At 60.0% G+C, this 40,413-nt stretch carries 32 protein-coding genes and 1 pseudogene; 12 read left to right on the top strand and 21 right to left on the bottom strand.

Going from position 1 to position 40,413, the window contains the following annotated elements; all coding sequences use genetic code 11:
• Positions 1-86: 86 nt before the first annotated feature.
• The 11 genes from hutG to hutC all read right to left on the bottom strand — a co-directional run bounded on the left by hutG (position 87) and on the right by hutC (position 13,446).
• Complete coding sequence (gene hutG / locus ACRC4F_RS08415; RefSeq protein ID WP_438658890.1) at positions 87-890, bottom strand: N-formylglutamate deformylase; 804 nt, start codon at positions 888-890, stop codon at positions 87-89.
• Between the two features lie 10 nt (positions 891-900).
• Positions 901-2,106: an imidazolonepropionase gene (gene hutI, locus ACRC4F_RS08410; protein ID WP_438658889.1), complete on the bottom strand. Its 1,206-nt coding sequence runs from the start codon at positions 2,104-2,106 to the stop codon at positions 901-903.
• Between the two features lie 101 nt (positions 2,107-2,207).
• Positions 2,208-3,740, bottom strand: a complete 1,533-nt coding sequence (gene hutH / locus ACRC4F_RS08405; protein ID WP_438658888.1) for a histidine ammonia-lyase — start codon at positions 3,738-3,740, stop codon at positions 2,208-2,210.
• A gap of 119 nt (positions 3,741-3,859) precedes the next feature.
• Positions 3,860-5,383, bottom strand: coding sequence for a histidine ammonia-lyase (hutH, locus tag ACRC4F_RS08400; RefSeq protein WP_438658887.1), 1,524 nt, complete (start codon positions 5,381-5,383; stop codon positions 3,860-3,862).
• A gap of 184 nt (positions 5,384-5,567) precedes the next feature.
• Positions 5,568-6,398 (bottom strand): quaternary amine ABC transporter ATP-binding protein, encoded by an 831-nt coding sequence (locus ACRC4F_RS08395; protein WP_438658886.1) that lies wholly within the window; start codon positions 6,396-6,398, stop codon positions 5,568-5,570.
• Complete coding sequence (locus ACRC4F_RS08390) at positions 6,395-7,246, bottom strand: ABC transporter permease (RefSeq protein ID WP_438658885.1); 852 nt, start codon at positions 7,244-7,246, stop codon at positions 6,395-6,397. The genes ACRC4F_RS08395 and ACRC4F_RS08390 overlap by 4 nt, the downstream gene beginning before the upstream one ends.
• Positions 7,247-7,316: 70 nt before the next feature.
• On the bottom strand, positions 7,317-8,285 hold the full coding sequence (locus tag ACRC4F_RS08385; RefSeq protein WP_438658884.1) for an ABC transporter substrate-binding protein: 969 nt from the start codon (positions 8,283-8,285) through the stop codon (positions 7,317-7,319).
• A gap of 69 nt (positions 8,286-8,354) precedes the next feature.
• Positions 8,355-9,827: a purine-cytosine permease family protein gene (locus ACRC4F_RS08380; RefSeq protein ID WP_438658883.1), complete on the bottom strand. Its 1,473-nt coding sequence runs from the start codon at positions 9,825-9,827 to the stop codon at positions 8,355-8,357.
• A gap of 146 nt (positions 9,828-9,973) precedes the next feature.
• Positions 9,974-11,677 carry a urocanate hydratase gene (gene hutU, locus ACRC4F_RS08375; RefSeq protein WP_438658882.1) on the bottom strand — a complete coding sequence of 568 codons (1,704 nt, stop codon included), beginning with the start codon at positions 11,675-11,677 and terminating at the stop codon, positions 9,974-9,976.
• A 478-nt stretch (positions 11,678-12,155) separates the two neighbouring features.
• Positions 12,156-12,725 carry a HutD/Ves family protein gene (locus ACRC4F_RS08370; RefSeq protein WP_438658881.1) on the bottom strand — a complete coding sequence of 190 codons (570 nt, stop codon included), beginning with the start codon at positions 12,723-12,725 and terminating at the stop codon, positions 12,156-12,158.
• 10 nt (positions 12,726-12,735) lie between these two features.
• Positions 12,736-13,446, bottom strand: a complete 711-nt coding sequence (gene hutC, locus ACRC4F_RS08365; RefSeq protein ID WP_154505298.1) for a histidine utilization repressor — start codon at positions 13,444-13,446, stop codon at positions 12,736-12,738.
• A 146-nt stretch (positions 13,447-13,592) separates the two neighbouring features.
• Between hutC and ACRC4F_RS08360 the strand changes: the two genes are divergently transcribed.
• Positions 13,593-14,957: a formimidoylglutamate deiminase gene (locus ACRC4F_RS08360; protein ID WP_438658880.1), complete on the top strand. Its 1,365-nt coding sequence runs from the start codon at positions 13,593-13,595 to the stop codon at positions 14,955-14,957.
• Between the two features lie 121 nt (positions 14,958-15,078).
• Here the strand turns inward: ACRC4F_RS08360 and ACRC4F_RS08355 are convergent, their stop codons facing one another.
• Together ACRC4F_RS08355 and ACRC4F_RS08350 are read right to left on the bottom strand one after the other, a co-directional pair.
• The gene (locus tag ACRC4F_RS08355; protein WP_438658879.1) at positions 15,079-15,648 is read right to left on the bottom strand and encodes a lipocalin family protein; all 570 of its coding nucleotides are present in this window, start codon (positions 15,646-15,648) and stop codon (positions 15,079-15,081) included.
• A gap of 31 nt (positions 15,649-15,679) precedes the next feature.
• A complete protein-coding gene (locus ACRC4F_RS08350; protein ID WP_438658878.1) occupies positions 15,680-15,934 on the bottom strand; it encodes a hypothetical protein in 255 nt (84 codons plus the stop codon).
• Between the two features lie 284 nt (positions 15,935-16,218).
• Between ACRC4F_RS08350 and ACRC4F_RS08345 the strand changes: the two are divergent.
• From ACRC4F_RS08345 to ACRC4F_RS08330, 4 genes and pseudogenes are all read left to right on the top strand, one after another.
• A pseudogene (locus ACRC4F_RS08345) lies at positions 16,219-17,253 on the top strand (HAMP domain-containing protein); the annotation flags it as partial.
• A 93-nt stretch (positions 17,254-17,346) separates the two neighbouring features.
• Positions 17,347-18,111, top strand: coding sequence for a methyl-accepting chemotaxis protein (locus ACRC4F_RS08340; RefSeq protein WP_370694726.1), 765 nt, complete (start codon positions 17,347-17,349; stop codon positions 18,109-18,111).
• 214 nt (positions 18,112-18,325) lie between these two features.
• The gene (locus ACRC4F_RS08335) at positions 18,326-18,598 is read left to right on the top strand and encodes a type II toxin-antitoxin system Phd/YefM family antitoxin (protein WP_438658877.1); all 273 of its coding nucleotides are present in this window, start codon (positions 18,326-18,328) and stop codon (positions 18,596-18,598) included.
• Positions 18,595-18,921, top strand: coding sequence for a type II toxin-antitoxin system RelE/ParE family toxin (locus tag ACRC4F_RS08330; protein ID WP_438658876.1), 327 nt, complete (start codon positions 18,595-18,597; stop codon positions 18,919-18,921). The genes ACRC4F_RS08335 and ACRC4F_RS08330 overlap by 4 nt, the downstream gene beginning before the upstream one ends.
• A 19-nt stretch (positions 18,922-18,940) precedes the next feature.
• Here ACRC4F_RS08330 and ACRC4F_RS08325 read toward each other — a convergent pair whose 3' ends face one another.
• The 5 genes from ACRC4F_RS08325 to ACRC4F_RS08305 all read right to left on the bottom strand — a co-directional run bounded on the left by ACRC4F_RS08325 (position 18,941) and on the right by ACRC4F_RS08305 (position 28,474).
• A complete protein-coding gene (locus ACRC4F_RS08325) occupies positions 18,941-19,543 on the bottom strand; it encodes a DUF924 family protein (RefSeq protein ID WP_438658875.1) in 603 nt (200 codons plus the stop codon).
• 3 nt (positions 19,544-19,546) lie between these two features.
• Entirely contained in the window at positions 19,547-20,557 is a 1,011-nt protein-coding gene (locus tag ACRC4F_RS08320) for a class 1 fructose-bisphosphatase (RefSeq protein WP_438658874.1), read from the bottom strand.
• Between the two features lie 237 nt (positions 20,558-20,794).
• Entirely contained in the window at positions 20,795-22,168 is a 1,374-nt protein-coding gene (locus ACRC4F_RS08315; protein WP_438658873.1) for a DUF3999 domain-containing protein, read from the bottom strand.
• The gene (locus ACRC4F_RS08310) at positions 22,165-25,752 is read right to left on the bottom strand and encodes a DUF2339 domain-containing protein (protein WP_438658872.1); all 3,588 of its coding nucleotides are present in this window, start codon (positions 25,750-25,752) and stop codon (positions 22,165-22,167) included. Before ACRC4F_RS08310 ends, ACRC4F_RS08315 begins: the two co-directional genes overlap by 4 nt.
• A gap of 271 nt (positions 25,753-26,023) precedes the next feature.
• Positions 26,024-28,474 (bottom strand): glycogen/starch/alpha-glucan phosphorylase, encoded by a 2,451-nt coding sequence (locus ACRC4F_RS08305; protein ID WP_438658871.1) that lies wholly within the window; start codon positions 28,472-28,474, stop codon positions 26,024-26,026.
• A gap of 259 nt (positions 28,475-28,733) precedes the next feature.
• On the opposite strand from ACRC4F_RS08305, the gene ACRC4F_RS08300 reads away from it, so the two are divergent.
• Complete coding sequence (locus ACRC4F_RS08300) at positions 28,734-29,174, top strand: YkgJ family cysteine cluster protein (RefSeq protein WP_131061316.1); 441 nt, start codon at positions 28,734-28,736, stop codon at positions 29,172-29,174.
• Positions 29,175-29,495: 321 nt separating this feature from the next.
• Here ACRC4F_RS08300 and typA read toward each other — a convergent pair whose 3' ends face one another.
• Both typA and thiI read right to left on the bottom strand, forming a co-directional pair.
• On the bottom strand, positions 29,496-31,316 hold the full coding sequence (gene typA, locus ACRC4F_RS08295; protein ID WP_438658870.1) for a translational GTPase TypA: 1,821 nt from the start codon (positions 31,314-31,316) through the stop codon (positions 29,496-29,498).
• A 139-nt stretch (positions 31,317-31,455) separates the two neighbouring features.
• Positions 31,456-32,910 (bottom strand): tRNA uracil 4-sulfurtransferase ThiI, encoded by a 1,455-nt coding sequence (gene thiI / locus ACRC4F_RS08290; protein WP_438658869.1) that lies wholly within the window; start codon positions 32,908-32,910, stop codon positions 31,456-31,458.
• A 330-nt stretch (positions 32,911-33,240) separates the two neighbouring features.
• On the opposite strand from thiI, the gene glnA reads away from it, so the two are divergent.
• From glnA to ntrC, 5 genes are all read left to right on the top strand, one after another.
• Positions 33,241-34,647, top strand: coding sequence for a glutamate--ammonia ligase (gene glnA, locus ACRC4F_RS08285; protein WP_438658868.1), 1,407 nt, complete (start codon positions 33,241-33,243; stop codon positions 34,645-34,647).
• Positions 34,648-34,879: 232 nt separating this feature from the next.
• Positions 34,880-35,389, top strand: coding sequence for a DUF4124 domain-containing protein (locus ACRC4F_RS08280; protein ID WP_438658867.1), 510 nt, complete (start codon positions 34,880-34,882; stop codon positions 35,387-35,389).
• A complete protein-coding gene (locus ACRC4F_RS08275) occupies positions 35,386-36,006 on the top strand; it encodes a DUF4124 domain-containing protein (protein WP_438658866.1) in 621 nt (206 codons plus the stop codon). The genes ACRC4F_RS08280 and ACRC4F_RS08275 overlap by 4 nt, the downstream gene beginning before the upstream one ends.
• Positions 36,007-36,236: 230 nt before the next feature.
• Complete coding sequence (gene glnL / locus ACRC4F_RS08270; protein ID WP_109627482.1) at positions 36,237-37,322, top strand: nitrogen regulation protein NR(II); 1,086 nt, start codon at positions 36,237-36,239, stop codon at positions 37,320-37,322.
• Positions 37,319-38,755, top strand: a complete 1,437-nt coding sequence (ntrC, locus tag ACRC4F_RS08265) for a nitrogen regulation protein NR(I) (RefSeq protein ID WP_064675450.1) — start codon at positions 37,319-37,321, stop codon at positions 38,753-38,755. The genes glnL and ntrC overlap by 4 nt, the downstream gene beginning before the upstream one ends.
• A gap of 666 nt (positions 38,756-39,421) precedes the next feature.
• Here the strand turns inward: ntrC and ACRC4F_RS08260 are convergent.
• Positions 39,422-39,862, bottom strand: coding sequence for a hypothetical protein (locus ACRC4F_RS08260; protein ID WP_438658865.1), 441 nt, complete (start codon positions 39,860-39,862; stop codon positions 39,422-39,424).
• Here ACRC4F_RS08260 and ACRC4F_RS08255 point away from each other — a divergent pair.
• Entirely contained in the window at positions 39,861-40,316 is a 456-nt protein-coding gene (locus ACRC4F_RS08255; RefSeq protein ID WP_007949025.1) for a tRNA (cytidine(34)-2'-O)-methyltransferase, read from the top strand. The two genes, ACRC4F_RS08260 and ACRC4F_RS08255, sit on opposite strands and share 2 nt — an antisense overlap.
• The last annotated feature ends 97 nt before the right edge of the window (positions 40,317-40,413 follow it).

Genomic DNA, 40,413 nt, shown 5'->3' with positions numbered 1-40,413 from the left:
CGAGCCTGCTCGCGATGGCGGTGGGTCAGACAACACTTTCTTCGACTGACACTCCGTCATCGCGAGCAGGCTCGCTCCCACAGGGGTTATGCGTTGTAGTGGTTTTTGCCCCAGGCCACCAGGCCTTGCAGCAATTCCTTGAGCACCACTTGCGTCGGTCCAGCCAGGTCCGGGCGGTAGCGGAACGGCTCGAACTCTTCCATGTACGTGCACTGCCCCAGCTCCAGCTGCACCGCGTGGATGTTTTCGGCCGGGTTGCCGTAATTGCGCGTGATGTGGCCGCCCTTGAAACGGCCGTTCAGCACATGGCTGTAATCGCCATGACGCGCGCAGATCGCTTCCAGTTGAGTGGCCAACTGCGGATCGCAACTGGCGCCGTTGAAGGTGCCGAGGTTGAAGTCCGGCAGCTTGCCGTCGAACAGGTGCGGGATGATCGAACGGATCGAATGCGCATCGAACAGCAGCGCGTAGCCAAACTCGGCTTTGAGTCGCGCCAGTTCGTTCTGCAGCGTGGTGTGATACGGCGTCCACACCTGCTCCAGATACGTCGCCCGTTCCGCCGCCGACGGTTCCATCCCTTCGCGGAACAAGGGAATGCCGTCAAACAGCGTCGCCGGATACAGACCGGTGGTGGCGCCGACATACAAAGGCTTGTCGTCCGATGGCCGGTTCAGGTCGATGACAAACCGCGAGTACTCGGCAGCCAGCGTGCTCGCGCCGAGTTCTGCGGCAAACTCATACAGCTTCGGGATATGCCAGTCAGTGTCCGGCAGGCTGCGTGCATCGGGGATCAACCCGGCCTCGACCGCCGGGGTCAGGCGCAGGCCGGCGTGGGGCATGCTGATCAGCAGCGGCACGCGGCCTTGTTTGAAGTTCAGAACCTTATCCACAACTGTTCTCCTAAACGCTTGTCTCGACGCCGTGACGCACGACGCGTTTTTCCAGGTCGCCGCCCAGCCAGTACGACAGGTCGGCGGGACGATCGATTTGCCAGGCGACGAAATCCGCGAACTTGCCGGCTTCCAGCGAACCGTGTGTGTCAGCCATGCCCAACGCGGTGGCGGCATGGATGGTCGCGCCGGCCAATGCCTCTTCCGGAGTCATGCGGAAACAGGTGCAGGCCATGTTCAGCATCAAGCGCAATGACAGCGCCGGCGAAGTGCCGGGGTTGAGATCGCTGGCGATGGCGATTTTCACGCCGTGTTTGCGCAGGGCGTCCATCGGCGGCAACTGGGTTTCACGCAGGAAGTAGAACGCACCCGGCAGCAGCACCGCGACGGTGCCGGACTTGGCCATGGCGATGGCGTCGTCTTCGGTCATGAATTCCAGGTGATCGGCCGACAGTGCGTGGTAGCGCGCCGCCAGGCTCGAACCGTGCAGCGACGACAGTTGTTCGGCGTGCAGCTTCACCGGCAGACCCAGTTCTTGCGCGGTGATGAACACGCGCTCGACCTGCGCCGGCGAGAACGCCAGGTATTCGCAGAACGCGTCCACCGCATCCACCAGCCCCTCGGCGGCCAGGGCCGGGAGCATCTCGGCGCAGATGTGATCGATGTAGTCGTCGGCGCGATCTGTGTACTCCGGCGGCAAGGCGTGGGCGGCGAGGCAAGTGCTGCGCACGCTGACCGGTAGCTCGGTGCCGAGGCGACGAATCACGCGCAGGATCTTGCGTTCACTGGCCAGGTCGAGGCCGTAGCCGGATTTCATTTCGACCGTGGTCACGCCGTCGCGCATCAGGCTTTTCAGACGCTTGGCGGCGCTGGCGAACAGCTCGTCTTCGGTCGCTGCGCGGGTGGCGCGCACGGTGCTGGCGATACCGCCGCCGGCCGCGGCGATTTCTGCGTAGCTGACGCCTTGCAGGCGCTGCTCGAACTCACCGCTGCGGTTACCGCCGAACACCGTGTGGGTGTGGCAGTCGATCAGGCCCGGGGTAACCCAGGCCCCTTTCAAATCGTTGACGGCCGGGTATTCCCCAGCCGGCAGCTCACTGCGCGGGCCGACCCACTCAATGTGCGCACCGGACGTCACGATGGCCGCGTCCTCGATGATCGAGTAGACGCCTTGCGCCATGGTTGCGACGTGGCAGTGTTGCCAGAGAGTTTTCATCCCGTAGTCTCCACATTATTCAAAATCGAATCGCAAGCAGGCTGGCTCCCACAGTGATGCGCAATACAACTGTGGGAGCCAGCCTGCTGGCGATGAGGCCCTTACAGGCTCGGCAGCAACTTCACCGACACCAGCTCATTCAGGCAACGCGTCGCCAACAGCTCGGTCGCCGCATTGATGTCCGGCGCAAAGAACCGATCCTTCTCATAAAACGGCACTTCGTTACGCAGAATCCCGCGAGCCTTTTCCAGCTTCGCCGAGCTCTTCAGACCTTCACGCAAATCCAGCCCCTGAACGGCCGCCAACCACTCCACCGCCAGAACGCCGCGAGTGTTTTCGGCCATTTCCCACAGACGCTTGCCCGCAGCCGGCGCCATGGACACATGGTCTTCCTGGTTCGCGGAAGTCGGCAGGCTGTCCACCGAATGCGGATGGGACAACGCCTTGTTCTCGCTGGCCAGTGCCGCGGCGGTCACTTGGGCGATCATGAAACCGGAGTTCACGCCGCCATTGGCCACCAGGAACGGCGGCAGTTGCGACATGTGCTTGTCCATCATCAGCGAGATGCGGCGTTCGCTCAGGGAACCGATTTCAGCAATGGCCAGGGCCATGTTGTCGGCGGCCATGGCCACCGGCTCGGCGTGGAAGTTACCGCCGGAGATCACGTCGCCTTCAGCGGCGAAGACCAGCGGGTTATCCGAAACGGCGTTGGCTTCAACGGCCAGCACTTCAGCGGCTTGACGGAACTGAGTCAGGCAGGCGCCCATGACTTGTGGCTGGCAGCGCAGGGAATACGGGTCCTGGACCTTTTCGCAGTTCTGGTGCGAATCGGACACTTCACTGCGCTCGCCCAGCAGATCGCGGTAAGCGGCAGCGGCGTCGATCTGGCCTTTCTGGCCACGGGCAGCGTGGATGCGCGCATCGAACGGCGAGCGCGAGCCCAGTACCGCTTCGACCGTCAGGGCACCAATGGCCACGGCGCCAGCGAACAGGTCTTCGCCTTCGAACAGGCCACGCAGCGCGTAGGCGGTGGAAACCTGTGTGCCGTTGAGCAGCGCCAGGCCTTCTTTTGCCGCCAGGGTCAGCGGCGTCAGACCGGCGATTTTCAGCGCTTCAGTCGCTTCCATCCACTCGCCTTTGTAGCGAGCCTTGCCTTCGCCCAGCAACACCAGCGACATGTGGGCCAAAGGCGCCAGGTCGCCGGAGGCACCGACCGATCCTTTCAACGGAATGTGCGGGTAAACCTCGGCGTTGATCAGCGCGATCAGTGCGTCGATCACGACGCGGCGAATGCCGGAGAAACCACGGCTCAGGCTGTTGACCTTGAGCACCATGACCAGGCGCACCAGTGCGTCGCTGATCGGCTCGCCGACACCGGCGGCGTGGGACAGCACCAGCGAACGCTGGAGGTTTTCCAGGTCTTCACTGGCGATGCGGGTCGAGGCCAGCAGGCCGAAACCGGTGTTGATGCCGTAGGCGGTGCGGTTTTCGGCGAGGATCTGTTCCACGCAGGCAACGCTGGCTTCGATCTGGGCCGAGGCGCTGTTGTCGAGGGTGATTTTGACCGGCTGCTGATAGATATCACGCAGTTGGGCAAGGCTCAGTTGGCCGGGAATCAGGTTTAGCGCAGTCACTTTTGTTCTCCTTTTGAGAGTCTTCTTGTTAACTAACCAGACGCTCCGGAAATGTCCGTTGTCCGTCGCTTCCCGCCTTGTGGGGGGCTGGCGCCTTGGCACGCTGGTTTGATGTGGAATCAGTTGAGGTTCGGTAACGCCTTGTGCAGCAAAATCGGGTCTTTCAACACGCCGGCAGCGGCGGCGATATCAGGTGCCAGCCAACGGTCCTGATCGTAGGCCGGGACGCGTTCGCGCAGCAGACGCCACGCGGTATCTGTGCCGGCGCCGAAGCGTTGCTCTTTCAGGAATTCAAACGCCTGAGCCGCCAGCAAGTACTCGATGGCAAGGATCTGCGTGCAGTTTTCCAGCGCACGATGCAGCTTCAGCGCCGCGTTGGTGCCCATGCTCAGGTGGTCTTCCTGCAGGCCCGAAGTGACGTAGTTGTCGAGCACCGCCGGTTGCGCCAATTGGCGGTTTTCCGCGCACAGCGAAGCGGCGACGTACTGGACGATCATCATCCCGGAATTCACCCCCGGATTCGCCACCAGGAATGCCGGCAAACCGCTGACGTGCGGGTTGATCAAACGGTCCAGACGGCGCTCGGCAATCGAGCCGATTTCGGCCATGGCGATGGCCAGCAAATCGGCGGCCATGGCCACGGACTGACCGTGCGGATTGGCCTGGGACATGATGCGGAAATTATCCGGCGTGCCCAGCAGCATCGGGTTGTCAGTGATCGAGTTGAGTTCGGTTTCGATCTGTTTGATCGCGTGCTCAAGCTGATCGCGAGCAGCGCCGTGAACCTGTGGGATCGAGCGGATGCTCAGTGCATCCTGCGTGCGAATGCCTTTGCTCGACGCGATCACTTCACTGCCATCGAGCAACGCCCGCAGGTTGAGGCCGACCAGCTGCATGCCCGGATGCGGTTTGAGCGCGATGATCTCGGCGTCAAACGCTGCGATCTGGCCACGCTGGGCTTCGAAGCTCATCGCACCGATCACGTCGGCCCATTGCACCAGGCGCATCGCATCGGCAATCGCCAGGCAGCTGAGGCCGGTCATGCACGGTGTGCCGTTGACCAGGCACAAGCCATCTTTGGCACCGAGCTGAACCGGTTGCAGACCTTCTTCAGCCAGGGCTTGCTGCGCGGAAACGATCTGCCCGCGATAACTCACATTGCCGACACCCAACAGCGCGATGCTGACATGAGCCATGTGGGTCAGGTAACCGACCGAACCCTGGGACGGCACTTGCGGGGTGATGCCGCGATTGAGCAGCGCCAGCAGGGCTTCGACCACCCGACGATGAATGCCGGAGTTGCCGTGGCTGTAGTTGCGGATCGCTGCGCACATGATCGCACGCGTCTGCTCGTCGGCCAGCGGAGCGCCAACGCCACAGGCGTGGCTGAGCAAGGTGTTGCGCGACAGCTGGCTGAGCTGTTCATCTTTGAGCGAGACGTTGCACAGCGCACCGAGGCCGGTGTTGACGCCATAAGCGCGCTCGCCGCTGGCGACGATGCGCTGGACGATGGCCTGGGCATTCTCGATGCGCGCCCAGGTCTGTGGCGACAGCTCAAGCTGCGCGCCATGGCGGGCGACGGCAACCACATCCTGCCAACGCAACGGGGCGTCGGCGATAACGATTTTTTCAGCCTGGGACATCCGGAGCCTCTTACCAATTCTGTTGACTACTGAAACCCTGTGGCGAGGGGATTTATCCCCGTTGGGCAGCGAAGCGGCCCCAAAACCTACCACCACAGTTTCTCAGGCATAACGCGTGTAATAGTTTTACGACTGCTACGCAGCCGAACGGGGATAAATCCCCTCGCCACAAAAGCGGTCAAGCTCAGACCACCGCCGCGCGACGCTGCACGAACCGATCCACATACTCATCCGCCGGCGAATGCAGGATCTCTCGCGGCGTACCCACCTGAATCAGGCGCCCGTCCTTGAGGATCGCAATGCGGTTACCAATCCGCACTGCCTCATCAAGGTCGTGGGTGATGAAAACGATGGTCTTGTGCAGGGTCTTTTGCAGTTCCAGCAACTGGTCCTGCATCTCCGCGCGGATCAGCGGATCAAGCGCACTGAATGCTTCATCCATCAGGATGATGTCGGTGTCCGCCGCCAAGGCGCGGGCCAGGCCCACACGCTGACGCATACCGCCCGAGAGCTGGTGCGGGTATTTGTTTTCGTAGCCCTTGAGGCCCACGGTGTTGATCCAGTGCAGCGCACGTTCGGAGCACATTTGTTTGCTTTCGCCACGCACTTTCAGGCCGTAGGCGACGTTGTCCAGCACGGTCTTGTGCGGCAGCAGGCCGAAGCTTTGGAACACCATGCTGATCTTGCGCCGGCGAAATTCGCGCAGGGCTTCCATGTCGTATTGCAGGATGTCCACGCCATCCACCAGAATCGCGCCGCTGGTTGGGTCGATCAGGCGATTGAAGTGACGCACCAGGGTCGATTTGCCGGAGCCGGACAGGCCCATGATCACGAAGATCTCGCCGCTACCGATGCTTAACGACAGGTCGTTCACGCCGACCACGCAGCCGGTCTCGGCCAGCACCTGATCCTTGGTCTTGCCCTGGCCAATCATGCCCAGCGCTTCCCTGGAACGGTTGCCGAAAATCTTGAAGACGTTTTTGACTTCGATTTTGCTGATGGCTTCGTTGTTCATTTGCTCACCTCATGCCGTGGCCGACCATACGCCTGAGTAATGCGGTCGATGACCACTGCCAGAATCACGATCGCCAGACCGGCTTCAAGGCCACGTCCGACGTTGAGGGTCTGAATCCCCACCAACACGTCTTCACCCAGGCCACGGGCACCGATCATCGAGGCGATCACCACCATCGACAGGGCCATCATGGTGGTCTGGTTGATCCCGGCCATGATGCTCGGCAGGGCCAGCGGCAGTTGCACGCCGAACAGTTGCTGCCAGCGGTTGGCGCCGAAGGCGTTGATTGCTTCCATCACTTCGCCGTCGACCTGGCGAATGCCCAGATCAGTCAGGCGGATCAGCGGCGGCGCAGCGTAGATGACGGTGGCGAAAATCGCCGGCACCTTGCCCAGGCCAAACAGCATCAGCACCGGGATCAGGTACACGAAACTCGGCATGGTCTGCATGATGTCCAGCAACGGCATCAGCACCGAACGCAGGCGATTGCTGCGTGCCGACAGAATGCCCAGCGGGATGCCGATCAGCACCGAAATCACCGTCGCGACCATCATCAGCGCCAGGGTCTGCATCAGCTTGTCCCAGAGGCCGACCGCGCCGACCAGGAACAGCAGGCCGACGATCACGGAAGTGGTCACGATTTTGCGGGTCGCGTGCCAGGCAACGCCCGCCACAATCGCCAGCATCAGCCACCAGGGCGCCGCACGCAGCAGCCCTTCAAGATTGACGATGGCCCACAACAGGGTGTCGGAGATATGCCGGAACACGTCGCCGTAGTTGGTGACCAGCGAATCGACCCAACTGTTGACCCAGTCGGCGATGGAAAAGGTAAAGCTTTCGGGAAACATAAGAGACTCTCAATCAAGGGGTTGCGATCAAGCATCCGACTGCCGCTCAGGGCAGTCGGAGACACTCAACCTACAAGGCCGCGTCGATCTTTTTGGCTGCGTCTTCGCTCACCCATGCGTGCCAGACTTCAGGATGTTCCTTCAAGAAGATCTTGGCCAGTTTTGGCGACTCGATCCGCTCTTTGGCCATGCGCCCGAGGTTCTGGTTGAGCAGGTCGATCGGCAGGTTGACCTTTTCCAGCACGGCCACCAGTTCCGGGGCTTGCTCGTGGAAGGTCTTGGACAGGCCGACCTTGATGGTCACGCTTTTGTCCACGCCTGGCTTTTCTTCAAGCTTGACCAAGTCGACCTGGCCCATCAGCGGGGTTGGCGACCAGTAGTAGAACAGGATCGGCTCGCCACGCTTGTAGCTCGACAGCACCGCGGCATCCAGCGCCGGGCCGGTGCCCGGACGGAAGTTGGTGTAGGTGCTTTCCAGGCCGTAGCTTTTCAGCATTTCGCTGTTGTCCAGCTCACAGGTCCAGCCGGCCGGGCAGTTGTAGAAACGGCCCTTGGCAGGCTCTTCCTGGTCCTTGAACACGGCGGCGTATTTGCCCAGATCGGCGATTGCTTTCAGGTCTGGGGCCTTGGGCTCCAGCTTGCGCTTGGCGTCGCCTTCGATCACGTAGCGCGGAACGTACCAGCCTTCGATTGCGCCAACGACCGGAGCGCCGACACCCACGACTTTGCCGGCCTTCTCGGCCTTGTTCCAGACTTCGCTGCGGCCGACCCACTCTTCGGCAAACACTTGAATGTCGTTGCTGCTCAGGGCGTTTTCCATGGTGATGGAGTTGCCCGGCAAGCTGTCGGTCTTGCAGTCGTAGCCCTTCTCCAACACGATTTGCATCACGTCGGTCAGCAGCATGCCGCTTTCCCAGTTCAGGCCGGCAAACTTCACCGGTTTGCCCGACTCGCACCAACCCGCAGCCTGAGTGGCGCCGGCGCTGGCGAGCAGGCCCATGGAAAGCAATGTGGTCAGCAGGGTCTTGTTCGATTTCATTGTAGTGACGCTCCTAATCATGAATTGGCTTACGGCAGTCAAGAGGCATCCAGCCCTGTCCACGTCCAATCAGGCCTGCGCCGCAGCGCGACCAGCCCCACTTGTTTTTTGTTCTGCAACGCTGCCCTGTTCAACCGGCAGAATCAGGTGATCGGGCACCGAGCCGTGCCATTTTTTTGCGCACACGTAATACAGGGCTGCGGGAATCACCAGACCAATGATCCAGGAAATATCCACACCACCCAGGGCGTCAACCAGCGGACCCGTATAAAACTTGGTGGCGATGAACGGCAATTGAACGAGTACACCGAAGACATAGACGCTGATCCCGAGGGCGTTCCAACGGCCGTAGCGACCGTTCGGATCGGCAAGCGCCGGCACGTCATAGCGTTCACGGGTGATGCAGTAGTAGTCCACCAGATTGATCGCGCTCCATGGCGTGAAGAACGCCAGCAGGAACAGGATGAACGACTTGAACGCACCGAGGAACGAGTGCTGACCGAGCAACGCCATCAGGGTCGCCGCACCGACGATGACCAGCACGAAGACCAGACGCTGCAAGCGCGAGACCTTCAGTTCACCACGGAAGCCGCTGATGATGGTCGCAATGCACATGAAACTGCCGTAGGAGTTGAGCGTGGAGATGGTGACCTTGCCGAACGCGATGCTGAAGTACAGCAGCGCTGCGGTGGCACCGGTACCACCCAGACCGACGATGTAGGCGACTTCGTGGCCGGCGAATTGGCCGTTGGCCGAAGCGGCAGCGAACACGCCAAGGACCATCGCCACCTGGGCGCCAATCACCGAACCTGCGCCTGCAGCGAAGAAGGTTTTCACCGATGAAACCTTGCTCGGCAGGTAGCGAGAATAGTCAGCCACATAAGGGCCGAAGGCGATCTGCCAGGATGCCGCGAGCGACACCGCGAGCAGGAAGCTGCTCCAGCTGAAGTGACGGATTTGCAGCAGTGCGCCAACGTCAACCTGACTGATCAGACGGCTGAACAGATAAACAAAGGCAATCACGCCAATGACACTGGCAACACGGCCTATCCAATGGATCACCCGATAACCGAGCACCGTGACCAGCACGATGACACTGGCGAAAAGGAGGATACCGACGGTGTCACTGACCCCGAACAACTGGCCCAGGGCCTGGCCGGAAAGCACGGTGCCCGTTGCGGTGAAACCGAGGTACATCAGACACACCAGCACGATCGGGATGGCCGCGCCATACACGCCGAACTGCACGCGGCTGGAGATCATCTGTGGCAGGCCAAGCTTGGGCCCTTGTGCGGCATGCAGCGCCATCACACCACCGCCGATCAGCTGGCCGATCAGCAAACCGATCAACGACCAGAACACATCACCGCCCAGTACGACGGCCAGAGCGCCGGTGACAATTGCGGTGATTTGCAGGTTGGCACCCATCCACAGGGTGAACTGGCTCAACAGACGACCGTGTCTTTCCGCTTCCGGGATGTAGTCGATCGAACGTGTCTCGATCAACGGTTTACTGCCTGCACGATCGTTGTTAACAGCCATGATTCAACCTCTGTGGATTGTTATTCTGGGTTGGTGCAACCCCTGTAGGAGCCGGCTTGCTGCGGGCGGCGCTCCGACGATGGCGGTTTGCCTGACACATCGGGGTGTCTGAATCGCCAGCAAGCCGGCTCCTACGGGGTATTGGCTTATTTGCCGGTGATCATCGGCAGGTTCAGCCCTTGTTCCTTGGCGCAGTCGATCGCGATCTGGTAACCCGCATCGGCGTGACGCATGACACCGGTCGCCGGGTCGTTGTGCAGGACGCGAGCGATACGCTCGGCCGCTTCGTCAGTACCGTCGCAGACAATCACCATGCCCGAGTGCTGGGAGAAGCCCATGCCGACGCCGCCGCCGTGGTGCAGGGAAACCCAGGTCGCGCCGCTCGCGGTGTTCAGCAGAGCGTTGAGCAGTGGCCAGTCGGACACGGCATCGGAACCGTCCTGCATCGATTCGGTTTCGCGGTTCGGGCTGGCTACGGAGCCGGAGTCCAGGTGATCGCGACCGATCACGATGGGCGCGGACAATTCACCGCTGCGAACCATTTCGTTGAACGCCAGACCGAGCTTGGCGCGCAGGCCCAGGCCAACCCAGCAGATACGTGCCGGCAGACCCTGGAAGCTGATGCGCTCGCGCGCCATGTCCAGCCAGTTGTGCAGGTGGGCGTCGTCCGGGATCAGCTCCTTGACCTTGGCGTCGGTCTTGTAGATGTCTTCAGCGTTGCCCGACAGCGCAGCCCAGCGGAACGGACCGATGCCACGGCAGAACAGCGGACGGATGTAAGCCGGTACGAAGCCAGGAAAATCGAATGCGTTTTCCACGCCTTCTTCCTGGGCCATCTGACGGATGTTGTTGCCATAGTCGAAGGTCGGAATACCCATTTTCTGGAATTCGAGCATCGCTTTGACGTGCACGGCCATCGATTGCTTGGCGGCTTTCACCACGGCAGCAGGCTCGGTCTTGGCGCGAGCGCGGTACTCTTCCCAGGTCCAGCCAGCCGGCAGGTAACCGTTGAGCGGGTCGTGGGCGCTGGTCTGGTCGGTGACCATGTCCGGGCGTACGCCGCGCTTGACCAGTTCCGGCAGGATTTCCGCCGCGTTGCCCAGCAGCGCGATGGAGATCGCCTTGCCTTCTTTGGTGTATTTCTCGATGCGGGCCAGCGCGTCGTCGAGGTCGGTGGCTTGCTCATCGACATAACGGCTGTTCAGGCGGAAATCGATGCTGACCTGCTGGCATTCGATGTTCAGCGAGCAAGCGCCGGCCAGGGTAGCGGCCAGAGGCTGAGCGCCGCCCATGCCACCGAGGCCTGCGGTCAGGACCCAACGACCTTTCAGGTCATCGTTGTAGTGTTGGCGACCGGCTTCGACGAAAGTTTCGTAGGTGCCCTGGACGATGCCCTGGCTGCCGATGTAGATCCAGCTGCCGGCGGTCATCTGGCCGTACATGGCCAGGCCTTTGGCGTCGAGTTCGTTGAAGTGTTCCCAGCTCGCCCAGTGCGGCACCAGGTTGGAGTTGGCGATCAGCACGCGCGGTGCATTGCTGTGGGTCTTGAACACGCCGACCGGCTTGCCGGATTGCACCAGCAGGGTCTCGTCGTCGTTCAGGTTGGTCAGGCTTTCGACGATCTTGTCGTAGCATTCCCAGTTACGTGCCGCACGACCGATACCACCGTAAACCACCAGTTCTTTAGGGTTCTCGGCGACTTCCGGGTCGAGGTTGTTCATCAACATGCGCAGCGGCGCTTCGGTCAGCCAGCTCTTGGCGGTCAGCTTGTTACCGCGCTGCGCACGAATTTCAACATCACGTCTTTTTGTAAAAGAGGCGGTAGTAGGTTTCTGGGTGTTGTCAGTCACGAAAAAGACTCCTCAGCGATCAATCCAAACCAACCCTGGCGGTGGGTAAGCCAGCCTGTGCGCGTCAAAGCGACACAAGCGAATCAGTGGACGTTGCGAGGAGTCTCGATCGACTCATACGCATACGTCTTTACTTGTACATACAAGCATATGCAATCAAGCGGCCAACTTGTTGGATGGGTGTTCAAGAAAAGTTTCTGGAAGGCTGGAAAGCCCTTGGATCAAGGGTTTTGGTGAAGATGAAATTTTTCGCGGGGGATTTTTCGGAGGGAAGAGAGCTGTTACTTGACCGAGGTTTTGCGCCACGCTGGGGCGTTCGGTAACAAAGTGGTGCGCATTCGGGAACAGGGAAAGATGGCTGCTTCGTGGCGAGGGGATTTATCCCCGTTGGGTTGCGAAGCGGCCCCAGAAAATGGGGCTGCTATGCAGCCCAACGGGGATAAATCCCCTCGCCACATTAGATTTCTTCAGCAGTTTATCAGCGTGCAGTCAGCTCGATCACACAGCACGGGCCAGTGCTGGAGATGTCCAACAGGCCGGTGTTACCGACGAGTTGCAGGCAATCATGACGACCCAATTGCTGGGTGCTGTTATCGACCTTTACTTCCAGCGCCTCGCTGACACTGAACACCAACACAGTTCCGGCTTCGCTGAAAAACCGCTGCTCGCCGTCCAGCCACTGCAACCGCGCGCTATAACGCTGCGGCGCATAAATCAGGTTGAAATCGCGAATCGGCCCGCCGAGCAATGTGCAGGACACCTGGCTCTCGCCACTAAAGGCGAATGGATCGAGCGGTAACAGTGAACGCGTGATCTGACCATCAACCGACAAGGACATGCCCTCGCCTTGCAACACGGTGATGATCCGCTCGTAACCGGCGAAGGTAGAAAAGCCGCCCGACTCACCGATATCGGCTATCGACAGACGCCAGCCGAAACCGTCAAGACCAGTGCCCGCATCGCGGGTGATTTCTTCAGTGCTGCCGCCACCGTTTTTCCACGGCATGCGCGGGTAATCAATGGCGCGTAAAACCTTTATCTGACTCATTTATGGCTCTCTATTTATGGAACCGACCTTCCAGACGATGACGGGAACCAGGGTGGATCAAACGAGCGGCGGTCACTGGCTGACGGCCGGACCACGTGCGGCGACGAATCAACAGGCACGGCTCGCCCTTTTCAATCTGCAGCAATTTGCACTCGGAGGCCTCGGCCAGAATCGCCTCGACTACGTGCTCGCCTTCAGTCAGTGGCGCGACCTGGTTCAGGTAGGCGTAAGGCGTTTGCAGGGTGAAGTCCTGCTTGAGGTAATCCGGCGCCACCAGCGCGTTGACGAAACGGTCTTCGATTTGCACCGGAATGTCGTTTTCGAAATGCACGATCAACGAATGGAAAACCCGCTGGCCTTCGCGCATGTCCAGGGCCAACGCGCGCTCGGAACCGGCGGCCTCTTCTTCGAGGGTGATCACCTTGCAGGTATGGCGATGGCCACGGGAGGCGATTTCGTCGGCGATGTTGTGCACTTCAAACAAGGCGGACTGGCTTTTCGGCTCGGCGACGAACGTGCCGACACCTTGCATGCGCACCAGCAGACCGTCGGCGGTCATCTCGCGCAGGGCGCGGTTGATGGTCATGCGGCTGAAACCGAGTTGGCTGACCAGCTCGCTTTCCGACGGAACGCGGTAGTGCGGCGGCCAGTTTCCACTGTCGATTTGCTGGGTGATCATCTGTTTGACGCGGGCGTACAAGGGCGCCGGACTGTCGCCCATATTCGCGGCCAACGGTGACACTGGGGGCGGAGTCGGCACGGTTAATCCTTGGTCGTTTAGTAAGAGTTGCTAGCTTGCCGGAGTTTACCGAGCAGGCAAACGTCTGTATATGTATATACAAATAACACACGATGGGGTGCTGAACCATGTCCGCCTTCTTTGCCGAACGCGCACTGCTGCCTAGTGGATGGGCCAACAATGTACGTCTTGAGGTCCGTGCCGATGGCGTGCTGACCCATATCCAGGCCGATTCCCACGCAGATGGCGCCGAACGGCTAAGCGGTCCGCTGCTGCCGGGGATGCCGAACCTGCACTCCCATGCCTTCCAGCGGGCCATGGCCGGGCTAGCGGAAGTGGCGGGTAATCCGAATGACAGTTTTTGGACCTGGCGCGACTTGATGTATCGCCTCGTCGGAAAAATCAGTCCGGATCAGCTCGGTGTGATCGCCCGTCAGCTGTACATCGAAATGCTCAAGGCCGGTTACACCTCGGTCGCGGAATTTCATTACGTGCACCACGACACCACTGGCCAGCCTTACGCCGACCCGGCCGAGCTGGCACTGCGTATCAGCCAGGCTGCCAGCTCCGCCGGTATCGGCCTGACTCTGTTGCCGGTGCTGTATAGCCATTCCGGTTTCGGCGGCCAGACCCCGAACGACGGTCAGCGCCGTTTCATCAACAGCACGGAAAACTACCTCACGCTTCAGTCGCGTTTGCAGCCGATCCTGGCGCAGCAACCGGCGCAGTCGCTGGGCTTGTGCTTCCATTCGTTGCGCGCGGTCACACCGCAGCAGATCAGCGAAGTGCTGGCGGCCAGCGACAAGCAGTGCCCGGTGCACATTCACATTGCCGAACAGCAGAAAGAAGTCGATGACTGCATAGCCTGGAGCGGCCGCCGACCGCTGCAATGGCTGTACGAAAACACCGAAGTCGACCAGCGCTGGTGCCTGGTCCACGCGACCCACGCCAACCCGGAAGAAGTCACGCTGATGGCCAAGAGTCGCGCCATCGCCGGCCTGTGCCTGACCACCGAAGCCAACCTCGGCGACGGAATTTTCCCGGCGGTGGATTTCCTCGCGCAGGGCGGACGCATGGGGATCGGGTCCGACAGCCATGTGTCATTGAGCGTTGTGGAAGAACTGCGTTGGCTGGAATACGGCCAGCGTCTGCGCGATCAGCGACGTAATCGCTTGTATGGCGCGGACCAGCCGATGGTCGGCCGCACGTTGTATGACGCTGCTCTGGATGGCGGCGCTCAGGCGCTGGGTCAGCCGATCGGCGCCTTGGAAGTTGGCAAGCGTGCCGACTGGCTGGTGCTGGACGGCAACGATCCGTACCTGGCAACAGCCAGTGGCGACGGGATTCTCAATCGTTGGTTGTTTGCCGGTGGCGATCGCCAGGTGCGCGATGTGCTGGTCAATGGCCAGTGGGTTGTGCGGGATGGGCGGCATGCCGCAGAAGAAGAAAGCAACCGCGCGTTCACTCAGGTCCTGCGCGACCTCCTCGGCTGACACAAAAATAAATGTGGGAGCTAGCCTGCTAGCGATAGGGCCATCAGCTTCAACAAGGATGTTGAATGACAGTCCGCCATCGCGAGCAGGCTCGCTCCCACACTGGATTTTCGCTGACCCGTCAGTTCGAGGTCTTGGCCATCTGCGTATCCGACGCGCGCCAGATCAACCGCGTGGTGTCGTAGCCCTGCTGACGCGCCTTGCTCAGCAGTTCTTCACGCACTACGCCGTTAACCGTCGGCGTCCGCGACAATAGCCACAGGTACTTGCGACTCGGATCGCCGACGATGGCGGTCTTGTAATCTTCGCTGACGTACAGCACCCAGTATTCCCCTTTCGCCACACCCGGCAGCAATCGCGAGAACCAGGTATCGAACTCGACCCACAATTTGTCGGTCTTGCCCGGTACTTGCGGATAAGCCGTACCCTTGGCCTCCTCCCATTGCCAATTCGCTGTCAGGCAGCGGTTGTGTACCAACACGTTGCCATCAGGCTTGAGCGTGTAATGGGCTTCGGATTGCGCGCAGTTGCGCTGGAAATACATCGGCAGGCGGGCCAACTCGTACCAGGTGCCCTGGTATTTCTTGAGATTGACGCTGTTGACGGTTTTCGGCGCCAACGGATCTGTGCCAGAAGTGGCGCAGCCGGCCAATACCAGGCCGGCAAAAAGGAGTATCAATAACCGCTTCATTGTTTTTCTCCCGTGGGCATTTTGCCCCGGATTACTTCAGGCCTTGGCCGGAAAACATCAGTACTTTGTCACCGGCGTACTGCACGCTGATAAAGCTGTTCTTGTCACCCCAGGTGCAACTGGACATGCCGAGCGCGCCCGAGCAATCACTGGCTTTGCCCAGCAAGGCTTCAACGTCTGCCTTGGGCATGCCGGCCGACAGCTTCGAGTAATTTTCCTGATTGACCTTGCTGCATGCGGCCAACAACACGCAGAACGAGAGCAAGGCGATAGATCGCAGCGACATGGTGTAGCTCCTGGGGCGAAGGGGAATGGCATGGGCTGCCAAGCAGAAGCTTAGAAGAGAAAACCCCCATCTGGTTCCCCGGCCGCGCGGCTATTTATCGGGCCGCTCGTCTGCCTTTTTCCGAAAATTCAGCCACTTTCCTGCGCCGTTGAGTATTTCGTCGGTTTTCACCAAAAGATGCCTAATCTTTGGCGCTGAGCAGTCGACATAGAAGCAGCGCAAAGCCCTCGACTGTGGCAAATTGACGCCCCTCGCTGACCAGTCCCTCCGCGGTAGTGCATTTAATGACCAGAAACATGAAATTCAGCCACAAGATCCTGCTGGCAGCCGCCCTCGTGGTCGCTGTTGCGTTCGCCTGCTTTATCCTGTTCAACGACTACCGCCAGCGCCAGACCTTGCGCAGCAGTACCGAATCCTCGATGCAGGAACTCGGCAGCCTGACCACCAGCAACATCCAGACCTGGCTGGAAAGCCGCATGCAGTTGCTGCAATCGCTGTCACAGCAGATCGCCGTGGACGGCAGCGCACCGGCCAGCCTCAAGCGCGCCATCGATTTGCCGGCCTACACCGGTAACTTTCAACTGAGCTATTTCGGTGGCACTGACGGCGTGATGTTCTCGATCCCGGCCGGCAATCGTGCAGCTGACTACGATCCGCGGGCCCGTGGCTGGTACAAGGCGGCCAACAGCGCGCAGCAGACTATCGTCACCGAACCTTACATCGCTGCTTCATCCGGCAAGCTGGTGATCACCGTCGCCACACCGGTGCAGCATCAGAGCCAGATGATCGGCGTCGCCGGTGCGGACATCGACCTGTCGAGCGTCAGCGCAATCATCAACTCGCTTAATTTCGGCGGACACGGCCATGCGTTCATCGTCAGCGCCGACGGCAAGATCCTGATCCACCCGGACAGCAAACTGGTGCTCAAGAGCCTCGCCGAGGCCTACCCGAACGGCGCGCCGAAAGTCAGCCCGGGCCTGAAAGAAGTCGAGCTCGACGGCAAGACCCAGTTCATCTCTTTCACCCACGTCAACGGTGTGCCCTCGGCCGACTGGTACGTGGCGCTGGTACTGGACCAGGACACCGCGTTCGCGATGCTCAGCGAATTCCGCACCTCGGCGATCATCGCCATGGTCATCGCCGTGGTGATCATCATCGCGCTGCTGGGCATGCTGATCAGCTTCCTGATGCAGCCGCTGCTGACCATGGGCCGCGCCATGCATGACATCGCCGAAGGCGAAGGTGACCTGACCAAACGCCTGACCATTCATGGCCAGGACGAATTCGGCGCACTGGGCACCTCGTTCAACCGCTTCGTGGAGCGTATTCACACCTCGATCCGTGAAGTGTCCTCGGCCACCGGCCAGGTCAACGAAGTGGCGCTGCGTGTGGTGGCAGCCTCGAACTCGTCGATGTTCAACTCTGATCAGCAAGCTTCACGCACCAGCAGCGTGGCAGCCGCGATCAACGAACTGGGCGCCGCTGCCCAGGAAATCGCCCAGAACGCCGCCCTCGCCTCCCAGCATTCGAGCGACGCCCGCGCCCTGGCCGAAGACGGTCAGCAAGTGGTGGATAAAACCATCGCCGCGATGCAGCAGCTGTCGGCGAAGATCAGCGACTCGTGCGGCAACATCGAGACGCTCAACAGCAACACGGTGAATATCGGGCAGATTCTGGAAGTGATCACCAGCATCTCGCAACAGACCAACTTGCTGGCCTTGAACGCGGCCATCGAAGCGGCCCGTGCCGGTGAAGCCGGACGCGGTTTTGCCGTGGTCGCGGACGAGGTGCGCAACCTCGCCCACCGCACGCAGGATTCGGCGCAGCAAGTGCAGAAGATGATCGAGGAACTGCAAGTTGGCGCCCGTGAAGCGGTGAGCACCATGACCGACAGCCAGCGCCAAAGCGAAAGCAGCGTCGGCATCGCCAACCAGGCGGGCGAACGCCTGGGCAGCGTGACCCAGCGCATTGGCGAGATCGACGGGATGAACCAGTCCGTGGCGACAGCGACTGAAGAGCAGACCGCTGTGGTGGAGTCGATCAACGTCGACATTACCGAGATCAACACGCTGAACCAGGAAGGCGTGGAGAACTTGCAGTCGACATTGCGCGCGTGTGCGGATCTTGAACAGCAAGCGGCGCGGCTTAAGCAGTTGGTGGGTAGCTTCAGAATCTAAGCCGCTCTCACTGGCCTCATCGCCAGCAGGCTGGCTCCCACAGGGGATTTGTGAACGACACAAACCAAATGTGGGAGCCAGCCTGCTGGCGATGGCGGCATCAGCCGAAAGAAAAATCTACAACCGGACGACAACAAACGCTGGTCGCCGCAGCCTGACACCGGACTGAATTAAGACTAAACTCGGTCCTACTCAAACTGGCGAGGCTAACTTCATGAAGCTTTCATCTCAAATCAAGCCGATCAGCTACCTGAAAAGCCATACAGCTGAAATTGTCAAAGCACTCACTGAGAGCCGCGAGCCGTTGGTGATCACCCAAAACGGTGAAGCCAAGCTTGTCGTCATGGACGTAAAAAGTTTCGAAGAGCAGGAAGACGCCATGGCCCTGCTCAAACTCCTGGCGATGGGAAATCGTGAAGTAGAAGAAGGCAAGTTTCGCGATGCCGAGGATGTCTTTGCAGAACTGGACAGGGCTGACCATCAATGAGTTTAAAGGTCGTCATTCTTCAGTCTGCCGAGATAGACCTGAAAGAACTTCGTACTTATCTCACCAAACAGTTTTCTACCCAAACCTGGCAAAGCACCTACACCGATCTGAAGACTGTCATCCGCAATTTGGGTGTACAGCCCTATGCAGGATCGATCCCGGAAGAAATCGAGAAACTTAATCTCAGCCAATATCGACAAATCCTGTCAGGGATGAACCGGATCATCTATGAGATTCGTGGCCAGACGGTCTATGTCCACATCATTGCCGACACACGCAAGAGTTTGCCAACACTGTTGATGAAGCGGCTGCTACAAGGGTAAATGAGAGCTTGGGGCGCGTTTAGAAACGCGAGCCAGGCGTACTCAGAAACGCCAGTTCTTCAGTCGTAGACTCCCGCCCCAACACCTCATTCCTGTGCGGAAACCGCCCAAACCGCGTGATCACCCGCTGATGCTTCTCGGCATAGCTCAGATAATCGGTAAACAGTTTCCGATCCGCCTCCGGCTGCTGCGCAACCAGCTCGATATAGCGCGAAACCGCCTCGTTCTGCACCGCCAGGTTCTCGCAATGCTCAAACACCAGGTAGATGAATACCCGCTCAATCGGCCGCAACTGCCGATCGAAATCCGCAGCAATGCCTTGCGCGACCAGTGCCTGAGCCCTGAGATCGCCTGAAAAGGATTTGGGAGTGTCGCGATAGATCATTCGCGGGAGTTGATCGAGTAGCAGCACCAGGGCCAGCCAACCTTCGGGGCGTTGCGCCCAGTCAGTCAATCCGCCGGCCAGTGCCTGCTCGACCCAGTCCCCGAAACGCGTCTGCGCCTCGAGGTCCTGGCTGTCGCGCTTGCCGAACCATAACTTGCCCTTGTCAGCCGCTATGTCGTGGGGGGATTCGAGGGTTCCGAACCACCATTCGAGCAACGGCTGCCAGGGCGCGGTCATGGTTTATTCCTTATGGTAAGCCGTGACGCGTGCAACTTCTTCTTTCGAGCCGAGGAACACCGCTACGCGCTGGTGCAGGCCTTCTGGCTGAATGTCGAGGATGCGCTGGTGACCGTCGGTGGACGCGCCGCCGGCCTGCTCAACCAGGAACGACATCGGGTTGGCTTCGTACATCAAACGCAGTTTGCCCGGCTTCGACGGCTCGCGGCTGTCGCGTGGGTACATGAACAGACCGCCACGGGTCAGGATACGGTGCACGTCGGCAACCATCGCGGCGACCCAGCGCATGTTGTAATTCTTTTTCAGCGGGCCTTCATCGCCAGCCAGCAATTCGTCGACATAGCGTTGTACCGGAGCTTCCCAGTGACGCTTGTTGGACGAGTTGATTGCGAATTCCTGCGTGGACTCCGGGATCGTGATGTCTTCATGGGTCAGTACGAAGCTGCCCATTTCACGATCCAGGGTGAAGCCTTTGACGCCATTGCCCAGGGTCAGCACCAGCATGGTCTGTGGGCCGTAGATCGCGTAACCGGCGGCAACCTGCTGAGTGCCTGGCTGCAGGAAGGCCTTTTCGTTCAAAGGCTCGTTCTGGGTCAGGTATTCGTTCGGGCAACGCAGCACCGAGAAGATCGTACCGACCGGCGCGTTGATGTCGATGTTCGACGAACCGTCCAGCGGGTCGAACACCAGCAGGTACGCGCCTTTCGGGTATTTGCCCGGGATCTGGTAGGCATTGTCCATTTCTTCGGACGCCATGCCGGCCAGGTGACCGCCCCATTCGTTGGCTTCGAGCAGGATGTCGTTGGACATCACATCAAGCTTCTTCTGCACTTCACCTTGGACGTTTTCAGTGCCCATGCTGCCCAGAACGCCACCGAGGGCGCCCTTGGATACGGCGTGGCTGATTTCCTTGCAAGCACGCGCCACCACTTCGATCAGGAAACGCAGATCGGCAGGGGTGTTGTTGCTACGGGTCTGCTCAATCAAATAGCGACTCAGGGTAACGCGGGACATGGAAGGCTCCGGTGGAATTGGGGGCTAAAAACCCGCGCAGTTTAACGCGAGTCGAGGCGCATTTCCTCCTATCAGACGTGATACGCCCAATAGAGTTCATGTGCCGGGTTGAGCGTAGTTCCAAACCGGCATTTTTACCGTCCGATAAACCGCATTCGCCAGCAGGCTGGCTCCCGCAGGGGAATGCGATTAACTGTGGGAGCCAGCCTGCTGGCGATCGGGGCGAAGCACCCGCCTTCAAGGTTTTACCGGGGGCTTGCGCAGCAAACTGAAGGCCATTGCCGCCAGGAACAAAACGCTCAGCAACAACACCGCCCACAACCCGAACTTCTTCCAGTTCGTGTCTGTTGTCGCTGCCGCCGACATCGTTGATGTGCTGCTCACCACCGCCGCACCTTCTACCGAAGCCTTACCCAAACCCGCCAATTTAGCAGCGCTGTAATCCGGAATCAGCGTCGACAACGGCAGGTTCGCCGCCTTCACCGTCGCATTCCCCAGCGCCAGCGAATAAGGCCCGGCCCCGCGCGCCAGGAACACCAGTTGCGTCGAGCGCACAGCAAATTTCACCGTCGGCGCTTCAGCGCCCAAGCCACCGCCGCGTTCATCCACGACCAGCTTCAGCTGCTGCACGGTTTGACCCGACAGTTGCAATTCGTTCTGCACCACGTCCTGGCCACTTTGGGTCAGGCGATAGAGCAAACCGCTGGTCAGCGGCTGCCACGGCAGACTGCTTTCGCGACGACCGGACAACGTCACCGGCGCCAGGCTGTTGGGCTGACTCAGTTCGATCTGGACCCGCTCGATATTCAGCCCCATCGGTAACTGCCACGTGTACTCACCCGCCTTCACGCTGTTACCCGCCAACGGTTGCGACCAGACCAACGGCAGCGGCAGGCTGCGGATGCTCGCGCTTTGCAGCTGCGCAGACGTCAGCTGCGGCGCCGATTGCGGCGAGTTCCACAGCAAGCGCAGGTAACGCGCCGATTGCCCCGGCAAGCCGACTTCATGCTGCTCGACCCGCTCGTCGGCAAACGTCAATCGCGCCACTTGCCCTTCGCCCCACGACTGCCAATGTTGCAAGTCGTCGCTGGCCTCGATGGTGAATCGCTGAAAGCCATCGCGCTCGCTGGTCCAGTCGAGGATCAACTGTTGCAACGGCGCCTTGATGCCGCTGGCGTCGAGCAACCAGCCGCGCAGTATTTCTTCGCCCGCCTCCAGCTGACTGGACGGCTGCACTTCCACTAACGTGCCGTTCTCGTTCGATTGCACGCGTATGCCCGGCACGCGTTCCGTGGCGTCCGCCGAGTTGTACAGCGGGAACCATTTCACGTCGGCCAGCGTGCGATTTTCGCGGGTTGACGCCGCTTCGCGAGCCATGGCGTAGGCCTGGGCTTCCCCGGCAGCGTTGAACACACGAACATCGCCAAGATCCGTTTGCCGTGCATGCAGTTGCACGCTCAAGGGCAATTCGAGGCGATACCAAGGTCCTTCACCGCTCAGCGACAACGGTATTTGCGTGGCGAAGTCCGCCGGTTTTTCCTGGGCGCTGACGGACAGTGCCACACCCAACACAACTACGCCCAACCAGCCCAGGCTCAGCTTCTGACTCAAGACGACACTCCTTCGGTTTCAGGGGCCGGCCTTTCATCATCCGGCACAGCCTCGGTACGCTTGGGCGGCAGCGGCGCGAAATAACCCACCACCAGCAGCAACACGCCGACGCCGATAAACGACACGATCCGCGCAAGACCGCCGCGGTTACTCAATTCGACAAAGAACAGTTTGGCCACCACCACGCCGATCAGCGCGGCGCCGATCAGCCAGACTTCGCGGCGATGACGCAGATGGCCGCCGATCATCAGACTCAGCGCCATCAAGGTCCAGACGATGGACAGGCCGGCCTGCACCAGCATCGACCCGAGCAACGCATCCAGCTCGAACGGCACGCCGCCCCAATGGTGCGCGGTGCGCATCACCAGCGCGGTGAAGAAGGCAAATAGCGAAACCCCGGCGATCAGTTGCGTGGCGTGATCAGCGTAGTCCTTGCGGATCGCCAGTTGCGTGACGGCGCTGCGGGACCAGACGTAGACGCCGAACAGCGCAAACAGCAGGCCCAGCTCCAACGGATTGATCAGCGGCACATAGGGCAAAGGCTCGGCCGTGCCGTCGCTGACGATGTTCGCCAGCCAGAACCAGCCGAGCATCAGCACTGCCAACGGTGTCGCCGCGTAGACACGGTATTCGCGAGGATAAGCCGTCACTGGCCATGGCCCATTGCGCGGTGCAGCCATCAGCACCAGATACAGGCTCGGCAGGATCGCCCAACCTAGCCAGCGCCAGGCGTTGTACTGCTCGGACAACAGCAGCAAACCGTAACGCAGCTCCAGCGCCAGCACGCCAATCAACAGCCAGCAGCCGAGCACATGGGCAGTGCTCAGCGCACGCGCCGGCAACATCGGCGCCAAGCGTCGCAGGGAGATGAAATGCACGATAAAGACGGCCGCCCAGACCAGCCAGCCGAAGTTGGCCGCCGGGTGATAACGCGAGTGCCAGGCAGCCAGCAGGACCAGACCGGCAGCAGGAATCAGCAAGGTACAAAGCAGGCCGAGCGCCGACCATTTCAAACGCAGCGCCAACACCGTCCACAGCGCCATGCTCACGGCGGCAACCGCCAGCAGCAAGGTCGCTTGCAGCTCCGGTGATGCAAAGCGCAGCACTTCGCTGATCCAAGCCAGCGCCCACCAACCCGCGCCCCACACCAGCAACACTTCGGACAAACGCTGCATGCTCAGCACATCGAACGCAGAGGCATGATTGCCGAGTTGCAAGCGCCACGCCCCGACCATCGCGGCCAGGCCTAACACCAACGGTGTCCAGAAACCGCTGTGGGCCAGCGGTTTCAAACCTTCGCTGGCCAACGGCCCGAGCAGGTCCGGACCGGCGAACAGGAACGCCGCGCCGCCAATCACTTGCAACAGCAGGCCGAAGACAAAACTCACGCGCTGCTTGAGGTACAGGCTGAGCCAAATGATGAACAGGCCACTGGCCGCCCACACCGCACTCGCGGTTTGCCATGGCAACACGAACAGCACCGCTAGATTGATCAGCACCAGACCGGCCAGCAACACCACCGACAAGCCGCGCAACAGTCGAACATCGCTGCGCACCATCTCATCACGGGCGGCGAGCAACATGCCGGCGATCAACGCCAGGCCAATCAACGACGCGCTGAGCAACCCGCTCCAGCCCGCGCTGAACACGGCAGCCGATTCACCGCTGGACCCTTGCAACCGCAGCAGGAACAACGCACCGCCGAGCAACTGCACGGCGAACGCGGTAAACAGGAACGTGCGCGACTGCAGACGCAAGCCGACAAACAACGTCGCCAACCCCGCCAGCGCCCAACTGATCGCGGTGCCGTGGGTCAGGAAAAACAACGGCGCCAGCAGGTAGAGAAAAGTCAGGCCGAGGCAAGCCAATACCGGCAGCCCTTTGCGCTCCCATGCCGACGTTTGATCGGGCGAGGCTTTGCGCAATTGATAGAAGCTGAACAACAACGCCGCGCCAAGCATCAATGCGCCCAGTGGAGCGCCGTCGAGCAAGCTGCCGTCGCCGATCCGCAATTCGCTGACAAACGCCAGCGCCGAGCCGAGTTGCAGCAGCAAAGCAAACGCGCGAGCCAGCGGTCGTTGCTGACGCAGGCCGAGCCAGAAGATGCCCGCGCCCTCCACCGCCCAGGCAGCGGCCGTCCAGCGAGCGTCGAGCCCCAGGGGAATCGCGAGGCTGGCGAAGATCACGCCCAGTGCCAGGCAGGTTTCCGCGAGCAGCAAGGCACGGCCACCCATCAGCAACCGGGCGAGCCCCATGTAGATCATGCCCAGCGCCAAAGCGCTGAACGCCGCGGCAAATTCCAGATGCTGAACCAGTGCGAACTGCAATCCGAAACCCACCAGCGGCGGGCCGAACAGCATCGTGCCGTCGACGTAATCGCCCTTGCGCGCCGACCAGCGCAGCAACGCCTCGCGGCTGTTGTCGTCGGGTGCGTCGCTCATCTCCAGCAGCTTGCGCCGGGCAAACAACAGGCCGATGGCCAGGTACATCAGGAAGAACAGAATCAGGAACGGCTCGGTGCTCCACAGCAGCTCCGGCGTGTAGGAACGCAGGCCCCAGGCGAAACCAATGCCGAAGGTGCCGACGAAACCGATCAGGTTCAGCAGTCGCCAGGCCTTGAACCAGGCGATGGCGAGGATGCCGGCGTTGAGCAGAGCAAAGTAGCTGAACAGCGCGACGTGGTTGCCGGCGCCGGTGGAGGTCAGGATCGGCGCCGCGAAACCGCCGAGTGCCGCGGCAGCGGCCAGACCCAATGCATCCTGGGTGATGGCGAGAATCGCCGAGAACACCGTCACCGCGACCAGCAAGCCCAGCGCAGCTGTCGGATCGAGCAGCGGGTGCAGGCGCATCGCGGCAAACACCGTCAGGTACAACACGGCGATCCCGGTGCCTTGCAGCATCAGCGCGTAGTTGCTGTTGCGTGTTCTGAGCCACCAACCCAGGCCGAGCAGGCCCAGCGCAGCCGCCGCTACCCCGGCATATCGCAGTTCGATCGGCACCACCATGCCTTCGGTCGCATACCGCAGCAAGAACGCCAGACCGAGGAACAACAGCACCACGCCGACTCGCAGCACGGTGTTGCCGCCGAACAGCCAGTTGCGCGCGCCGCTGATGGCCCGGTCGATGAAGTTCGGGCCGCGGGGGATGGCGGGTTGTTGCGGTTCACGGGCGACCGGCTCGGGTTTCCAGACATCGTCGGGCAGCGGACGGCTGGTTTGCGCTGCCGTTGCGGCCATCGGTTCCAGTTCGGGCGGTAGCTCCCAGATCATCTCCGGGGTTTCGGCAGGAATTTCATCGAGTGTGAATTCAGGAGAGGGGACGACTTCGCTGGCAAGCGGTTCGCTGGTTTGCGGCGCGGTATCGCCAGACATCTCCAGCAATGCCAGGCGTTGTTGCACCCCATTCAGCGCAACCTGCGCCTGCTCCAGCAGACGACGCTGTTCGGACGCTTCTGTACCCAAACGGCCGATGCGAATGGCCTGGCCGATGCCCAGCCCGAGCAACGCGCCCAATAGTGCATCGCTGAACGACTCATCGAGTATCCAGCCCAGCACCAGCCCAATCAGCATGAACATCCATTGCATGGTCGATATCCCTAAGCGGCCCCGCTGCGGGGCGAATCCGGGTGAAGCAGCGTCTGGCTGAGTCTAGTTTGAAACCACATAAACCTGTGGGAGCGAGCCTGCTCGCGATAGCGGACTTACATTCAACATTGATGCTGAATGTTATGGCCTTATCGCGAGCAGGCTCGCTCCCACAATGGATTGCCAGTACGTGCTGCCCGGTGAAACTGGGGCTTAGTATATCGATCAGGCCCAACGGACGTCGGGCCTTGCTCGCAATTATTGCTAAAAGTTACTCCAACGCCTTCCAGATATCCGTGGCGTACTCACGAATGGTTCGGTCGGACGAGAACCAGCCCATCCGGGAGGTGCTCAACACTGCCGATCGCCACCATGCCTGAGAATCGTGCCAATGGGCTTCCACGCGCATCTGCGCGTCCCAGTAGGAATCGAAATCGGCGCAGACCAGGAAGCGGTCGTAGTCGATCAGCGAGTCGATCAAGCCTGCGTAACGGGACGGATCATCCGGCGAGAACACCCCGCCACGAATCGCTTGCAGCACATCGTTAAGCCGATGGGACGCGGCAATGTCCGGTGTCGCATTGAACTCATGGTTCTGTTTGCGCGCTTCAACCTGCTGGGCGCTGAGGCCGAAGATGAACATGTGCTCGGCGCCAATGAACTCGCACATTTCGACGTTGGCGCCATCAAGAGTGCCGATGGTCAGCGCGCCGTTGAGGCCGAACTTCATGTTGCTGGTGCCCGAGGCTTCGAAGCCTGCGGTGGAAATCTGCTCGGACAAATCCGCCGCCGGAATGATGCTCTCCGCCAGGCTGACGTTGTAGTTGGGCAGGAACACCACTTTGAGCAGGCCGCGCACCGTCGGGTCGTTGTTCACTACCCGGGCGATATCGTTGGTCAACTTGATGATCAACTTGGCCTGGTGATAACTGGCCGCGGCCTTGCCGGCAAAGATCTTCACCCGAGGTACCCAGTCTATTTCCGGCTCGGCGCGAATCGCCTGGTACAGCGCGACGGTGTGCATCAGGTTGAGCAACTGTCGTTTGTATTCGTGGATCCGTTTGACCTGCACGTCGAACATCGCCGCCGGATTGACCGCGATCCCCAGGCGCTCATGAATCAGGTACGCCAAGGCTTTTTTACTGTGCAGGCGCTGCTCGGCGAAGGCTTTGCGGAACGCCGCTTTCTCGGCGAACGGTTCCAGATCCTTCAGGCGTGCTTCAGGGTCGTCCAACAGGTCCGGGCCGAGGGCGTCGACCATCATCGACGTCAGCTCAGGGTTGGCCTGGTAGAGCCAGCGGCGGAAGGTGATGCCGTTGGTCTTGTTGTTGATCCGCTCCGGATAGAGCTTGTGCAGTTCGGAGAACACGGTTTTGCGCATCAACTGCGTGTGTAGCGCGGACACGCCGTTGACGCTGTGGGAACCGAGGAACGCCAGGTTGCCCATGCGCACACGGCGGCCGTTGTCTTCTTCGATCAGCGACACCGCGCGCAGCACGTCGAAGTCGTGAATGCCTTTGGCGCGCAGGGAGTCGATGTGCTGGGCGTTGATCTGGTAAATGATCTGCATGTGCCGCGGCAACATCCGCTCCATCAAACCGACCGGCCAGGTTTCCAGCGCTTCCGGCAACAGCGTGTGGTTGGTGTAAGAGAGCGTGTCGACGGTGACCTGCCACGCGGCGTCCCACGCCACGTCATAGACGTCGACGAGTTGACGCATCAGCTCGGCCACGGCGATCGACGGGTGCGTGTCGTTGAGCTGGATCGCCGCGTGGTCACCCAGGGTCAGGACCGAGGTGTGCATGTTGCGATGGCGGCGCAGAAGATCCTGCAAGGACGCGGCGACGAAGAAATATTCCTGACGCAGGCGCAGTTCCTGACCGGCTTCGGTGCTGTCCGCAGGGTAGAGCACGCGGGAGATACTTTCCGCCCGGGCCACTTCGGCCACAGCGCCCAAGTGGTCACCGGCGTTGAAGCGTTCCAGGTGCAGATCTTCCATGGCGCGGGCACGCCACAGGCGCAGGGTATTGACGCTCGCTCCGCGCCAGCCGACCACCGGTGTGTCGTAAGCAATGGCCCGAACGGTTTCCGCCGGGGACCAGACTTGCTTGGACTTGCCGTTTTCGTCGGTGACGGTTTCGACGCTGCCGCCAAAGCCGATCGGGTAAACGACTTCAGGCCGTTCAAATTCCCACGGGTTGCCGAAATCCAGCCAGTGTTCGGTCTGCTCCTGTTGCCAGCCATCGACAATCGCCTGACGGAACAAGCCGTGCTCATAACGAATGCCGTAGCCGTGGCCAGCGATGCCGAGGGTCGACATGCTTTCCATGAAGCACGCCGCCAGGCGACCAAGGCCGCCATTGCCCAGCGCCGCGTCGGGCTCCAGCAGACGAATGCGCTCAATATCGACGCCAAGTTCGGTCATGGCTTCGCGGGCGACGTCGAGCAGGCCGAGGTTGCTCAGGCTGTCGTAAAGCAGCCGGCCGATGAGAAATTCCAGGGAGAGGTAGTAAACCCGTTTCTGACCTTTGCGGTAGATCTGCCGGGTGTGATCCATCCAGTGTTCGACCATGTGATCACGCGCTGCCAGGGCAATGGCTTCGAACCAGTCGTGGTCGAAGGCGTGATCCGGGTCTTTACCCACCGCGTAGGTGAGTTTGGTCAAGACGGCATCGCGAAATGCGGCCACCTCTGCTTCGCGAACAAGTGGTTCTTGAGTCATCGATAGGACCTCGAGCGAGCGTGAAGTAGTTGAGCCTAGACGGTCAGACAGGCCGTGGGGAGTCTGGTTCGGCAGTTTTTCCTGATAGTGCGAGATAGGGTGGCATTACATTGTCATGTACCTGAATCAATGCAGGGGCCGTGCCGGATTAACGGTGTTATTTGGGCACCGGAGAAAAAATCTGGCGAAAGGTTGTTCAAAAATCCACCAGTCCCGGTATGATCGCGCGCCCTGATGCACACGCTGGTAACAACCGATGATGAAGTCCAACCTGATCGCCGCCGCTGAGATCGATCGCCTCGATACCTGGGCCAAATATTCTGCGCCGATGTGCGGCTCGTGTGTATCCAGCTGCTGCACGCTGCCGGTCGAGGTCAAGATCAAGGATCTGATCCGTATCGGCATCGTCGACGAGTTCGAGCGCGGCGAGCCGGCGAAGAACATCGCCAAGCGTTTGCAGAAGGAAGGGATCGTCGAGCGCTACAGCCAGAAAACCGAGATCTTCACCCTCCAGCGCATGAGCAACAACGATTGCCTGTACCTGGATCGCAAAAGCCGTCTGTGCACTATTTATGAAAAGCGCCCGGACACCTGCCGTAATCATCCGAAAATCGGCCCACGTCCGGGGTATTGCGCCTACAAGCCCAAGGAAGTGGCGCGCGAGACCAGCGAAAGCCGCCGCACCCTCGAAAAATTCTGATCGAGGCTAAGGGCTGATTCTGCGCCGCTCTTGAGAACCACCCCTCACCCCAGCCCTCTCCCCAGTGGGGAGAGGGGGAAGGGAGCCGATCGGGGGCTGTTCAAATCCTGAGTTCGACTCCGGACTGTCAGGTCGCAGTATTTCAAACAAACAACTCGGTCAGCTCCCTCTACCCCCCGGGGAGAGGGTTGGGGTGAGGGGTCGATCCAAAGTCATCCCAAAATTCTGAAACCGCCGACATCAAATTCTTCTACCCCAGACAAACAAAAACGCCCCCGACCTTGCGGTCGGGGGCGTTTTTTTGTCAGCTAACTAAATAACTTAGTTACCGGACTTCTTGGCAGCGCGGGTACGCTCGCTTTCGCCCAGGATCTTCTTGCGAAGACGGATGGACTTAGGAGTGACTTCGCACAGTTCGTCTTCTTGCACGAACTCAAGAGCTTGTTCCAGGGTGAAACGGATAGGCGGAACCAGAGCGATGGTCTCGTCTTTACCCGAGGCACGCATGTTGTCGAGCTTCTTGCCTTTGGTTGGGTTGACGCCCAGGTCGTTGTCGCGGCTGTTGATGCCGACGATTTGACCTTCGTACACGTCTTCGCCGTGACCCAGGAACAGTTTGCCGCGAGCTTGCAGGGTTTCCAGCGAGTAAGTCAGAGCCTTACCGGTAGCAACCGAAACCAGCACGCCGTTCTGACGGCCGGACATGTCGCCGGACTTCATCACGTCGTAACGGTCGAAGATCGAGGTCAGGATGCCTGCACCGGAGGTCAGGGTCAGGAACTCGTTACGGAAACCGATCAAGCCACGAGCCGGGATGTTGTACTCAAGGCGCACACGGCCCTTGCCATCCGGAACCATGTTGGTCAGGTCGCCTTTACGGATACCGATCTGCTCCATGATCGAACCTTGCGATTCTTCCGGCAGGTCGATGGTCACGTTTTCGTACGGTTCGTGCTTCACGCCGTCAACCATACGGATGATCACTTCCGGACGACCAACACCCATTTCGAAGCCTTCGCGACGCATGGTTTCGATCAGTACCGAGAGGTGCAGCTCACCACGGCCGGAGACTTTGAACTTGTCGGCGGTGTCGCCTTCTTCAACGCGCAGGGCAACGTTGTAGAGCAGTTCCTTGTCCAGACGTTCCTTGATGTTACGGGACGTCACGAACTTGCCTTCTTTACCGCAGAAAGGCGAGTCGTTTACCTGGAAGGTCATGGAAACGGTTGGTTCGTCAACGGTCAGCGGCTTCATCGCTTCGACGTTCAGTGGGTCGCACAGAGTGTCGGAGATGAACAGCTGGTCGAAGCCGCTGATGCAGACGATGTCGCCGGCAGCTGCTTCTTCAACGTCGATACGGTGCAGACCGTGGTGACCCATCAGCTTCAGGATACGACCGGTACGCTTCTTGCCGTCGGCGTCGATAGCGACAACCGGAGTGTTCGGCTTGATGCGGCCACGAGCGATACGGCCAACGCCGATAACACCCAGGAAGCTGTTGTAGTCCAGAGCGGAGATCTGCATCTGGAACGGACCGTCACGGTCGACTTTCGGCGCAGGTACGTTGTCGACGATCGACTGGTACAGCGGGGTCATGTCTTCAGCCATGTCGGTGTGTTCCAGACCGGCAATGCCGTTCAGGGCCGAGGCGTAGACGACTTTGAAGTCCAGCTGTTCTTCGGTAGCACCGAGGTTGTCGAACAGGTCGAAGATCTGGTCCAGAACCCAGTCCGGACGCGCGCCTGGACGGTCAACCTTGTTGATGACCACGATTGGACGCAGGCCGGCTTCGAAAGCCTTCTTGGTCACGAAACGGGTTTGCGGCATAGGGCCGTCTTGAGCGTCAACCAGCAGCAGAACGGAGTCAACCATCGACATTACGCGTTCAACTTCGCCGCCGAAGTCGGCGTGGCCCGGGGTGTCCACGATGTTGATGTGGAAGCCGTTCCAGTTGATGGCGGTGTTTTTCGCCAGAATGGTAATACCGCGCTCTTTCTCCTGGTCGTTGGAGTCCATCACGCGCTCGTCGTTGAGCTCGTTGCGCTCCAGGGTGCCGGATTGACGCAAGAGTTTGTCTACCAGGGTGGTCTTACCATGGTCAACGTGAGCAATGATGGCGATGTTGCGTAGATTTTCGATCACTTGTGTATCTCGATCAGAGGATTCGGTGTGCTGACAAGTCTTGGCAGCGATTTACAGTAGAGTCAGGCCTTGCCGTTACAGCTTGACGGCAGAGTCGGGGGGCCGGTGACGCAGGCCACAGGCATACAGCCCCGGGCTCTTAGCTCGGTCGATAAACGCGCACATTGGCATGCCCCTCACTGAGCAAATGGTGGGCATGCAGGCGACTCATCACGCCTTTGTCGCAATACAGCAGGTACTGGCGAGTAGGGTCCAGTTCCTTGAAACGAGCGTTCAGTGCATAAAACGGCATCGTCTGTACCTCAATGCCATCGAGGCCCAGCGGGTCGTCTTCAGCGGCATCCGGATGACGGATGTCGATGACGATCTGACCAGCCAGCGCTTCGCTGACTTCTTCGATCTGCAAGTCCTGGCCCAATTCGTCGATCACGCGATCGATCGGCACCAGTTTGGCGTTCTCGAGCGCACGCTCAAGGACTGCCATGTCGAACTGTTGTTCTTCGTACTCCACGCGCGGACGCTTGGCGTGGGTCTTGGGGTTCACCGAGATGACCCCGCAGTATTCCGGCATGTGCTTGGCGAAGTCGGCAGTGCCGATTTCGTTGGCCAGGTCGATGATGTCCTGCTTGTGACTGGCGATCAGCGGACGCAAGACCAGCTTGTCGGTCACGCAGTCGATCACGGACAGGTTCGGCAGTGTCTGGCTCGACACCTGGGAAATCGCTTCGCCGGTAACCAGCGCTTCGATGTCCAGCCGATCGGCAATACGGGAAGCAGCGCGCAACATCATACGCTTCAAAACTACACCCATATGACTGTTATCGACTTTCCCGAGAATTTCTCCCAGTACTTCCTCGAATGGCACACTCACAAATAACACGCGTTGGGAGCTGCCGTACTTCTTCCAGATGAAGTGCGCGACTTCCATGACGCCCAGTTCATGGGCCCGTCCGCCCAGATTGAAGAAGCAGAAATGGCTCATCAGGCCGCGGCGCATGATCTGATAAGAGGCCACGGTCGAATCGAAGCCGCCGGACATCAGCACAAGCGTCTGTTCCAGGGCACCCAGCGGATATCCGCCGATGCTGTTGTGCTGGCTGTGGATCACAAACAACCGTTTGTCGCGAATTTCGATGCGAACTTCGATTTCCGGCTCTTTCAGCGAGATTCCGGCGGCACCGCACTGACGACGCAGTTGGCTGCCGACGTATTTCTCGACGTCCATCGAACTGAATTCATGCTTGCCGGCGCGCTTGCAGCGCACCGAAAAGATCTTCCCGGCCAGCGCATCGCCGAAGTGCTGTTTGCACTTGGCGACGATGTCGTCGAAGTCACCCAGCGGGTATTCGTCGACCTGCAGGAAATGCGCGATGCCCGGCATGCAGCTCAGGCGCTCGGTCATCTCCTTCAGGGCCTTGGGCTCGCTGACGCGGGTTTCCAGCTCGAGATTGTCCCACACACCGTTCACCACCACAGCCGGGTCCAGGTCGCGGAGCACGGTACGGATGTTTTTGGCCAACTGGCGGATGAAACGCATCCGTACCGGGCGGCTCTTGATGGTGATCTCGGGGAAGACTTTTACGATTAGTTTCATGAAAACAGCGCGCGCTGGGCCAGCCGAAAAAGGGGGGCGCGGATTATAGCGGAAATTGCTCAAGGTTTAACCAGTTAATGTGCAGAAGGTTTTGCACGCACCAAAACGGGTCATTTAATGATTTTAACGCTACATTGTAGGGCGAGATTTTCCGCTTAAAGACGCTTTGTGCCTTTATAAGCGTGATATTGGGGCAAAAAACCCATGCTGGGGCACTGGCATGCAATTTGCTCCCTTGTGAGGCAGGTTGCCTTGGCAGAGTATTCGCGCCGGCATCACCCACATTCTAAGGGCATCCACTACTTAGCCCGAAGCCACCCGGAGGACACTATGTCGAAGTCGGTTCAACTCATCAAAGATCATGACGTCAAGTGGATTGATCTGCGCTTCACGGACACCAAAGGCACTCAGCACCACGTGACCATGCCGGCTCGCGACGCGCTGGATGAAGCTTTCTTCGAAGAAGGCAAAATGTTCGACGGTTCCTCCATCGCTGGCTGGAAAGGCATCGAAGCCTCCGACATGATCCTGTTGCCGGACGACAGCACTGCCGTTCTCGACCCGTTCACCGAAGACCCAACGCTGATCATCGTGTGCGACGTCATCGAGCCGTCGACCATGCAAGGCTACGATCGCGACCCACGTGCGATCGCCAAACGTGCCGAGGAATACCTGAAGTCGACCGGTATCGGCGATACCGTATTCGTTGGCCCGGAGCCTGAGTTCTTCATCTTCGATCAAGTGAAGTTCAAGTCCGACATCTCCGGCTCGATGTTCAAAATCTTCTCCGAACAGGGTTCCTGGATGTCCGACCAGGACATCGAAAGCGGCAACCATGGCCACCGTCCAGGTATCAAAGGCGGTTACTTCCCGGTTCCACCGTTCGACCACGACCACGAAATCCGTACCTCCATGTGCAACGCCATGGAAGAAATGGGTCTGGTGATCGAAGTTCACCACCACGAAGTGGCAACTGCCGGTCAGAACGAAATCGGTGTGAAGTTCAACACTCTGGTAGCCAAGGCTGACGAAGTTCAGACCCTGAAGTACTGCGTGCACAACGTTGCTGTCGCTTACGGCCGCACCGCGACCTTCATGCCTAAGCCTCTGTACGGCGACAACGGTTCGGGTATGCACGTTCACCTGTCCATCGCCAAAGATGGCAAGAACACCTTCGCTGGCGAAGGCTATGCCGGCCTGTCCGACACCGCCCTGTACTTCATCGGCGGCATCATCAAGCACGGTAAAGCGCTGAACGGCTTCACCAACCCGTCGACCAACTCCTACAAGCGTCTGGTCCCAGGTTTCGAAGCTCCAGTGATGCTGGCTTACTCGGCTCGCAACCGTTCGGCTTCGATCCGTATTCCTTACGTGTCCAGCCCTCGCGCTCGCCGTATCGAAGCTCGCTTCCCGGATCCGGCAGCCAACCCGTACCTGGCCTTCGCTGCCCTGGTAATGGCTGGCCTGGACGGCATCCAGAACAAGATCCACCCTGGCGACGCAGCTGACAAAAACCTGTACGACCTGCCGCCTGAAGAGGCGAAAGAGATCCCACAAGTTTGCGGCAGCCTGAAAGAAGCCCTGGAAGAGCTGGACAAAGGTCGTGCGTTCCTGACCAAAGGCGGCGTGTTCTCCGATGACTTCATCGACGCTTACATCGCTCTGAAAAGCGAAGAAGAAATCAAGGTTCGCACCTTCGTACACCCACTGGAATATGAGCTGTACTACAGCTGCTGATCCGGTAGCGCTGCAGTTCGCGGCGTGACAAAAAGAGGCCTCCTTCGGGAGGCCTTTTTTATGCCCGCGATTTAGCGACCAACACAGAACCCTGTGGGAGCCGGCTCGCTCCCACAGGGGATTTGTGATGTCTGAGAGATTTCGGCAATTGCGCCCAAATGTTAACGAGCTGGGTCAATCACCACCCCCTGACCTATGCTGCACCCCAACGCTTTCGTTTCTGGTCGATTTTATGGGTCGTGGTTTTCTTTTGATGTTGCTGCTGATCGCCCTGCCCGCCGCAGCGCAGATCTATAAGTACACCGACGCCTCCGGCAACACCGCCTACAGCAATCAACCGCCGGACGGCGTCAAGGCCCAGCCCGTCGAGTTGCCACCGCTCAACAGTGTTGCGCCCCAGGCGCCTCCTGCGCCCGCCTCCGAAGCCAGCAACCGAGAACAGCCGCGCAGCGCCTACGAGGTGCTGGAGTTGACCGGGTTGCCCACTGACGAAGCCCTGCGCGCCAACAACGGCACGTTCACGGTCAGCGTCATGATCAAACCGCGCCTTCAAGCGCCGCACCTGTTCAGATTGCTGCTCGATGACCAGCCCTATGGGCAGTCGAGCAACGTGCCGATCCTGCAACTGGTAAACATTGACCGTGGCGAACACAGGCTGGCGGTGCAGGTGATCGATGGCGAGCACACCGTTCAGCAGAGCCCGACGGTGACGTTCACCGTGCAACGGGTGCATAAGCCATGAGGGCTGTGTTGCTGATCGCATGCCTGATCGCGCTGCCGGTATCGGCCGAGGTTTTCACCTACGTCGACGCTCAGGGCAATCGGGTCTACACCGACCAGCCAGGCTCAGGACATGCCAAGCGTGTGCCGCTGGCGACGAGCAATCGGATGTCTGCCAACCCGACCGGCGCGAAACCCGTGATGGCCGAGAAGAAGAATGAACAACTGCCAATGTTCCACTACGACATGCTCCGCGTACTGGTCCCGGAACCGGACGCTACGGTCCGTAGCAACGGCGGCGAATTGATTGTCAGCGTCACCAACGAACCCGGCCTGCAACGGGGTCACCGCTACCGTTTACTGCTCGATGGCCAACCCACCGCCGAGCCCGGCCTCAGCCCGGTATTTGCCCTGAGCAACATCGACCGCGGCAGCCACAACCTGTCCGTGGAAATCCTCGACGAACAAGGCCGCACCGTCGAACGCACGGCCAATCAACCTTTCCAGATGCTGCGCATCTCCCTCGCGCAGAAACGCAAGGTCAAACCCTGCACCCTCACCGACTATGGCCAACGGCCGGAATGTCCGCTCAAAGACAAACCCGAAGAAGAAAAAAATCCTTTCCTGCGCTTCTTCTAACCTCGTTCAGCTTTGCGCACTATATTGGTGCAATAGGTTGCACCGTTCCCACATCTCAACCCATTTTGGTTCGAAAGTACCCGCGAAAGCTGGCAGAACGCCACGCAAAAGAGCGTCAAACGCCCGTTTCAGGCTTTAAACGCTTCTTTTCGGAGCCTTGGTTTGGTTTTTGCATTTTGCTCGTATCGGCGCGTTATTCACGCGCATGCACTGCTCCAAAAGAGGTCCTGATGACCATTAGCGACGCACTACACCGCTTGCTACTCGACAACCTGACCACCGCCACCATCCTGCTCGACGCCGAACTGCGCCTCGAGTACATGAACCCGGCGGCGGAGATGCTCCTGGCCATCAGCGGCCAGCGCAGCCATGGGCAGTTCATCAGTGAGTTGTTCACCGAATCCACCGAAGCGCTGAATTCCCTGCGCCAGGCGGTCGAGCAGGCCCACCCGTTCACCAAACGCGAAGCGATGCTCACCGCCCTCACCGGCCAGACGCTGACCGTCGACTACGCGGTAACACCGATCCTCGCCAACGGCGCCACCATGCTGCTGCTGGAAGTTCACCCGCGTGACCGCTTGCTGCGGATCACCAAGGAAGAGGCGCAGCTGTCGAAACAGGAAACCAGCAAAATGCTGGTGCGCGGCCTCGCTCATGAGATCAAGAATCCGCTGGGCGGGATTCGCGGCGCCGCACAACTGCTCGCCCGTGAACTGCCGGAAGAAAGCCTGCGCGATTACACCAACGTCATCATCGAAGAAGCCGACCGCCTGCGAAACCTCGTGGACCGTATGCTCGGCTCCAACAAATTGCCTTCACTGGCCATGTGCAACATCCACGAGGTGCTGGAACGCGTCTGTCATCTGGTGGAGGCCGAAAGTCAGGGCTGCATCACTTTGGTGCGCGACTACGACCCAAGCATTCCCGACGTGTTGATCGACCGCGAACAAATGATTCAGGCGGTCCTGAATATCGTGCGCAACGCGATGCAGGCCATCAGCAGTCAGAACGAGCTGCGCCTGGGCCGCATCAGCCTGCGCACCCGCGCCATGCGCCAGTTCACCATCGGCCATGTGCGTCATCGCCTGGTGACCAAGATCGAAATCATCGACAACGGTCCCGGCATTCCCGCGGACCTGCAGGAAACCATCTTCTTTCCCATGGTCAGCGGCCGCCCGGACGGTACCGGGCTGGGCCTGGCCATTACCCAGAACATCATCAGCCAGCACCAGGGTTTGATCGAATGTGACAGCCACCCAGGCCACACCACCTTCTCGATCTTTCTGCCACTGGAACAAGGAGCCACATCGACATGAGCCGTAGTGAAACCGTGTGGATCGTCGATGACGACCGTTCTATCCGTTGGGTCCTGGAAAAAGCCTTGCAGCAAGAAGGCATGACTACGCAAAGCTTCGACAGCGCCGATGGCGTGATGAGCCGCCTGGCGCGCCAGCAGCCGGACGTGATCATCTCCGACATCCGCATGCCGGGTGCCAGCGGTCTGGACCTTCTGGCGCGGATTCGCGAACAACACCCACGGCTGCCAGTGATCATCATGACCGCGCACTCCGATCTGGACAGCGCTGTCGCGTCCTATCAGGGCGGCGCGTTTGAATACCTGCCAAAACCGTTCGACGTCGACGAAGCGGTGTCGCTGGTCAAACGTGCGAACCAGCACGCTCAGGAACAGCAAGGCCTGGAAGTCCCGGTTGCCCTGACCCGCACCCCGGAAATCATCGGTGAAGCGCCGGCGATGCAAGAAGTGTTTCGCGCCATCGGGCGCTTGAGCCACTCCAACATCACCGTGCTGATCAACGGCGAGTCCGGCACCGGCAAAGAACTGGTGGCCCACGCCCTGCACCGCCACAGTCCACGGGCAGCATCGCCGTTCATCGCGCTGAACATGGCGGCGATTCCAAAAGACCTGATGGAGTCCGAGCTGTTCGGCCATGAGAAAGGCGCATTCACCGGCGCGGCCAACCTGCGTCGCGGGCGCTTTGAGCAGGCGGACGGCGGCACGCTGTTTCTCGATGAAATCGGCGATATGCCGGCGGATACGCAGACTCGTTTGCTGCGCGTACTGGCTGACGGCGAGTTCTACCGCGTCGGTGGTCATGTGCCGGTGAAGGTTGATGTACGCATCATCGCCGCAACGCACCAGAATCTGGAAACCCTGGTGCATGCCGGGAAATTCCGTGAGGACTTGTTTCATCGCCTCAACGTGATCCGCATCCACATTCCACGGCTGTCGGACCGTCGCGAAGACATTCCGACCCTGGCCAAGCACTTCCTCAGCCGCGCGGCGCAGGAACTGGCGGTGGAGCCGAAGCTGCTGAAAAGCGAGACTGAGGAATACCTGAAGAACCTGCCGTGGGGCGGCAACGTGCGTCAGCTGGAAAACACCTGCCGCTGGATCACGGTAATGGCTTCGGGACGCGAAGTGCACATCAGCGATCTGCCGCCAGAGCTGTTGAGCCTGCCGCAGGATTCGGCGCCGGTGACCAACTGGGAGCAAGCGCTGCGTCAGTGGGCTGACCAGGCGTTGGCGCGTGGTCAGTCGAGCTTGCTCGACAGCGCGGTGCCGGCTTTCGAGCGGATCATGATCGAGACCGCCCTGAAACACACCGCCGGACGGCGTCGGGATGCCGCGGTTTTGCTGGGGTGGGGGCGTAATACTCTTACGCGCAAGATCAAGGAATTGGGGATGAAGGTTGATGGTGGGGATGATGATGAGGGGGAAGAGGGTTAATCCCAATTCGCTCAATGCCTTAGTCGTTTTCAAGAACCAGCCCCTCACCCCAACCCTCCCGAAACGTCGGACCGCCCCAAAGGGGAGAGGGGGAAGGGAGCCGATCTCCATGCTTTTCAAAACCTGAGTTCGACTCGGACTATCAGGTCGATGTAACTCGAAAGAACTACTCGGTCAGTCCCCTCTCCCTCAGGGAGAGGGTCAGGGTGAGGGGTCGATTCAGGATCAGTCCCATTTCCAGGATGCACCGCGAGCCCCTCCGTGCACCGCCGTAATGCATCGTGAACTGCAATCGCGCACGCAAACCGCTTCAAACCCCCGCCCAAGTTCACAATCGAACCCCGATCGAAAAAACACGAAAGCCCCGGAATACGGGGCTTTCGACGTTTCAGCGCGGCTTTCTGTTTCAACTTGTTAAAACCTGGCACGCCCCCTGCAACAGTCCCTTCAGTGATTCAGTTCACTACCCGGTTTCGGGGACCTTGGTACAGGCAGGCCGGGGATTCCCCTCTTTACATCGGGGCTCACCGCATCGCGACGAGCCCCCAGTTTTGGGGCCCTTGATACAGGCAGGTCAGGGGTTCCTTCTTTACACCGGGCTCGACGCCATGCGCGAGCCCTGCCGTTTTGGGAACCTTGGTACAGGCAGGCCGGGGATTCCCTCTTTTATTGCTCCCGGAGATGGATCTCCAGCCGCCAGCGGTCATCGACCTCGCTACCGGTCCACTCGCCCTGCAGTGGCCGGGCCGCCACTACCGTCAGCAACAACCCCCCATCACTCAATCGCGTCCGCCAATTCACGACCTTGTCGTTGAGCTTGAGCTGACCTTTCTGCGCCTTGCCTTGGGCCTCGAACAGGAGCGCGAGGCTGCCGTCCACGAACTCGCCGTGGGACTTGGGTTCGTTGTTGAACCACACAACCAGCCCATCGTCCGTCACCTCGATCTGTTGCAATTCGCTGGGGTCTGGCGTGGTCAGGCGACCGATCATCAGCCCCACCATCAGTCCGAAAATCGCCAGCGAACCCATCACCCGCGGTAATAGTTTCGAACGTGGATCGACGGGCGGCGTAGAATGCCGCTCATCTTTACCTTCGGGGCCGTGCATGTTTCACGTCATCCTCTTCCAACCAGAAATTCCGCCGAATACCGGCAACGTTATCAGGCTGTGCGCCAACAGTGGCTGCCACCTGCATTTGATCGAGCCGCTGGGCTTCGAGATGGACGACAAGCGCCTGCGCCGGGCCGGCCTCGACTACCACGAGTATGCCACCCTGCAACGCCACGCGGACCTCGCCAGTTGCCTGGAAAGCCTCGGTCATCCCCGGTTGTTCGCCTTCACCACCAAGGGCTCGCGACCGTTCCACGATGCCAGTTTTGCCGAGGGCGACGCGTTCCTGTTCGGCCCGGAAAGCCGTGGACTGCCGGCCGAAGTGCTCGATGCACTGCCCGGCGAACAACGCCTGCGCTTGCCGATGCGTGAAGGCTGCCGCAGCCTGAACCTGTCGAACACCGTGGCGGTCGCCGTCTACGAAGGCTGGCGCCAGCTCGGCTTCAAGTAACGCCGCATAACAAATGTGGGAGCGAGCCTGCTCGCGATAGCGGTGTGTCAGACAACATTAATGTCGACTGACACACCGCGATCGCGAGCAGGCTCGC

The sequence above is a fragment of the Pseudomonas sp. genome, from assembly GCF_051660785.1.
Classification (GTDB): Bacteria; Pseudomonadota; Gammaproteobacteria; order Pseudomonadales; family Pseudomonadaceae; genus Aquipseudomonas.
The sequence above is the reverse complement of the archived record's forward strand: the minus strand, read 5'-3'. Positions and strand labels throughout refer to the sequence as shown.

Bases quoted from the DNA above. Each gene is read 5' to 3' on its own strand.
- hutI (WP_438658889.1), bottom strand. From the start codon at position 2,106: ATGAAAACTCTCTGGCAACACTGCCACGTCGCAACCATGGCGCAAGGC.
- hutH (WP_438658887.1), bottom strand. From the start codon at position 5,383: ATGTCCCAGGCTGAAAAAATCGTTATCGCCGACGCCCCGTTGCGTTGG.
- ACRC4F_RS08395 (WP_438658886.1), bottom strand. From the start codon at position 6,398: ATGAACAACGAAGCCATCAGCAAAATCGAAGTCAAAAACGTCTTCAAG.
- ACRC4F_RS08390 (WP_438658885.1), bottom strand. From the start codon at position 7,246: ATGTTTCCCGAAAGCTTTACCTTTTCCATCGCCGACTGGGTCAACAGT.
- ACRC4F_RS08385 (WP_438658884.1), bottom strand. From the start codon at position 8,285: ATGAAATCGAACAAGACCCTGCTGACCACATTGCTTTCCATGGGCCTG.
- ACRC4F_RS08380 (WP_438658883.1), bottom strand. From the start codon at position 9,827: ATGGCTGTTAACAACGATCGTGCAGGCAGTAAACCGTTGATCGAGACA.
- ACRC4F_RS08370 (WP_438658881.1), bottom strand. From the start codon at position 12,725: ATGAGTCAGATAAAGGTTTTACGCGCCATTGATTACCCGCGCATGCCG.
- hutC (WP_154505298.1), bottom strand. From the start codon at position 13,446: ATGGGCGACAGTCCGGCGCCCTTGTACGCCCGCGTCAAACAGATGATC.
- ACRC4F_RS08360 (WP_438658880.1), top strand. From the start codon at position 13,593: ATGTCCGCCTTCTTTGCCGAACGCGCACTGCTGCCTAGTGGATGGGCC.
- ACRC4F_RS08355 (WP_438658879.1), bottom strand. From the start codon at position 15,648: ATGAAGCGGTTATTGATACTCCTTTTTGCCGGCCTGGTATTGGCCGGC.
- ACRC4F_RS08350 (WP_438658878.1), bottom strand. From the start codon at position 15,934: ATGTCGCTGCGATCTATCGCCTTGCTCTCGTTCTGCGTGTTGTTGGCC.
- ACRC4F_RS08340 (WP_370694726.1), top strand. From the start codon at position 17,347: ATGTTCAACTCTGATCAGCAAGCTTCACGCACCAGCAGCGTGGCAGCC.
- ACRC4F_RS08335 (WP_438658877.1), top strand. From the start codon at position 18,326: ATGAAGCTTTCATCTCAAATCAAGCCGATCAGCTACCTGAAAAGCCAT.
- ACRC4F_RS08330 (WP_438658876.1), top strand. From the start codon at position 18,595: ATGAGTTTAAAGGTCGTCATTCTTCAGTCTGCCGAGATAGACCTGAAA.
- ACRC4F_RS08325 (WP_438658875.1), bottom strand. From the start codon at position 19,543: ATGACCGCGCCCTGGCAGCCGTTGCTCGAATGGTGGTTCGGAACCCTC.
- ACRC4F_RS08320 (WP_438658874.1), bottom strand. From the start codon at position 20,557: ATGTCCCGCGTTACCCTGAGTCGCTATTTGATTGAGCAGACCCGTAGC.
- ACRC4F_RS08310 (WP_438658872.1), bottom strand. From the start codon at position 25,752: ATGCAATGGATGTTCATGCTGATTGGGCTGGTGCTGGGCTGGATACTC.
- ACRC4F_RS08305 (WP_438658871.1), bottom strand. From the start codon at position 28,474: ATGACTCAAGAACCACTTGTTCGCGAAGCAGAGGTGGCCGCATTTCGC.
- ACRC4F_RS08300 (WP_131061316.1), top strand. From the start codon at position 28,734: ATGAAGTCCAACCTGATCGCCGCCGCTGAGATCGATCGCCTCGATACC.
- thiI (WP_438658869.1), bottom strand. From the start codon at position 32,910: ATGAAACTAATCGTAAAAGTCTTCCCCGAGATCACCATCAAGAGCCGC.
- glnA (WP_438658868.1), top strand. From the start codon at position 33,241: ATGTCGAAGTCGGTTCAACTCATCAAAGATCATGACGTCAAGTGGATT.
- ACRC4F_RS08280 (WP_438658867.1), top strand. From the start codon at position 34,880: ATGGGTCGTGGTTTTCTTTTGATGTTGCTGCTGATCGCCCTGCCCGCC.
- ACRC4F_RS08275 (WP_438658866.1), top strand. From the start codon at position 35,386: ATGAGGGCTGTGTTGCTGATCGCATGCCTGATCGCGCTGCCGGTATCG.
- glnL (WP_109627482.1), top strand. From the start codon at position 36,237: ATGACCATTAGCGACGCACTACACCGCTTGCTACTCGACAACCTGACC.
- ntrC (WP_064675450.1), top strand. From the start codon at position 37,319: ATGAGCCGTAGTGAAACCGTGTGGATCGTCGATGACGACCGTTCTATC.
- ACRC4F_RS08255 (WP_007949025.1), top strand. From the start codon at position 39,861: ATGTTTCACGTCATCCTCTTCCAACCAGAAATTCCGCCGAATACCGGC.
- ACRC4F_RS08260 (WP_438658865.1), bottom strand. From the start codon at position 39,862: ATGCACGGCCCCGAAGGTAAAGATGAGCGGCATTCTACGCCGCCCGTC.